Consider the following 55,886-nt stretch of genomic DNA (forward strand, 5'->3'; position numbering starts at 1 on the left):
CGCCGGCCACCGCCCAGATCAACAACAACCCGCCCGCGCAGGCGATCCTTGCCACGCCCGTGGCGGTGTCAAGGGAAAACGCGCCCTCAAAAGCCACCTGATCCGGCCCGGCCATCTGGAGGGCGGCCAGGACGATCACGCCGACCTGTGCGGTGGCGCTCATGACGCCGACCCACCATTGCCGCCGGCGAGGGAGGAAGGAGCCTGCGACCAGTGCCACCAGACCGGCGCCAAACAGCAGCATCTCCGGCGCCAAGAGCAGTGGCCGCATCGCCTCCTCCGGATTCACCGCTCATCTCCCGACAAGCGCGACCACCGCTGCCGCGGCGGGCTCGATCAGGTCCAGCAGCGGCCGTGGAACAAGGCCGATGGCCACGCTGAGCACGAGAAGCGTTGACACCGAGAGGGTTTCAGGGACTCGCAGGTCGGTGAAACCGACCGAATTCCCTCGTGTGGGCCCGGTGAAGACACGTTGCAGCGCGCGCAGGAACAGCGCGGCGGTCAGCAGGATGCCAGGCAGAGCCAGCGCCGTGACCGGCGCGGCGGCGATGCTGCCGGCGAAGATCTGGAATTCGGCGATGAAACCGGAAAAGCCCGGCAATCCCAGTGAGGCAAACGCGCCCACGGCGAACAGCGCGGCCAGCTGGGGCGCTGGGCCCGCCAGGCCGCCGTAGGAGTCCATGTCGTAGCTGCCCGCTCTGTCGTAGAACACCCCGGCGAGCAGAAACAGGGCCCCGGTGATTAGGCCGTGGCTGACCATTTGGGTGACCGCACCGACCACCGCGACCTGCCGGGCGTCGCCGGCCGCGGTCAGCCCGGCAGCGCCGACGGCCACCACGATGTAGCCCATGTGGTTGACCGAGGTGTAGGCGATCATGCGTTTAAGGTCGTTTTGCGCCAGCGCAACCAGCGCCCCGTACAGGACCGATATGACGCCGACGGCGATGATCGGCCACGCCCAATCGCGCCACGCCTGCGGCAGCATCGGCATCGCCACCCGCACGAACCCGTAGGTCCCCATTTTCAGCAGCACCCCGGCCAGCACCGCCGACCCGACGGCGGGCGCGTCGGTGTGCGCCGGCGGCAGCCAGGTATGGAAAGGCACCGTAGGAGTCTTGACCGCCAGTCCGACCAGGATCGCGGCCAGCACCAAGCCGCCCGCCAGCGGGCTGCCGGCCAGCGGGGTTGTCGCAGCCAGCTCCAGCATGTCGAAGGTGTGCGGATCGGCGGCGATGTAGAGGCCGATGAAGCCCACCAGCAGCGCCAGCGATCCCAGGAATGTGTAGAGGAAGAACTTCAGCGCCGAGCGGGCCGCATCGCCGTGGCCCCAGCCGGCGATGACGAAGTACATCGCCACGATCGACAGATCGAAGAACACGAAGAACACGATCAGATCCGCGGCGACGAACAAGCCGAGGCTGACGCATTGCAGGAACAGAAACAACGCGGCCTGCAGCCGCGGCCGGTCCTCGTTGCGCAGCCCGTAGATGGCGCAGGCCAGGAAGATCACCGCGGTCATCACCACCAGCGGCAGCGACAGACCATCGACGCCGACGTGATAACTGCTGTTGACGCCGGGGATCCACGGGATCTTCTCCTCGAACGCCAGCTCGTTGATCCCCGGCGCGTCGTAGCGCGCCCATACCACCACGATGAGCGCGAGGTCGATCACCGTGACCGCCACCCATAGCGCGTTGGCGGTGCGCCCGCCCAACCGGGGCGCGGCCAGCAGCGCCAGCGCAGCGGCCAACGGTAGGAAGACGATCACAGTCAGCACGCCATCACCTCACCGTCACGAGGAGCACGAACCCGGCGACCAGCAGCACGACGGCGGCCAGGTAGTACTGGTGCAGCTGGCCGGTTTGCGGCCGGCGCGCCAGCTCGCCGAACCGTCCCATCCGCGCGGCCACCGCTTCTACCGCGGCGTCCACACCGTTGTCGGTCTGAGCCGCCCGGCGCGCCGCACGCAAAACGGCGATCGCGGTGGCGTCCACCGCCCTGTCGAGCACCCTGTCATCGAATCGGGCTGCCACCCGCGCGGCAGCAATGGTCGGGGCCACCACCAACAGATGCGCCGCGCGCTGCAGCCCCAACCAGGATGCGGCCCACCGCGGTTCGAGCACACCCCAGCGCGCGACCGCGGCCACCACGACGAGGGCAAGCGCCGCGGAAGCGATCAGCGCGGCCACGCCGGGATGAGTGCTCGGCTGGTCGCCGTTGACCGCCCGAGCGAGGATCGAACCCAGCGGGGGCAAGGCGAGGACACCGGAACCCACGGCCCCCGCGGCGAGGACCACCAGCGGCGCTTGCTCGAGACCGGTGAGCCGACGCGGTACCCCTGGGGGCGGCGCGGCTTGCGCCGGGGCGGTCAGGTCGGTCGAGGGCCGGGCCCAGATCACCGCCACCATTTTGGCCGCATAGGCCGCCGACAGGCCTGAGGCGAGTAGCCCCAGACCGTACAACGCGGGGGAATGCTGCGCGGCGGCCGTCAACACAGCGTCCTTGGTGGCCCACAACGACAGCGGCGCAATCCCGGCCAGCGTGAGCGCCGCCACGGTGGCCGACCAACCCACCACCCGCCAGCGCCGCGCCACACCGTGCAGGTCATCCAGACGCTGGGTGCCCAGCAGCGACAACCACACGCCCGCGGTGAGGAACAGTCCGGCCTTGGTGGCGGCGTGCGCAACCAGATGCGCGGCGCCCCCGCCGACGGCAGCCACACCCGCGGCCAGCACCACGAATCCCAACTGGGCTGCTGTTGAGGCGGCGAGCAGCTGTTTGATGTCGCCCTGGGCGACGGCGACGGCGCCGAGCACCACCGCGGTGAGCACTCCCGCCCACGCCGCCGCGGTCGCGGCCCAGCCGGTGGCAGCCAGCAGGGGTTGGGTCCGCAACAGCAGGAATCCGCCCATCGCCACCATCGCCGCCGAATGCAGCAGGGCGCTGACCGGACTGGGACCCGACATCGCCCGCGACAACCAAAACGAGAACGGCAGCTGCGCGGCTTTGCCGAGCGCGGCCACGAGCACCCCGAACGCGAGGACATCGCGCCACCCGCCGCGGGCGTCGGAAAAACTGCTCAGCGCCATCCCGGCGCCGCCGGCCAGCGCGGCGCCGGCGGCCAGATACAACCCCAGATCGGCGGTGCGCGTGGTGATGAACGCCGTGAGCCCATCGGACACCCGGTACTGCTCGCGCCACCAAAACCCAATCAGCGCATAGGAAGCCGCCCCCATCACCTCCCATCCCAACAGCAGCGCCGGCAGCGTCGCGGCGGTCACCGTCAGGATGGCGGCAGCGGCGAACACCAGCATCAACCCGTGAAAGCGGCCCCGCGCCTCGCGGATGTTGCCGGCAGAGAAGATCAGCACCAGCAATGTCACGATGGTGACCACCAGCAGCACTGTCCCGGCCAGCGCGTCGACCCGCAAACCAAACGGGGCACCGGCCATGAACGCAACCTGCACCGACGGGCGCGCCACGGCCACCACCACCGACACCCCGGCACACCCAAGCGCGGTGGCCAGCGAGATCACGTTGACACTGCGATCGTCTCGGCGGGATATCAACAAGACGACCCCGACCGCGGCCGGCGTAGCGACCAGCAGCCACAGCAGCAGCGCTGACATCACAGGCTGCTCATCCGGAAAGGTCTGCTGCCATGTCGGTCATGTCGGCGCGACGGTCCCGGTGCAGCGCCGTGGCCACGGCGAACCCCATCGCCATCTCCACCGTCATGGCGGCGATGACCACCAGCAGCAACACCTGACCGCTCGGTGCCGGCATGACAAACCACCAAAACCCTACGGCGGCGAGGATGATCGCGTTGACCATCAATTCCAGACCCATCATCACCATCACCACAACTTGCTGAGACAACGCACCGTAAAGCCCGACGCTGAACACCGCCGCCGCCACCAGCAACACCGTCTGCAGCGTCACCGTCCCAGCCCCCCGGGTTGCGGGTCACGTCCGGGGCGGTGGGTGAGGTCGTCACCGAAACGGTCGTAACGGGTACGGGCGGCCGCCAACACGATCCCGGCGACGATCGTGGCGACCATGACCGGGCTGATCACCGCCATGGTCAGCATGTGCGGGCCCATCAGCTCCTGCCCGAGCGCCATGGTGACGTCCGGCGGAGGTTGGCCCTGCCGGGTGGGCCAGTCGATCAGCACAATCCCAGCGCCCAACAAGACGAAGGTGGCCGCGGCGGCGACGAGTGCGCGCCGGTTGTCGTGAACCATGCTCATCGGCATCAGCGCCGGGTTCATGCCCATGAACATGACCATGTAGACAGCCATCACCGCCATCTCCATCACCATCATCAAGATGGTGACCACGCCGATGTAGTTTTGCTGCAACAGCACAACTGCGACACCGACCGCGATGAATGAGGCCGCCAGCGCATAGGTCGCCCGCGCCATCGAATCGACCCAGAACACCGCCGCGCCGGCGGCGACGGCGATGACCGCGAGTAGCCAGAACACGATATGGACGATCATTGTGTGTCAACTCCTCCAGATGGCGATGACCGCCACCACTAGGTCTTGCAACAAAACAGCTGGTAGCAACACGACCCAGCCGATCTCCATGAACTTGTCTGGCCGCAGCGCAGGTATCGACCGCCGTAACCACACTAAAACGCACAGCAGTGCAATGGTTTTCACGACGGACCACATCCAGTCGGCCAGCAACGGGCCGGCGCCGCCGCCCAGGAACATCGGTACCGCGAACGCCGCGCCGGCAACAAGCACTGCGTAGCGGCCCGCGACAAACACCAGGCGGTCAACCCCGGACAGCTCGGCGGTCACGCCACCGGCGATGTCATCTCCCAGCGCCGGACTGAACGGTCCCCACACCGAAAACGCCACGACGCCAAGGCAATACGCCACGAACGCGACCGGCATCCACACCATGAACCACAGGCCGTGCTGGGCGGTGACCACATCCCCGACGCGCAGGCTGCCCGCCGCGATGGCAGGCGCGACCAGGGCGAACATCAACGGCAGTTCATAACCCAGCGCGTGGGCAAGGAACCGGTAGCCCCCGACCAGTGACAGCGCCGAGTTGGGGCCCCAGCCGGCCAGCCACACCACCGCCCACATCATCACGTCGACGGCATTGACCCACATGACGCCGACATCGATGTCCAGCAGCGTCCAGTGTCCCAGCGGCACAACGACGATCATCAACAGTGCGACCAGGATCGGGCCGACGCATCCGATGCGCCACAGCAGCGTGTCGGCGGCCACAAGGGTGCGACGGCGCTGACGCATCAGTCGGGCCGTCTCGAACAGCGGGGCGGCCACCGCGCCGCCCGCGCGGCTCGCGCCGTTGGCTCGTGCGGACAGGGTGCTGTCGAGGCTGGCCGCGCACAGGGCGAGCGCGGCCAGCAGGGCGGCGGCTGCCAGTGCCCACGCGCCGCTGACTGTTGTCACCTCAGGCATGCTGACCCAGCGCCGCGGGGGACAGGTCGACACCTAATCCGGCGATCACGAGACGCGCCGTGGCGAGATCGAGACCTTCGACGACGGTAGGCAGCATGTGCTCGATGGCGCTGGACTGCATGTGCAACTGCGGCGTCTGAGCTTCGTGGTGAATCAGTCTTTGCACGACGTCGAGCCGGGTGAGCAGCCGATCATAGGTATCCCCGGCCAATGCCGCCGGCAGCTGGTAGCTGTCGATGTGGTCGACGGCGACCGGGGCCAGATCGCGCAGCGCCCAGCGCAGCACCCGCGCGCGGCGTATCAGAGTGGCTAAGGAAGCAATCTGTGTGCGGGCCGTCTCGTCATCGATGGGGTTGTCCAACAGGGTTTTTCGTAACCGTCGCGCTTGGGCGGCGGCGCGCGGCCAACCGGCCAGCATCAATAGGTCCACGAGGTGATCGGTGTGGCGGGCGGCCTGCATCCACCCGTCCGGTGGCGGTTGCCGTTGCTCCTGGTGGGCGGCGCCCATCGTCTGAGCCTCCGCGGCGGTGATGACGTCGCCTTGCAGGGTGCAGCGCAGCACCAGTCCGGCCGGCCAGTACGCCAGGAACGGGCCGAGCCGCACGTGTAACTCATCCATCTCCAAGCCGTCGCGGTCCTCACCACCTTGGGCCAGCGCGATTCCGGCCGGGGCCATCTCCATATCGCCGTGGTCCATGTGGTGAGCGCTGTGCCCCATGTCGTGACCGGCGTCTGCCGTGTGCTCCCCGTGTTGTGCATGGCTGCCGTGGTCGTGGTGTTGGTTCGCGCCATCCTCAGCTGGCACGTCGAGTTCGTGATCGGCATGCGCAGGAACCGGTACGTCGTGCGGTGCCCCGCCGCCGTGATCCATGTGGTGATGGCCAGCGTGGCCTGCCTCGGAGGGACCCCCGGCGCTGGGGGCGTTGTGCCCGGGGGCGTTGGCGGGCATCTGGTGATCCTCGGAGCCGTCGCCGCGATGTCCTACCAGCGCGGCTGACCGTTCACGGCCAACGGCATCAGCGCGCTGCCGCCCGACGTCGATCAAAACTCCGGCTGCACGGTCCAGTTCGTCACTTGCCGAGGAGACATCGTGGATATCGATGCGAGCCCGGGGGCCGGGCACTTGGTCCCAGATGCGGTCGATGAGGTCGACGAGTTCGTCGTCGGCTACTCCGCAGACCGCCAAGACGTCGGCGTCGGCGGGTGAGCTGGCTTGCCGCCATCCGCGTGCGGCGATCAGGTCCTGCGTGCGGGCGCGAAGAGCCCAACTTCCTGATATCTCGGCGATAAATACATGCGCCCGCCGGGCCGCTAATCTTGCCAGCCATCGGTTCAGGTCCATCGCAGCGCACCCTCTCGCCACGCCCAGAGAACCGCGACGAGCAATGCGGCCAGAAAAAGGAACATCTCAATGACTGCTGTGGCGCCCATCTTGACGACAACGACCGCCCACGGATACATGAACAACATTTCGACGTCGAAAGCCAGGAATACCAGCGTCGCCAGGTACCACCGGACGTGATAGCGCGACAGCGCGTGTTCCTCGGGCACCCAACCAGATTGGAAGGGCAGCGAGATCAACGTGGTAGCTGACACCGCCGTAAGTCGGTGCGCACCATAGGCACTCGCGATGCCGACGACGGCGACCAGCAAGGTCCACATCAACCCGGCGTACATACCCCGCCTCCCATCGTCCCATGCCCGCGCCCGGCGCGGAGAATGCACACGGGCCCTTTAGGCGTACCCCGTGGGGGTATTTTCCGCAAGAGGGATGCTGATCGGGTTCGGTCAGCCCGCAGCTCGTCGGTGAAAGTTCTCATATCGGCAGTACTGTCGTGGTCACCAATTGATCGCGGATCACGCCTACGAAATCGCCCCACGAGCCGGTGACCAGGGCGATACCCACTGCGATCAGCATAATGCCGCCGGCAATCTGTATCCGGCGGGTGTTGCGTCGCAGCCATCCCAACCAGCGCGCCATCGCGCTGGTTCCCAGCGCCAGCAGGATAAATGGCACGCCCAGCCCGAGACAGTAGGCGACGATCAGCAGCACACCGCGTGCCGCGGTGACGCCTTGCGTGCCGGCGGCAACGGAGAGCACGCCGGCCAGCGTGGGTCCCAAACATGGGGTCCACCCGAGTCCGAACGTCGCGCCGAGCAATGGTGCTCCGACGATGCCCGTGATGCGACGGGGGTGAAACCGTATGTCGCGCTGCAGCATCGGGATGAGTCCGATGAACACCAGGCCCATCACGATGGTAAGCACGCCGCCGATCTGCTGGAGTAGATCGCGGTTGAGCGCCAGCGCGCCGATCAACCCGAACACCGACGCCGTCGCCGCGACAAATACCACGGTGAATCCGGCGACAAACAGCAGGGCGGCGCCGACCAGCCGCCACGAATCCCGAGTCTGTGGCGGTTCATCTGATGACGCATTGGCGCCCGCGGCGCCGGCGAGGTAGGACAGATATCCCGGTACCAACGGAATGCAGCATGGTGAGGCGAACGAGACCGCACCGGCGAGGGCTGCGGCGCCCAGCCCGAGCACCAGCGGCCCGGACGCTGCGGCCGCGCCGAATGCGTCACCGAGCCCCTGTGCGTGGCCGCTCACGGCTCGGCCGCAATCCGTCGCACGACGGGCCGCAGGTCCTCGGCCAGCAGCGCCCGCAAGAAAACGGCCGCCACCCGGTGTTTGCGATCGAGCACCAACGTGGTGGGCACGACGCTGGTGGGATAGCCCTTGCCCAAGGCGATCAAGCTCCGCATGGCGGGGTCGAAGATCGACGGGTAGCGGACCTTGCGGTCGGTGACGAAATCCTTGGCCGCCGAGTGATCGTCGCGCACGTCGATACCAAGGAATGCCACACCGAGGGGCTCGGTTTCATCGAACACCTTCTCCAGCTCCGGAGTTTCGGTGCGACACGGTCCGCACCAGGACCCCCAAATATTGACCACGACGACCTTGCCGGCGAAGCCGGTCAGATGGATCGTTCGATCCTCCATCAGGGTGGGACCGGTGAGGTCGCCGATGCTGCCCCGCGCCTCGGGCGGATCGTAGAACAGATCGGTCTTGCCCCCGGGTGACACGAATTCGAATGTGCCGCCCTGGGCGACGGCATCGCGCCCAGTACTACATCCGGTCACGACCAGAGCGGCGAACACTGTGGCGCACCATGCACGAGCCCGGCGGTTCGACATCGCAATCTCCGCTGCCAGTAGACCGGCCACACCGGTCTACTACCTGTGTACGTAGATGATAAGGCAAGGCGTTTGGCGGGGCCCTGTGTGGCTCCGCGAGCTCACAAGGCGCGGGCGCAGCATGGACAGTGGCCTTGCTTCAGTGTGATGCGGACGCACGGACCCACGCCGCGCGACTCTACTAAGCTATGCAGTAGGTGCCGTAGATAACGGTGTCTTCGATATCGAATGGAGCCTGATTCATGGCGGTGAGGAATCGGCCACTGACGGGCAAGGCTTCAAGGGATGGTCGCAAGGTCATCGCACAGGCACAGTCGAGCCGGCGCAGCGGCTGGCTGTGGCTGGCTGCCGGGGTTGTCGTCGCCGCGCCGATTGTGGCGATCGTCGTTATCAGCATTGTCAAATCGCCCGCGACGCGGGCACCGGAGACGGAATCAGCGAGCCTGCAGAAGCCGCCGGCGACCGTCGCCGTGGGCGCGGACACCATGCCGCCATGGCCGGCGCCCGCCGACGCGAAAGCAGCAGTTGCGGCGGCCGGTTTGCCGATGTTAGGCAGCGAAGGCGCTGTGGAGCATATCCACGCACATCTCGACGTGCTCCTTGACGGTAAGCCCGTGCCGGTGCCTCGAGATGTGGGTATCGATACCGATACCAGGCGCGGCACCATTAGCCCGCTGCACACTCATGACGAAACCGGGGTGATTCACGTCGAGTCACCGGTGAAAAGACAGTTCAGCCTGGGAGAGTTCTTCAGCGAATGGCAAGTGAGCCTGTCCGCAGACAACATCGGGGCGCTGCGAGCAGGCGGTGGCAAACTCGTGCGCGTCGTCGTCAACGGAACGCCACAGACGGGCAACCCTGCCGCCATCACGCTGGGCCCGCATGACGAGGTCGCTGTGGTCTATGGCACGCCGCAGCCCGGTGAGACCCTTCCCTCGAAATACGATTTCGGTGAAGGTGAGTGAGGAACCACGCACCAATGGCGTGAAGTCGACGTAATCGCGGTGACGATGGGGACCGGAGCCGGGACAGCAGAAGAGAAATGTCGACCAGAGCTGCGGATCGCGTCAGCTCTCGGGCCACCGCACAGGAGCCGAAGTGAAATGACTGAACTATCTCAATTCCAGCACCCTCGATTCGCGCGGATGTACGAGCGGATCAGCGCCGAGTCGGAGCAGCGCGGGACCGCTCACCAACGCGATCGGGTCCTCGCTGGTCTATCTGGGCGCGTGATTGAGGTGGGCGCCGGCAACGGCATGAACTTCGGCCACTACCCCGAGACGGTCGCCGAAGTCGTCGCGCTGGAACCGGAGGATCACTTGCGCGGGCTGGCCGAGAAGTCCGCAGAACAAGCCGCCGTTCCGGTACGGGTGGTGGCGGGTCATGCCACCGCGCTGCCGGTTCCAGATGGCGCCTTCGACGCCGCCGTCGCGTCACTGGTGTTGTGCTCGGTTTCCGACGTGCCCGCGGCGTTGGCCGAACTGCGTCGCGTGCTCAAGCCCAACGGGCAGCTCCGATTCTTCGAGCATGTGCGCTCGACGAAGCCATGGTTTGCGTGGTTGGAGGACGCGGTCACCCCATTGTGGTCGCGTGTAGGGGGCGGATGCCACCTCAACCGCGACACAGCCGCGGCCATCCGCGCCGCAGGGTTCGATATCGAGGCGCTTGATCGGTTCCACTATGCGCCGTTGCGGTTCTTCCCCTCACAAGCTCACATCCTCGGCATCGCTCGCCCGACCAGGTGACTAAGCCAGCGCCGGCATAGCCTCTGCGACGCGTCACGAGTTCTACGTTGTCGGACAGGATTTCAAGGCTGAGGTTGCTGGCCGTGATCGACGGTGCGCTCAACGCTGATCCACATGGGGGATAGCCCAGCGCCAGAGACACCAAGGTTGCGGCGGACGAGTTCTCGTGCGACAGACCACGAGATCGAGGACGACGATGTCAGCCGCCGCGCGGATACTTTGGCGCGCCCGGTGCGGTGATGGGGTCAATGGATTGGACACCGGCGTCGACTCCCGAACCTGGTGAGTCGGTATTACGCTCTGCGTACGGAGACAGTACGGACTCCTCTGAAAGGGCGCATCATGCGCGACGCAGGTTCGACACGGACAGCCGGGAGGCCGCAGGTGCGCGTGCGTGGTTTTGGGGAACTCGAAGCGGTCATCATGGACCGGATGTGGAACCGCGGTTCCGACACGTCCACCACCGTCCGAGACATCTACGAGCAACTCGTGTAGGAGCGAGACATCGCCTACACCACCGTGATGTCGACGATGGATAACCTGCACACCAAAGGATGGCTGGCGCGCGAACGCGACGGCAAGGCTTACCGGTACTGGCCTACCTTGACCCGCGAGCAACACAGCGCGGGCCTGATGCGCGAGGCCCTCAGATCCGGTGGGCGCTCCGATCTGGTGCTCAGCTACTTCGTTGAGCAACTCGGTGCCGAGAACTCGGCCAGCCTGCGAGCGGCGCTGCGTCGACCGGCAAAGCGAGCAGGCAAGCGCTGACCGCGCGGCGTTCACGATCGTGGTTCGTGTGATGCCGATGTGGCCGACTGGCCCGCGCCGATGAGCCCACGGCGCAACCCTGGTAGGAGCAAGCTGGTAGCGGGCGCTGGCCGCAGCGCATATCACCATCGACAGGGAAGGATTGATTATGGCACTGGCCATTTCGACAACGTTGCAGAGCACGTTCGCCGACGCTGTTGAATGGACTCGGAAGGCTTTGGCGGATCAGGGTTTCGGCGCGCTGACCGAGATTGACGTCAAGGCCACGCTGAAGGCCAAGCTGGGCGAGGACGTCGAGGATTATCTGATCCTGGGTGCCTGCAATCCGCTGCTGGCCCGTCGCGCGATCGATGTCGATCGTCAGATCGGGCTGTTGCTTCCGTGCAATGTTGTCGTGCGGGCCGATCCCGCCGCGACGGACACGGTCATTGTTGACGCGATGGATCCGCAGGTGATGGTGCAAGTCGCTGACCAGCCGGGACTGCGGGCCGTGGCCGACGAAGCGGCGGCCATGTTGCGCACGGCGATCGAATCGCTGTCACACACCGGCTCGCCCACCTGAGCGCGGCCGGGGACTCTCGGGATCACTTGGCGTTCATCGCTGCTCGATTGCGCGGTGCGAGGCATCGGGGCTCGGCGCATCTTCGCGAAACGAGCGCATGTGGCGCCGACGGGGAATGGGCCCGGGTCAGGCGAGCCGGTTGCGCGCCGGGGAAAACCGCTCGAGCTGAACCGGTGGCCCTCCTGGCGGTGGGGGAGGCAAGACACGCGGCTGTCCGTCGGTCACGACGGTGACCGCTGCGTTTTGTCGGTCCATGTTCAACGTGCCGTGCTGGAAGTTCTGCACAATCCATTGCGGCTCTTGAATCTGGCCGCTGGTCGGCAGGCCCAGCGCGCTGCGCTCGTAGCCCAACGTTGCCCACGCGTCATATATCGCCCCGGTCAGCGGCTGGGCGCCCGTCGCCCGTGACCAGTAGATCGCTCCATGGGCGAAGATGACGTATCGCGCCTGGCCCTCGCCGGGTGCTTCCGGCGACCTCGCCGGACCCAGCACACCAGTGGCGCCGCCGAGCGCTTGCCATCGCGCATAAATCGCTGTGCCCCGCAGCGACTCCTCAAGGTCCTGCTCGGTGGGCGGTTGGTTCAACCTGGCGGCGATATCGCGGATCCGATCCAGGAAAGCGTAGGCAGCATTGCCCGGGCATTCGGTATCGCCGACATCACGGTGAGAAAAGATGCTCGGCAGTGTGCGGGTAATGCCCTGGGCGAACCGGGTATACGGACCTCCGGCAGATGTCAGCGCCGCAGTGCCCTTGGGATCGATGCCTGCGAGCGCCAGCCGCCATCCCAACAACTTTCCGACCGATCGCAGCTGCACCGCTGTCGGTACGTCCTTGCCGAAGTCACCGATCAGGCAAACCGCCCAGGTGTCCTTGTTGAAACCACCAGTGTGGGAGCCTTCGACCGGTTTATCGAGCCCGCCGAACCTGCCTTCGAACACCTGACCGTGCCGGTCGACGAGTGCGTTGTAGGCGATGTCGCCCCAACCCATCGTGCGGGTGTGGTAGGCGTAAATCGAGCGCACAATCGCCGCGGACTCGTTGGGCGCGTAGTTATTGCCCGTTGCGGAGTGGTGAATAATCCCAGCGCGAATCATGCTGTCATACACCGGCGCAGCCCGCCGCATCGACTCGTCGGCACCCCATTGACTGCGGCTGATGATCGGAACCGGCGGCATCGTTGAGCCAGGATCGGTCCGATAGCGGCGGCTCGGCCGGCGCGTGCGGTGTCCCAACCAGCACCGGCGTGGCGGCCAGCCCCAGAACTGCCGGCGCGGCTGCTGCCAATCGCAGGACGTCGCGCCGCGAAACGGGCCGCTTATGTCCGCTGGTGCAACGATCACACACGGCCAGAGGTTAGCTCGTAACGGCAGGTCAGAAGTCGCGACGCGCCGCAGTTGAGCGCGTTTTCCGGTGCGCTTACGCTGCAAATACGTAGTAGATGCCGACTGACCCGGGCTCGCATGGACACCATCGCCGCTGCCACACCTACACCCCGTGCAGTACTATTCTCCTTAGTAGATGAAGCCCGAGACGTATCGGCAGGCGGTGCGCACGCCGAAATTGGGCATCTGTCGCTCGAGGCGGCCACGCATGAGTTGAGTAACTGCGGTAGAGGGGTGTGTCCTGACAGAGAACACAACCGACGGTGCGCGGACGCGGAGGCGGCCGTGACCACCCTGATGGATTCCTTCCCAAGCCCCCCGCAGGGCGTATGGCATGTGGGCTCGCTGCCGATCCGCGCCTACGCGATGTTCATCATCGCCGGCATCGTCGTAGCCCTGGTCATCGGGAACCGACGCTGGATCGCCCGCGGCGGCGAACCGGGCGTCGTCTATGACATCGCGATATGGGCCGTACCGTTCGGGGTAATAGGCGGCCGGCTGTACCACGTCGTCACCGACTGGCGAACCTACTTGGGTGATGGCGGCCTCGGTCTGGCCGCCGCATTCAGAATTTGGGACGGCGGCCTGGGGATATGGGGCGCGGTGGCGCTCGGCGGTGTCGGAGCATGGATCGGTTGCCGACGACGCGCCATTCCGCTACCAGCCTTCGGTGACGCGGTCGCACCAGGCATCGTGCTCGCACAGGCAATTGGCCGTATCGGCAATTACTTCAACCAGGAGCTGTACGGCAGCGCCACGAATCTGCCGTGGGGACTGGAGATTTACTACCGCCGCGACCCGTCGGGCATTGTCGACGTGCATTCCCTCGACGGTGTATCAACGGGACAAGTCGCCGCGATCGTCCATCCAACGTTTCTGTACGAATTGCTCTGGAACGTCGGGGTTTTCATCGCACTGATCTACATCGATCGGCGATTCAGAATCGGCCACGGGCGACTGTTTGCGCTCTACGTCGGCGGCTACTGCCTGGGTCGATTCTTTGTTGAGTTGATGCGCACCGACGCGGCGACCCACATTGCCGGCATACGCATCAACTCATTCACCTCAACATTGGTATTGATCGGCGCCCTGGTCTACTTCTTTCGTGCCCCGAAGGGTCGAGAGGACCTCGCTGTCAACGGATCAGGCGGCGACGGGCAAGCCCCGGACATTGCGATGGGTGACGACGGCACTGCTGAGCGGGTCGATTCCGGCATGGATCCGGCTGCCGCACCGGCCGCTGACCAGATCGGGCAACGCAGCGGCGATGACCTCGCCGGTGCCGAAAACAGCGCCAACGACAGCCGCCGCGGCAGCGAGTGACCGCACGGGCTCACGGCGTGGCGCGATAGCACGAAAGGCGTTCTGAGGCGCCGTGGTGGGAGAGGCTTCCAGATCGCTGTCGTCCCGACGCTTTGTCGTCACGCTGCGACGGAACGGTAGAAGCGATGCATTAACGGTCGTTGAGGCTTCGACGAGCGGTGGAGCGTCCCGACACAGAACAGGCCGCCAAACTCACGCTTCACTTTGGCGGCGCCGGACAAGCCGGCGTGTTTGCATGATAGCCAGACCGAGCAGAGCGAGACCGACCGCGTAAATGGCGGTGCCAAAGGCGATTTGCGCTGTGGTCGGGGCTTGCGCGCCGGCGGGCACGTAGAGCTCACGCTCGGCAGAGACGGTGCCTTGCCAACCAGTTTCAACGGGCAGCCACGCTTCGATGGGCTCGCCGGCGCGGGTGAATTCGACGTAGACGAACCAGCGTCCCTCCTCGGGGAGGGGGATAGTTCCGGTGAACCGGCCGGCGCCGAGTTCAGTCAGCGGGGCGGTGAGCGTCTGACCGCCGCGGCGCGCGACGACACGGTGCGCCATGAGCCGCGAACTGGCATCAGCTGTGACGGCGTCCATCCGCACTTCGCCGCGGCCATCACTGATCACGGTTAGCTGAACTGCGGTGACCGGCTTGCCTTGTCCAGGGTCATGGGCAAGGGCTCGGGGCGCCGGCCCCAGAGTCAGAATCGCGGCGCCGACTAGTAGCGCGGCGGCGGTCGCTCCAGCCGGGCGGTTGCGCCACGAGGTGGCCAGTGCGAGGGCCATGCCGACGACGATGACCGGTGCGGCGACCACGCCGATCTCTGCTGCGGGCTGGCTGGCCACGCCGAACGCGGCGGCGATCCAGGCCAGTGCGGCGACGGCGGCAGCGGTTGCTCCATACCGTGCCGCGGGTCCGCGCCACGGGAGGTCAGCCACGGCTAGCCCGAGGACGGCTACCGGAAGGTCTGGGGTACTGCGGCCCAGCATGACCAGGGCAGCGACCACAAGGACCCGCATCGCGACGTAGAACACAAGGGTACGAGTGACGGCGTACGCCCGGGGAACGAGCGCACGGACGATGGCCACACTGAACAGCCCTGCGACCAAAACTACTGGGAGATAAAACGTCTGGCTGAATTGCGGAACATCGGTGTCATACTCGAGGACCGTCATCATCACGCTGCCCAGAACCAGCGCCGACAGGGCTGCCTCGACAATGCCGCGCTTCGTCGGCCGCAGACCGGCCAGCAGTCCGATCGCCATCGTCGCGGAAGCGAATACCACGAGCATGTGCGGCGGACTCCACAAGACCGCGTCGCGGCCGAACCTGTCGTGCCAGAAGGCGTCGAGCGGGGCCGCCGCGAGGGTGACAGCGCCGCCCAGGCCCGCCAACAAGAGGCCCGGCTGTCGAAGTGCGGCTCGGATCGAGCGGGTACGAACCAGGGCAACCAGCGCCCAGCCGACTACCACGAGCCCGGTAACGGCGACGCCGCCGTACAAGGCCAAGTGCGGAGGTATCAGTGCGGCGTCCCGGCCAATGTCGGTGTGCCAGGCGTCGTCCCAGTAGGTAGCGAACAGCGAGACGGCACCGGCCGCTGCCGCGAGAGCACCATAAATCGGCGAAAGCGTGACACTCGACGAGCTCACTGGTGAGACTGACATGTCTCAACTATGATGTGGTTATGGTTCAGAGTCAAGACCTCCCGGTGAACCGCGTCGACATCGATCCGCGGCTCATCGACGCGACTGCCGCAGCCATCGCGCGCTGGGGTCTGACAGAGACGACGCGAGAGCGCATCGCCGCCGAGGCCGGGTTATCGCGGGCGACGATCTACCGGCGCGAGGTGACCCGGGATCAACTCGTCGCCGCGTTGACGGCACGCGCCGCGCAGACGTTTCGCAACGCGATATTTCCAGCGATCACGGGACGCGGCACGGCCGCAGAACGGCTGCAGGCCGCACTCGAGGCGATGTGCGCGGCCGCCGACGAATACCTTCCCCTGCTGGCGGGAATGTTCCTCGCGCACGGGGAAGTCTTCCACCGGCCGGGCCCCGACGCACTCACCGTCGATGTCTTCGCCGAGCCCTTAGAACGCCTCCTCATCGACGGTGCTGCAGACGGAACCCTGCGCCACGTGCCCGAGGCAGTGACCGCGACGGTCCTATTCAACATGGTCGGCTGGGGCTACATCCACCTGCGCGCCAGTCATCACTGGGACCCAGAAGTGGCCCGCCGTAGCGTTATTGGACTAGCGCTGCACGGGTTGGTCGCGGGAAAAGCTGATTAGGCGTCTATATATATCCTCGCTGCACCACACCGAACCCGCCGCGCCCTACGCATATTGGTTGGGGGAGCGGATCAATTCCTGGCCGACAGATGTGGAGGAAGTCGCGGATTGAGGGAGCGAACGCCTGCCCCAAAATTGACACGCCCCGGCGACCCGCCGAACATTTGTCAAAGTAGTCCGGCGAGTCCGGTCAAACTCCGCTGCAACAAACATCATTGAGTATCGGGATCTGCTTATCCAGCAATCCCATGGTGGCGTCGCGTACATTACAGCGCGCACGATCCTTATGAGGGACACCCCATTCCACCAGATGTTGTTGCGTCCCAGCCGCCTTCGGCCGCGGTGCCTGATGAGCGTGGGTTGGCGGTGATTGGTGGGCAGACCGACGGTCATCATCATGACCACGGCCAAGGCTCAAGTCTTGAAGGGTGGGTCTGAACTAGTAGCTCTGCTCGCTGACGTCCCGCTTGTCGGCTCGTAGTGACCTCCCCGGACCTGAGTGCGCCAAGCGGTTGGACGCTGCGCCTCACCCGGCTCAGCTCAACGTGGACTTGCGGAGGTGCTCAATGGCTGTGGTCGAAGAGCACCATAGTATGAGCCAGCTTCCCGTCGACGAAGTAGGCGCGGCAGTCGAAGTGGTCCTCGAGCGTGGAACCGACTTCGGTGGGGGCGTTGACCACACCAGAGACGTTGAGCACGGTGATGCGTGAGATGTCGATGCCCTTGAGGGGCTCTTCGAGGGTCAGCGGAAAGAGATCTTTGCCGTCGGTCTCGAGGCTGCTGGCCTCGGCGCGGATACCGGAGAAATGTGTAGTCGCGGGCGCGACTAACCGCTTCAGGACGTCGGATTGGCAGCTTTCCTGAGCCGCCTGCTCGGCCGAAGGTGTGGAGTGCCCGGTTCTCCCAAGCCGCAGGCCACCGGTCGCTACGGCGATCCCGACGATGGCTGCACCAGCCACGATCAGCACAGCCACCAAGAACAGTCGGCCCCGACCGCCTCTACGATCACTGTCCTGGCTGCCCATAGATCCCTGCCTATTTCGAGGTGCGCAGTTCCTGACGCGGACGATACGCTCGGGGGATCCGCAGCGCTGAACGGGTTCGACGTCGGGAAGAACGCCAGCAGCCTCAGCCGACAAGTCGCCGTCGCGGACGCCGCGGCGTCGGTCGGCGTTCAGGTACGGGCATTGGGCTGCATAACGCTGCACAATCTGACCATCCCGGTCGAACTGTTCAAGCTTCACTCGACTGCGCCGCCAAGTTTGCGGCGCAGCCTGACCGGTTCACGTCGGTGCGGTGAACGCAACGCCATAGCGGACACCAGAACCTGCTCGGCTGCGTCGGCCGAGGGTTGCCGTCAGTACTTCCATGCGGCGGGTGACATCGGCGACATACGCTTCGTGTCAAACGTCGATACATTGACCGAGGAGCCCGGCCGCGGAATTACACATTTGTAGTTTGTGACAGGTGGTACCGATGGGTCAAAAGTGAATGTACTGTCGGTCTCGTAAATACGGTCTTACTGCGTACTCACGTATATACGTAACGGTAGATACGTAACGCCGCCAGGGCCTACCGATCGCATCCGGAAACGCGTAAGGGTGCGGACCGAGTTATTGGGAGACGGCCGAGTGGGAACAACTGATCTGCGCTCCACCTGGTGTCGACCTGCCCTCATAGTGGCGATCAGTGTCGCGATGACGCTCAATGTTCCAGAACTGGCTCAGGCCGACCCGGGACCCGGGCCGATTAGCTTGGCCGCGTTGATCGCCGAGGTAGCTGAAGTTAGCCAGCAGCTTCACGAGGTGGGCGCACAGATTCAGGCCGAGCAGGAGAGCGTCAACAAGGCGATCGTCGAGGTGCAGTCCGCCCGCGATGCGGCGGCCGCCGCCCAGGATCAGGTGGACGCCGGCGCGGCGGGGGTCAAGGACGCCAACGCCGCAATTGCCGGCGCCCAGAGGCGATTCGACGAATTCGCGGTGGCGGCCTATATGAACGGACCGTCGGCGTCGCTGTTGATGGCGTCGACTCCCGAGGACATCATCTCCACCGCGTCGGCCAACCAAGCACTGGCGCTCAGCGCCGAGCAGGTGATGACCGACCTGCAGCGGGCCCGCACGGAACAGGTGAACAAGGAGTCCGCGGCTCGGCTGGCCAAGCAGAAGGCCGACCAGGCCGTCGTCGCCGCCGAAGCCAGCCAGACGGCGGCGGTCGCGGCGCTGACCGAGGCGCAGACGACCTTCCGCGATCAGCAGTCCCAGATCGACCGGCTCGCCGCCGAGCGCAAGACCGCGCAGGCCAAGCTCGACGCCGCGCGGCAGTGGTCGGCTCCCGCGGGCGCACCCTCGGCGGTGCCGCAGTCCGCCGCCCCGGGCACCGGCTCGTCGGGGGACCGCTGGGATTCGGCCACGCCGGGTTCCAGTGCCGCCCCCGGTGACGCCAAGGTGCCCTACGGCAGGGCCTCGGAGTGGGATCTGACCCTGCCCACGGTGCCGAGTGCCTTCGCCTCGGGCGATCCGATCCAGATCATCAACGCGGTGCTGCAGATCGCCTCGACCTCGATGCAGACCACCCAGAAGCTGGGCAAGAGCTTTCTGCAGAAGCTCGGCATCCTGAAGCCGACCGACACCGGGATCACCAACGGCCAGATCCCGTTCGTCTACGGCTCGACGGCCGTCGAGTACGTGATCAAGCGGGCTATGTCCCAGACGGGCGTGCCCTACTCGTGGGGCGGGGGCAACGCCGACGGCCCCAGCAGGGGCATCGACAGCGGGGCGAACACCATCGGGTTCGACTGCTCGGGCCTGATCCTGTACGCGTTCGCCGGGGTCGGCGTCAAGCTGCCGCACTATTCGGGGTCGCAGTACACCGCTGGAACTCAGATTCCGTCAGCGCAGATGCGTCGGGGTGACGCCATCTTCTACGGCCCCGGCGGCAGCCAGCACGTCGCCCTCTACCTGGGTAACGGGCAGATGCTCGAAGCTCCCTACACCGGCTCAGATGTCCATGTCTCCCCGGTCCGCACCAGCGGGATGACACCCTACGTCGCCAGATACATCCAGTAACGAACCAGCGCCCCTGCCGAGCGTCTCGCTTTTAGGTACCGGTAGAGCGCAAGGCGTTGGAGTACGTGATCCGACGCGCGGCAGCCGCAGATCAGCATTCCCTACCCCAGGTGCGCTTAACGCCGTGCATCCGCATGTCGCGGCTACCGTGTGCGGGAGACCGCCAAATACTATCTCCGTACATAGACAGTATTAAATTACAGGGGCGTGTATTCAGCGGGGCGGCATGGAGGGCGTCTGGGAGAATCCTGGAGTGGCTGCAAAGACGTCGTCGTCGCCCACATCGGTCACCTGCGCCGCAAACTCGGTGAGGACCCCCCGCCGGCCGCACCGTGATAACCGCCCGCGGCATCGGATACCGGTTAGGGCCCTCACCGTGACTGGACTGTGCATTCTCGTTCAGCAACCGTCGTTGAGGCAGTGCACCCTCGTCACACGTCGGCTCCAAGCTCCTTATGGGTGGCACCATTCGGCCGAAGTCGCTGTGGCGTTCCAGTCACATGCGGGCGTGGTTCTTGCTGAGCTTCGATGAGGACACTCAGGGTGGCAAGCGGCTTAGGGTCGCAGCGGAGGAGTAGAACCATCATCACGACTGAGGCGCCTTGTTTGACGCGTCGTGCGGCCCGGCATCACGCCGATGGCGTGCGCCTTCTACGTGCACGCCATTGACGAGATCAGGTGGCCGAACTAATCATCGTTCGGATACTGTGCGGCACTGCCTAATTGGATGGCCACGCCCACGGTTCGGAAATCGGCCGGCCAGTTGCTGGTGCGGCGGCGGTGGCCCCTGTATCTCAAAGTGGTCCGCGGCCGTGCGTAGTTCCGGCAGCGCAGCGCTTCTGTCTGACCTCGCGTCGTTGGTCGACGCGGGACCGGTCCAGGCGCACACTTTCAGCCGCCCTGTGCTGGACTCCGTGGGCAACTGAGGTGCGGCCGTATGCGATTGTTCGACGAGTGACGCGAAGCACTGGTAGAGCCGATTCAACCCAGTGCTAAAAGGCTCGACGGGCGAAGCGGCATGCCAATTCCTAGCACGACTAGCGACGGATTCGGCGCTGGTTAGGTTGGGCGCCTACCCGGCAACACAGGTTGTAGACCGGCACGAATACAACGGCGACATACGCGCTGTAGGCCAAGCTCCAACCAAGACCGGTCACAAAGCCGATCACACTCCAGCTGAACCCAGGAAAGGCGGCCGCGAAAAAGCCGTCGGTGAATGGAGAGCGGGCCAGGCCATGCCACACGTAGCACACCGTGTAGGTGATGGCAGCGAACACCATCAATGCTGAGGCAACGCGGATGAGATCCAATCTGTATTTTCCCACAACCTGTCTCCGATCCTCTCTAGCACCAATTCGTGACGCTCAGTAGAGCGTGGTTGTTACGCCGATCCGGTGAGTCGCTCACTTCGCGGCGTGGCCGGGCACGATGAATCACCCATGACCCCATCTGAATCGTATTGTGGCAGTGTCGTTCATATTGGTTCCTGCCTGTTTGTATAGCGATCAGGCCGCGGCGGTTCTCGTTGGCCGGGCTCGAATCAGCACCATCGCCGCGAGGGCGAGCAGACCGAACAGCCAGATTAATCCCATTAGTAAGGAACCAATTTCGTCGAAGTGTGGGGTCAGACCAGTGTCAAACAGCACGCGTGTCACGCCGTAGCCAGGCAGCAAGCTGGCCCACTGCGGGGGCATCGGGCGCAGCATCGGACTTTGGACGATACCCAAGTCCAGGAAGGGGATGAAGAACGCTACGAACACCCCGGCGACCTTGCCCAACAGAGGTCCAAGGATGACGCCGATCAATGCATAGATGGCTGCTACCAACAGGTTAGCCGCGGCATAGCCAGCCCATTGTTCGGCGTGATAAACCGTGGCGATCACCAGCAACGTGGCTGCGCAGATGACGACGCCCGCAACAGCGACCACACTAAGACGTGCAGTCACCATGACGCTGGTGCGGTAGCCGGCCAACCGAAGGCGGTCATCCCCGCCGGCGGCGTTGACCACCACAAACATTCCCACGAGCGCCGCCAACGCCCCAATCGCGATCGGTGCCATTGCGCCGGCATGGACGTCGGGGAACCAGAACAGCTGGTCTGAGATGACACCCTGCTCCTTGACCGACACCACCAGTAGACGTTGTGGAGTGGTCGCCTTGGCCAGCAAGACGAACGCCGCGGGGACGATGACCAGCAATACCAAGAGCACAGGATTGCGGACCAAATCGACGACACCGAACTGGATCGCTGTGCCCAGCTGGCCGGGCGAGTCTCTGCCGGGTCGGGCGATGCGCGACCCTGCGCCGACGACCGCGCCTGCAACCACGACCGCGACCGCCATCCACACCAGGGCGACGCCGAGATCGCCCAGTTCACCCGCATGGTGCGACGGTGTATCCACCATCCACAGCGTGACGAAATGCGTTGGGAACCAGCGTGTGTACACATAATCTCCGCCACCACCGGCGGGTCCGACGAACACGTCGATTATCCAGATCAGCAGGATTACGACCGCTCCGTTGACCGGATTGGTCACCGCAACTCCGACAAGCGCACCGATCGCCAGATAGATCAGAGCGAACAGCAGGGTGCCGATGATGACTCGACGGGGGTGGTCGATGCCGGTACGAACGGCGAGCGCGGCCAGCGCAACCCCTGACACGAGAATCGCCATGAGCAGTCCGGTGCTCGCGCGGGCCGCCAGCAGCCTCGCCGAGGGCAGCCCAGCCAACAAGAGTCGTTTGTCAGCGCGGCGCGCAGAGCGGATCTGGAAATACATCCCTAGACCTGACAGGAACCCCGCTGCCCATCCGGCGGTCGCGGTCTGGGTGGTAAGGCCCCGCTGTCCCCGCAGCAGCTCCATGGCGTCAGCAATCGAGCCCGCCGCGACGAGCACGAATATCGAAGGTACGACCACCAGCATGATCACGTTCACGGGGTTGCGCTGGTAATCGGTGATGAAGCAGCGCGTCAACAGCAAGGTGGGGCGCCATTGCTCGTGCACCGCCGTGGTCATCGAGGCAGCTTGTGTGCGTCGCACTGTCCCTCACACAGCCGCCCATCGCACAGTTTGACAATGCGGTCAAAGCGCCGCTCGTCGGCAACGAAGTGGCTGATGATCAGTACGGAGCGGCCGCCATCGCGGTGCGCTGCCACCAGGTCCCAGAATTTCAGGTAGGTGTCCCAGTCAAAGCCGGCGTAGGGCTCATCCAGCAGCAATATCTGGGGGTTCGCCAGCATGGCTAGGCTCAGGTTGAGTTTTGCCAGCGTGCCCCCGGAGAGTCGATCGGCTCGCGTGCGGGCGTAGCGTTGAAACCCCAACGCTTCGTAGAGGTCTCGCCGTGCCCGCCTCTCGGCCTGATGGGTCATACGGTAGGCGCGGGCGAACAGTTCCATGTGTTCATCGCATGTCAGCCGCTCATAGACAACCGGCTGCTGCGGGCAGTAACCCAGGACCCCCGAGTGGGTAACCATGCCCGCATCAGCGCTCAGTTCTCCGACGAGGATCTTCATGATCGTCGATTTGCCGGAGCCGTTCTCGCCGACCAGTCCAACGACCTCACCCGCTCGCAATACCAGATCGACGCCGCCCAATACCTGGCGGCGATGTCCTGGCCACAGGCCGCGGCGAAAGGATTTCTCGATTCCTTCAGCGGTCAACACCGGTGCCGAATCGGCGTCAGTGCCAGGCGATGTCGTAACAGCCGCGGTGTTGTTCACATGAACCATGCCGGCGCTCCTCGGTTACCCGTTGGGGGTGCGGTGAATGTCATCGGATGTAGGGCGCAGTCGCCCTGGTCCGGCGCCGGACGCGAGCCTGATGTGGGGAATGAACACTGGTGTCCGCGCGGCATATTCGGCCCAATCACTACCGAACCGGCGTGCCACTTCGCGTTCTTCACGGCGGGCCAGGCGCGCGTAGATGAACACAAGCACTGGGAACATCAGAAGGGTCGGAATAGTGGGCCACTGAAGCAGGAATCCAACCATCACCAATAAGAAACCATCGTATTGCGGATGGCGCACCCAGGCATAGGGCCCAGTGGTGGCGAGCCGATCGTGTTGCACTGCGTCATGCAGATGCCTCCATGCGACGGCAATGAGCCAGAACCCGCCCCCGATCGCTGCATAACTGGCCAGATGGAATGGACTCAGATGCGGATCGCCTGTCCAACCGATGAGGTCATTCCACAGATGCCCACCGGCATGGGTGTCGCGCAGCAGCGGAAAGCGCGATCCCAACCAACTCCCGAGCAGGTAGATGGTTAACGGGATGCCGTACATCTCCGTGAACAAGGCCACCAAGAACGCGGTGTATGCCCCCATCGCGCGCCAGTCGCGGTTGGTCCGGGGATGAAAGAAGCTCAGTCCGAATGCCGCGAACAGCAGCGTATTGACAATGACCAGCGGCCACAAGCCGTAGGCGGAATCGGCCATCGTGTCGACCTCTCGAATGTGAGGTGATGCTGGGCTAGGACGGTCCGGTGGACTCCGTGTGCTGCATCTCGTCGGTGGATCCGTGGTCAGAGCCGCCCCCATGACCGCCCATCATGAAGAACATCATCAAGGGGCACACCAGAACAACCAGTGCCAGCAAGATTGTTGACGTCGACACGCCGAATAGGAACGCGCCGACAGCGATTGCGGCTCCTGCCAGGGCGTACCACACAAGGTACTGACGCTTCATCATCATCAATCTCCCGCCTTCAGTAGTACGTAGTTACTACGCGTATGACTCTTGTCTGCCGGGGTGGGCACGCCAACTGCACTAGGTCCACCTTTGCAGCGCCATTGGGCCCCACCTCAAGGGACCAATTGCCCCAGCGGCCTGGGGACGCAGCTCAGTGGCGGTCAGGGCACGCCCCCTGCGCGGCGATGGCGATTCCGCGCGTACCACTGACCGGCATGCCTGCCTTCCACGTCGTTGTGGCGCATCGGTCGGTGAAGGGCCTGCGGCGCCTAGTCACTTTTCCGACTGCCGAACTTGGCCAGACGCCGGTGTCGCAACGTGAGGGCCGACGGCGGACTTCGGGGACGTGGCGGTGCTGGCGAACCGCCGCAGGCGGAGGCTGTTGCTGACCACGAAGACTGAGCTGAATGCCATGGCGGCGCCGGCGATCAGCGGGTTGAGTAGGCCCAGGGCCGCGAGGGGGAGTGCGGCCACGTTGTAGGCGAATGCCCAGAACAGGTTTCCCTTGATAGTTTTCAGGGTTGATCGGGACAGTCGAATGGCGTCGGCGGCGGTGCGCAGATCACCACGGACCAGCGTCAGGTCGGATGCCTCGATGGCCACGTCGGTGCCGGTGCCCAGCGCCAGCCCCAGATCGGCTTGCACCAGGGCGGCGGCGTCGTTCACTCCGTCGCCGACCATGGCCACCGTTCGTCCTTGTGATTGAAGGGTTTTGACTGCGGCGACTTTGTCGGCGGGCAGAACCTCGGAGATGACGTCGTCGGGGTCGATGCCGACCTGTTCTGCCACTGCGAGCGCAGCACGTCGGTTGTCGCCGGTCAGGAGGATCGGGCGCAGGCCGAGCTCGCGGAATTGTTCGATAGCTTGCGCTGAGGTGTCCTTCACCGTGTCAGCGACGACAATCACGCCGCGCACCGCGCCGTCCCAGGCCACCCAGACCGGCGTGCCGCCCTGGGACTGGGCGTGTTCGGCGACCGTGGTGAGGTCATCTGGGGAAGCCAATGCCCAGTCTTCGGTGAGCCAACTCAATCGCCCAACCATGACTGCGTGGCTGTCGATGACTCCGGTGACGCCCTGGCCATTGTGGCTGGAGAACTCCTGCACCTGAGGTAGGGCGCCCTGAGCCGATGCCGCGGCGGCGATTGCCGCGGCGATCGGGTGTTGGGACGCATTCTCGACTGCCCCGGCGAAGGCGAGGACTTCATCGGAGTCCTGCTCCGCACGGGGGTGCACCGCGATCAGACTCATGCGGCCGGTGGTGACAGTGCCGGTCTTGTCCAAGACGATGGTGTCGACGCGGCGGGTGGATTCGAGGATCTGTGGCCCCTTGATCAGGATTCCGAGTTGGGCGCCGCGCCCGGTGCCGACCATCAGTGCTGTGGGAGTGGCCAACCCGAGTGCGCAGGGGCAGGCGATGATCAGCACGGCGACAGCTGCGGTGAAGGCGACTGTTCCTGAATGACCGGTGAGCAGCCAGGCGGCCAGAGTTGCCGCCGACAGGGCCAACACGATGGGCACGAAGATCCCCGACACCCGGTCGGCCAGGCGTTGCACCGACGCCTTGCCGTTCTGGGCTTCTTCGACCAGCCGAGCCATCTGGGCGAGCTGCGTGTCGGCCCCGATCCGACTGGCGCGCACCACTAATCGGCCGCCGGCGTTGACGGTGGCGCCGGTGACGTCATCTCCTGGGTGCACTTCGACGGGCACTGATTCGCCGGTGAGCATCGACGCGTCAACCGCCGAGGTTCCCTCCACGACGACGCCGTCGGTAGCGATCTTCTCACCCGGGCGCACCAGGAAGATGTCTCCGACATTGAGTTGAGCCGTGGGGATGCGGATTTCGGCTCCCTCGCGCAGTACCGTCACATCTTTCGCGCCCATATGGAGCAAGGCGCGAAGCGCGGCGCCGGATTGTGTCTTGGCGCGCGCCTCGAAGTAGCGGCCGGCCAGAATGAACACGGTCACCGCTGCGGCGACTTCGAGGTAGATGTGCTCGATCCCAGAGTCCGATTGCGGAAGCAAGGTGAACGGCATCCGCATCCCCGGCATGCCGGCGTGCCCGATGAACAACGCCCATAGGGACCACAGGTAAGCAGCGCTGACGCCCAGCGAGATCAGCGTGTCCATCGTAGCGGCACGGTGGCGGGCGTTGGTCCACGCTGCCCGGTGGAACGGCAGCGCGCCCCACACCACGACGGGCGACGCCAAGGTTAGTGCGAGCCACTGCCAGTTTCTGAACTGTAGTGCGGGGATCATCGACATCGCGATCACTGGCACCGTCAGTATCGCGCAGATCAGCAGTCGGCTCCGCAGCGAGTCGGCCTCGCCGGCCTCTGGGCCAGCTTCGCCGGGCTGGTCGTCGGCTTCCTGGAGCGGTGGCGGCGCAGCTGCGGTGTAGCCGGTGGCTTCGATGGTCGCGATCAGCACCGCCGGATCTACTGCCTCTGAGTAGGTCACCTGCGCCTTTTCGGTCGCGTAGTTGACGCTGGCTTGGACGCCGTCGAGCTTGTTCAACTTCTTCTCGATGCGGGCTGCGCACGACGCGCACGTCATCCCACCGATTGACAACTCGATGCGGCGGGGTTGTTCGACGGCGGCGGGATTCGTGGGGCTCATGGTGTGTCCTTGGGTGGCCGGCTTGCAAGGGGTGAAGGCGCTAGCGAGATTGTGGGTCTGCGACCAGGTGGTAGTCGCCGGCCTCATCGAGGGCAGCGGCGATCTGCTGAGGCGTCGGCGGTGTGTCGGCGGCTAGCGTGACGGTGGAGACGCTCCCGGCGACCAGCTCGACGGTGACCGCCTCTACACCGGGTAGCGCCGAGAGCTCCGCACTGACCGCGCCGACGCAGTGGCCGCAGGTCAAACCGGTCACCGCGTAGGAGTGCGTTGCCGGGGTGGTGTTCATGGTCGTCTCCTTGACGTGTGCCGATGGGGATGGGGTTGATGGTTTCGGTCCGCAGCAACCGCATCCGGAGGGGGCGGACGCGATCAGCAGCAGGGGGAGACCAGGCTTCTGGGTCATGTCGTGGCTACTTTCTGCGGGGTTGGGGAGATCAGGGGCGTCAGGAGTGCACCAGGCGGGCGATGGCCGCGGAGGCTTCTCTGATCTTCAGCTCAGCCACGTCACCGCCTTGCTTCACGGCATCATGGACGCAGTGGGACAGATGGTCGTCGAGGAGCGACAATGCCACTGACTCAAGCGCTTTGGTGGCTGCCGAGACTTGCGTGAGAACGTCGATGCAGTAGGCATCCTGCTCGACCATGCGCGCCAAACCGCGCACCTGCCCTTCGATGCGGCGAAGCCGTTTCAGGCGGGCGTCCTTCGAATCCGCGTAACCGGGTGCTGGCGCATCCAAAGCCGTCCTCCTTTCAAGCTCGACTGGAATATACCCCCATGGGGTATATCCTTGTCAAGGATGGCGTCGGTCTTCGGCCATCAAGCACATCCCGAACGCGCCGGGTCCTGCACTCGCGATACCGTCCCCGGCGCTCGGTTATGGAGCCCGACGCGCCCTCGGAGTGGGCGGTGGGGCCACGGCCGGGTGAATCATCGACCGGCGGCGCACCGCGGAACTTCGCGCGTGTACTAACCGGCTTAGTACTACATTAGCCAGTAGATCCAAGGTCGATTGACGCGAAGGAGTACGGGATGCCCAAAAGACGAATGGGGCGGGACCGGCCCATTACCAAGTCGCTGTACACGATCGAGTATCAGCGCGAGCGGCGCCGGCGTATTGCAGGCTGGGTATTCGTGGCTGTCGGGGCGGCGATGGCGGTCATCCACATGATCACCCACCTCGGCCGGTTACGGATCATCGGGCTGCAGGATCTGCTCATCGGGTATCCGATGGCCGGCGTGCTTATCTTGGGCGGTTTCTTGCTTGTAGGGTTCGCCGCCAAGACCTAGCTGTCAACACGCGCAGTGCCCCACCGCCACTGCAACCCACACGCCTGTTATGACAGTGCGCTGCCGGCGAGCCATCGGTCCCACGGCACGCTCCAATCGCCGTTCTGCCAGACCTCCAAGGGTTCGCCGCCGGTATTGCGCACCTCCACGATGTCGCCCGGTTGCGAGAACTCATAGAACCATTTGGCGTTTTCCGCGTTGAGGTTCAGGCAGCCGTGCGACACGTTGGTGTTTCCCTGCGCCCAGACTGTGCTGTCGAGCTGATGCAGGTAAATGCCGTCCGTACTGATCCGGGTGGCGTACTTGATGGTCTCGCGATATCCCAGTCGAGAGTTGATCGGCAACCCATAGGTTGACGAGTCCATGATCACCGGATTAGCCTTGTCCAGTACTGAGTAGACACCGGGCTGGGTCCAAAACGAAATAGTCTGTCCCCCAATTGTTTCAGTGCCGCCCATTCCCATCGACGTAGGCATGGTACGGACCAAGACGCCGTTCTCATAGACGCTGACTTGCTTCGTCGTATCGTCGGCGACCGAAACGTGTGCATCACCGATGGTGAAGGTGACTGTGCTGTCCTCCTGGCCGTACAAACCTCCCCCCAGCGGAGCCCCGTAGATGTTCGCCGACGCGGTCACTTCGGTGCCTGCCGCGAAGTACCGCTGCGGTCGCCAGTGCGCGTTCTGGTCATCCAGCCAGTACCACGAACCCTGAACCGGCGGCCAGGTTTTCACCTTCAGTCGCCGCTCGGCGGCCGCCCGGTCGACAATCGGTTCATCGAAATGCGCTACGACAACCATGCCGATGCCGTAGCTGCCACCCTCGCGTATCGGTGTTCCGGCTGTGGTGGTCAGGTAAGCCTTCGTTTGATTCCGAGGAGTGAGCGTAGAGAACGACGAGTTGTGTGTGGCTGGTCGACCATCGGTGCCCTCGGCGGTTACCGTGAGCGTGTAGAACCGACCATAACCCAGCGGGACAGTGGGCTTCCAGACCGTGTCGTCGGGCGTCATGACCCCGGGTACTGAAACGCCGGCCTCGTTGACCATCGTGACCGCGGTCAACCGACCCGCCGTCGCGGTCACCGTCACCGGTCCCAACGGATCTACCTCTCGGGCGCCGTCTCGCGGTGATATATCGGTCGCGGCCGGAGCTGGTGTGGGCGGGATGGCGCTGGCGATCTTGGTCTGCGCCGCCGGACAGTCTGCGGTGCAAACGTCTCGCGACATCACGGTTACCGCACCGAGTAGTCCAATGACGACGAGCATCACGCCGAGCACCGTTGCCCATGTTCGGCGATGTATGTGCAATGTGGCTCCCTTGAGCTCCGAATGGAGAAAGCCGCGCCGCAGCGGTGGCTGCGAGTGCGTTCAACGTCTTCCTACGAAACAACATAGTAGAAGTGGCGTTCCAAGCGGATCGCGACCGAAGGTCGGACGGCGTGCCCTCCAGCGATGCCGCAGCGGTGACAAAGTCGCTACTTCCTTGCAACGTACTGTCCTTGTCAGTAGGTTTTGGGAGATGAGGAGGTGCAGGCTGGCAAATCGAGGCTCTTCATGACGGGCAGCGCTTGTCGGCGTTGCGCTCCAGGAAGGGCCTGAAGCTGAACGGCGAAGTGCCCGCACCGTATGTATGGAACCTGGAGGTGTGATCCAATGCGGTGTTCTCGTCGTGTGACATTGACCGCTGTCATCGTCGCTATGGGCTTGCTCGTGGGCAGCCCGTTGGCGTTCGCGGACCCGGACCTCGTGCAGAACGACTCAGCAATCGTAACGGGACCGGATGGACTTGAAGCTCACGAGCCATCGGCGATCGTGGGACCGTCGAATGAGAATCCGTTCACCGGGGTGGAGACTCCGGCGGGGCAGAACTCCGCTCCCTTTGTAGGTCCACCACCTTTCCTGCCCCCGTCGTTCAACCCGGCCAACGGCTCGCTGGTCGGTGTGGCCAAGCCGATCACCATCAACTTCCAACGGCCTATCGCCGACCGGGTCATGGCAGAGCAAGCAGTCCACATCTCGTCGAACCCCCCGGTGCCGGGCAAGTTCTATTGGATGAGCGATAGGCAGCTGCGTTGGCGCCCTCTCGACCTCTGGCCCGCGAACACGACGGTGTCGATCGACGCCGCCGGCACGAAATCCTCCTTCCGCGCGGGTGACTCCCTGATCGCGACAATCGACGACAAGACCCACCAGATGACGATCACGCGCAACGGTGCAGTAGAGAAGACATTTCCCGTATCTATGGGCAAGAAGGGCTACGAGACACCCAACGGCACGTACTACGTGCTAGAGAAGTTCGCTGACATCGTCATGGACTCGTCCACCTATGGCGTACCGGTCGACTCTGCCGAGGGATACAAGTTGAAGGTTCAAGACGCCGTTCGGATAAGTAACACCGGCATCTTCGTGCACAGCGCGCCGTGGTCGGTTGCCGACCAAGGCAAGCGCAACGTCAGCCACGGATGCCCTAACCTCAGTCCGGCCAACGCCCAGTGGTTCTTCGATCATTTCGGCAGTGGCGACGCCGTCGTCGTGAAGAACTCCGTGGGCACCTACAACCAGAACGACGGTGCACAAGACTGGCAGATCTGATCAGTTCTGGAAGGCTCATGCTGATCATCTTCGGACGGTGCGCCACGCCTATTATCGCCGCACTCGCGCCCGGGAGCCGAATCGTGCCGGCGAAGGCCGCACTTGTGCCGGCGGCCTGAGATGGTATGCCCCGCAGGAGGAGGAGCAGTTGGCACTCGAAGGGGGTTCGTGACATGGGGGCACGTATCGAAGCGGCCGCTTCGGGCTGGGACGTCTCACCGGTTCATCTGCTGCGCCCGATTCCCGGCATATTTTCGCTGGCCGATCTCGACACTTCCGCTACTCCGGGGTTCGTCGGAAGCAAGTCCGACGCGGTGCGACTCATGCAGGACAGGGGCAAGCGTCTACACACCCTGCAGGAGAAGCTCTACGCCGATGCGGTGGCAGGTAATGGTCGCGCGGTACTTCTGGTACTGCAGGGCATGGACGCTGCTGGAAAGGGTGGAATCATTCGCCATGTTCTTGGCACGGTCAACCCCGAAGGCGTCGATCATGCGCCCTTCGGGGTGCCGTCCAGCGAGGAACGCCAGCATCACTTCTTATGGCGTGTCCACAAAGCCTTGCCGCGCCTTGGACACATCGGGGTATTCGACCGCTCACACTATGAGGACGTCCTCGTGGCTCGAGTTCGGAGGCTCGTCCCTGAGGAGGTGTGGCAGGGCCGGTACTGCGAGATCAACGAATTCGAAGACCAGGTGGCGGACCAAGGCACCGTCATCGTCAAAGTGGCAATGTTCATTTCCCTAGATGAACAAAGGCAGAGGCTGCTCGACCGCCTTCAAGACCCGCACAAGTACTGGAAATTCAGCCCCCGAGACGTCGACGATCGCTTGCTGTGGCCCGCCTACCGGGACGCTTACCAGGCACTGCTAGACAAAACATCAACCGAGGTCGCCCCTTGGTATGTCGTCCCCAGCGATCACAAGTGGTATAGCCGCATCACCGTGATGGAATTGCTGATCGCGGCACTCGAGTCAATGAATCTGTCCTGGCCTTCGGCGAGTTATGACATCGACGAAGAGATTGCGCGTTTGGAGCGCAGTTGAGATCAGACCTGGGGCTTGCCTCAAGCCGTCCGTCCGCGGCCGTCAACATCGAGGTGACGTCGTCTACTATTGCGTCTAGTAGAGGTCGGTGGAGTTAGGACGGGATGAGATATGACGATACGCGGGTGGACCTGGCTGCAGTGGGCCGTCGCGGTGCTCGCGGCATTGGGCGCAGCGGTCGTGGTAGCCGTCCCGAGCGCGCTGATCTCCAATCCGTTTTTTCTGCGTATGACGCCGGTGCCGTGGTGGAGCTATGCGGTCTGGGCGCTCACCGCAGCGCTCACCGGGTTGCTCGTGGCGAGTTACGTGCGGCGCCCGGATCACGAGAACCTCTCACCAGCCCGGGCGGGCGTGTTCGCCAATGTTGCATCGTTGTTGGCGGTGGGCTGTCCGGTTTGCAACAAGCTCGTTGTCGCCGCACTAGGGGTCAGCGGTGCGCTGTCAGTGTGGGCACCGCTCCAGCCGCTGATTGCTGTGGCCTCGCTGGCGTTGTTGGGCTGGGCAGTCTGGCGACGGCTGTCCACGCCGACCCAATGCCCGATCCCGAGCGCGCGGGTGGCCGCGACGCCGGGCGAGCAGGCGCAATCCGCGCTGGAAGGCATCCGGCCGCAGTGACGGTGATACCAACGTCCACGCCCCCGGGTCCGAGCGCTGGCCGGCCCGGATTCCTGCGGTGACTCCTCGCAGGGAGACTCCGCGCGGTATCCGCCGGACCCCAGCGGCGCGGCAACGCCCGCTGCCGGGCCTCGGCGAGCTGGAAGCCCTGACCATGGACGTGGTGTGGCGTTCTGCTGTACCGGTGCGGGTCCGCGACGTTCTGGACGAGCTCGAGCCGAACCGCAAGCCCGCTTATACCACTGTGATGACCGTCATGGACAACCTGTATCAGAAGGGATGGTTGAGCCGCCAGCTTGACGGGCGTGCCTACACGTACCTGGCAACACGCAGCCGCATCCAGGCCGCCACCGACGCGGTGCGTGACCTGCTGGCTGACAGCGGGGATCCGACGGCGGCGCTTCTGCATTTCGCCCGTGGCGCGACTGAAGCCGAGTTGGAGGCGTTGTCACGTGGTCTCAAAGAACGGCGCCGAAGGCTATGAGCGCGATGTTTGTGTTGGCGGTAGTCGGCCTCGCAATTGGCATCGTGGGGCCAAGCCTGCTTCGCGCCATGGTGACTCGGGGTGTGGAGGCGTCATTGGTCGTCGCAGTGTGGGCACTTACGATGTGCGCGACGGTCATCTCGATCGCGTTGCCTGTGCTGGGCGAACTGGTGCGCCGCTGTTGGCTGGCGTCACGCGAAGTTTCACCCGGAGGCGTCGACTTGGTGGCTGCGGTCGTCAGTGCTCTCTTGCTTGGGTTCGCAGTGGCGCGGGGTGGCTGGGTGCTGTGGCGGTCCGGTCGGGAACGCCACCGACTGCACGGGCGGCATGTCGAACTGGCGCGGCTGTTGACGGGCGCCAGGCCCGATGCCGGTGGGGTCTTGTGGCTGCCGGCCTCGGAACCGCTGGCTTACAGCGTGGCTGGCACACCGCCACTGGTGGTGCTGACCAGCGGCTTGACCCAGCGTCTGGACCGCGCGGCAGTCGATGCGGTCCTAGCACACGAGCGTTCCCATCTGCGCCGTGGTCACCACCTGTTGGTCGATGCGGCGCATGCCGCGGCTGCGGGCATGGGCTGGCTACCGTTGATGCGCCAGTCACCGTCGTTGATTCGCACGCTGGTTGAACTCGACGCCGACGTGCAGGCCGCGCGCCAGCACGGGTGTGGTGGTCTGCGGCGCGCGCTCGAGGAGCTGGCTGGGGCTCCCGCGCCAAGAGCGGCGTTGGGAATGACTGGTGAGTGCACCCGACTGCGGCTGGCCCGCTTGGAGAGCGGACGTTCAACAGGCCGGGGGCCGCTCGCGGGCTTGGCCACGGCCGCGTGCGGTGCGGCGTTGCTGGGTTCGATGCTGGCGTTCGTCGCGTTCACTATGACTGCGCTGGTGTCGTGCGCCGCGTTCTGACACGGCGCACGAGCAGCAGGACGTCTCTCCGCAGTATTCCGTCCTGGCGCCGGGCGGGCGGGGGTGCGCGTCGACGACCTCAGCTACTATGCGTGACCGTAGATCGGTAGCCGCAGCTTGGCGGCTCATCTGTGAGATCCGCCCGTGTGCGACGTAGGACCTGGAGGTGCGACATGTTGTCCCGGAAAGGTTTACGGCTGTGGTGGCAGGTGAGTGCGCTTGCCGCGGTGCTGGTAGTAGTGGCGGCGGTGATGGTGCTCGCAGGGCGTGAACGGCAGGCCGCTGATCCTGACAATGTCGATTGCACGCGGGTCAAATGTGTGGCGTTGACCTTCGATGACGGACCGACACCGTTCACCGACCGCTTGCTGCAGGTCTTGACCGCTGACAACGCCAAGGCAACGTTCTTTCTGATCGGCAACAAGGTCGCCGCTGATCCGGGCGCAGCCCGGCGTATCGCCGATGCAGGGATGGAGATCGGCAACCACACCTGGGAACACCCGAACATGAGCACGATCCCCGTGCAGGACATTCCGACCCAGCTCAGTAAAGCGTCGGAGGTCATCGCAGCGGCGACCGGCCGGGCGCCGCAGTTGTATCGCCCGGCGGGTGGCCTTTCCAGTGATGCGGTCCGCGCCGAGGCAGGCAAGCAGGGGTTGGCGGAGATCTTGTGGGACGTCATCCCGTTCGACTGGATCAATGATTCCAACACCGCCGCCACCGTGTACATGCTGAAAACGCAGATCAAGCCAGGCTCAGTGGTGCTGCTGCACGATACGTACTCCAGCACCGTCGATTTGGTCTACCAGTTCTTGCCGGTACTGATCGCCAACGGATATCACATGGTGACCGTCAGCCACCTGGTAGGTTCGCGCGCGCCCGGCAGCAGCTACGGCAGCCGGGTTAACGGGCCAGCCGCCAACGACATCGCCGACATCCCCGCTGGCCGCATCCCGCCGCTGCCCGCGACCCCCTCACTCAAACCGGCGCCGAATCTCCCGATTACCGATATCCCCAACCAGAGTCCCGGTGGCCCACCGCAGTAGCCGCTGCGCCGTCGGCTGCCCGCGATCACCGCATCTCGTCCTCCCGCGGACCAATCGAACGGTTTCACCGGCACGCGAACGAAGCGTTCTTCCTCACCGGAGTCGGTTCCCGACATTAGATCTCCTCGGGCTCCATAGTGATTGCACCGCAGGGGCATTCGGTGGCGCAGATGCCGCAGCCCTTGCAGTAGTCGTAATCGATGCGGTAGCGGTTGCCGGGACCGAGCTTGATGACGGCGTTGTCGGGGCACACGCCGTAGCAGTTATCGCATTCGAAGCAGTTGCCGCACGATAGGCAGCGACGGGCCTCGAACAGGGCGGTGGACTCATCGAGACCGCCGACGACTTCGTCGAAGGTGGAGGTTCGCCGCGCCGCGTCGAGGGTGGGGCGCACGGTGGCCGGCGCGACGGAGTAGTACCAGGTGTTGAGCCGGTCGTACGTCGCCGGGGGTGGTTCGGTGGGCGCGAGATAGTTGCCGTGGCGCAGCCAAGCGTCGACGTGGCGGGCGGCGCGTTTGCCGTGTCCGATCGCGGCGGTGACGGTCCGCTCAGCGGGATTCCATGAATGCGAACACCTGATGTTTGTCCGCGCTGCGGTGGCAATTGGTGAGTGTCCACCCTGCATGCCTACTCCAGGCGCGACGCGCATCTATAGGGCCTGAAGTCCTGATTGTGCTCCCACGATTTCGTTTCCCGCCTCGTTGAGTGCTCGCCGGTTGTTCCAGGGTGCTGCTGGCACACTGGTGACCGGGCATGGCTAAAATGCGGTCTGAGACGTGATTTGAGCGCCGCAGAAGCCCAGTGTGAAAAAGCCCCTTCGCGCCCACGCTGAATACGCCTCAGGACGCGACCGCAACCAGCGTCGCCGCAACCCACACCGCAGCTAGAGCTGGCAACGCAAAGCGAAACGCCGAGTGCAACAAAAGGTTTACCACGGCCATGACACCGATCGATGGCGCGCCCGCAATCGCCAGGACTGCCACCGTGACCAGATTCCCCTCCCGCACACTCGTGACGGCCAGGTAAAGAGTGAGGATCCCGGTCGCCGCCGCGTACCCGCCGAGAACGGTGAACACACACCGCAGCCATCGGCCGAGGCGCGGCAAAGCCGTGGCTACCTCGACGGCGCTGCGGTCCAGGTAGCGCAGGTCCTCTGGCAGCAAGGCAGGACGGGCCAACATGAAGAATGCTCCGATGCCGACCAGGAAGGCACCGCCGACACCGAACAGCCACGCAGCCGCCGTCACCGCTGACCTCTGCCCGTACTACGTGCGGTGGCAACGGATTCGACCACCACGTCGGCGACGCGGTGGAAGTGCGGTGTAGTGCACAAGCCGATCCGTCGAGACCAGGTGACCCCGGCTCGATGCGAGGCGAGCAAGTTGGTCGGTACGGTCGAATACCGAATAGCCGCATGAGGCTGGCCGCGCAGGCCCCCTGACCCACTCGACTCGCCCCACCGCGAAATTGCGTCACCGGGCGGACGTGCGGCGGGCTGTGAGGTCGGCGCGCGCGTCAACCCTCGGCGACTGCGGGCGCAACGGACGGGGGCAAGGCTCGCGAGTTCCGTTGCAGCCGGGCTGCGTTGCCACTCGTTCAGGACGCGTATTCCTTCGCGATAGTCAATGGCATGGGATGGAACGGGCTCAGCCGAGTACCACGCAGAGCGGGATGTCGACGTCGACAATGTGATCACCATAAACAGAATCGGTCACCGAGAGGGCTTCTCAGACGGTTAGGAACGCGGCGTGCTGGGGTTGCTCGACGAGGTCGGGGGGTGGTGCGGGTCGGTGCTGGCTCCACCGGGACTCATCCCGCCGGGTGTCATCCCACCGGGGGCGGACCCGCCAGGAGTCATCCCTCCGGGACCCATCCCGCCGCCGGGCCCCATCATCCCGCCGGGCCCCATCATCCCGCCGGGACCCATTGGCATTTGCCCACCAGTGCCCATCATCGGGCACGTGCCGGATGGGCCCGTCCTCTCGCCGTCGTAGCCGCGATGCCACCCTGTTTGCCTGCCGAGGAAGAACCCGGAGAAGAACAGGACCGCGACGATGAACACAACGCCTGCGGCGATGCCTACCCACAGTAGGACAGCGGTCAGGCGACTGCGCTGGTCGGACGCTCGCGAGGACGTAGCCACCGGCCGCTCCTCGGAAGTGGTAACTGTCGGGGAGGGAGATTCAGCGGATTCGGGCATGCAGTGATGATGCGCCGGCTGGGTCCGCCAGGTGTGGTTTCCCCTCGATTCCCAGCGTGCGTACAGGATGTCCTATAGAGAGTAGTACTGAACAACTACGTTGATGACGCGCGCGCCGCAGGTGGTAATTCGTTCAGGTGTCTGCCACGCAGTCGCGGCGCCGACGACGCGCCCTGTGCCCGCCCGCGGGGTTTCTTGAGCGAATCTTTACAGAACCCTCATCAGTTCATCGTGATCGGTGCGCACTGTTGGAGTGAGTACGAGGTAGACGACCACGATGTGCCACGCGGCTCGGCTATGGGTCGCTTGTGCGACGCTTGTGTTGTACCTCGCGCATGAGAAGTTCGCTGTAGTGCGGCTTCACCTTTAGGAAAGTAGCGGACGACGATGATGTGGTATGGCGGTGACGGCTGGGGATGGGGCGGTTGGATTCTGATGACGGTCGGGATGGTGGCGTTCTGGGCGTTGGTGATCACTGCGATCGTGATTGCCATTCGCTACGTTGGCGATTCACGCCACACGACCCGTCCGCCGGTTTCCGGGCCGACGCGGGCCGAGGATCTGCTCCACGACCGCTTCGCTCGTGGCGAGATCGACGGCGAGGAGTACCGGCAGCGCATGGCGCTGCTGCGTGATCACCGGTGATCGCGGTGGGCTCCCACCGTGTGCGGCCGGCGCTGATCGTCGCGATCGCCGCCGTCGCGCTCGGAATCGCGAGCACAGCCTCGTTGGCCGCCTTTGGGCCGTTTGCCGGTTCACGATCCTGCGCGGCGCCGGCGTTGTCCGGCACAGTGGTTGACGTCACCCTCACCGACATGGGAGGCATGATGGGGCCGGGCATGATGGGCAACGGCTCCTACGGCCCGGGCGCGAACAACAACGGATACCCGTGGCCTCCCAAGGGAACGACGCGGGTCTTCGTCAACCCGTCAACAGTCCCGGCGGGACAGGTGTCGCTGCGGGTACGCAACAAGGGCGCGCTGACCCACGAGGTGGTCGTGCTACCACTGCCGCAGGGCCAGCTGCCTGGGCAGCGTGTCAGCGGTCCCGACGGCAAGGTTGACGAGACCGGCAGCCTGGGTGAAGCCTCCCGCACCTGCGGTGCCGGTGAAGGTATGGACATCGCCCCTTACGGCATCGCTGCCGGGGCGAGCGGCTGGACCACCATCACCCTGCCCCCCGGGCGCTACGAGCTGATCTGCAACATCGCCGGCCACTACTGGGCGGGCATGTACACCGAACTCGACGTCAGTGGTCCGAGCCGATGAATCTGGCGCAGTCGACAACCGCGTATAGGCGGGCGGGCAACCCAAGAGTCCCATCCGCGTCCAAAGCGGCCGGATGCGTCCACACTCCGCGGATGAACTGGGCGCCGCCAACCATCCCGATGCGTACGCATGCCCTCGAGCCTGCCACCCGCCCGATCTGGGCGTCACGAGGACAGTGTTAGCTTCGCATCCGTGACTGCAAACGAGGCTGCCCCGCTGCGGATCGGCGTCTTGGGCGCGGCGCGCATCGCACCGATGGCGCTCATCAGGCCCGCCAAGAGAAACGCCGAGGTCGTGGTTACCGCGGTCGCAGCGCGCGAAAACTCGCGTGCGGCGGCGTTCGCTTCCAAACACGACATCGCCCGGGTGCACGACAGTTACGAGGCGCTGATCGCCGACCCGAGCCTCGACGCTATCTACAATCCGCTGCCGAACAGTTTGCACGGCAGGTGGACTCGAGAGGCACTGGCCGCCGGCAAGCACGTGTTGTGTGAAAAGCCGTTCGCCGCCAACGCTGCCGAAGCCCGGGAGGTCGCCGACGTCGCCGCAACGTCGGACCGAGTGGTGATGGAGGCGTTCCACTACCGCTACCATCCACTTGCTTTGCGAATCGAACAGATCATTGCAGGGGGCGAACTCGGGAAGCTCGAGCGGGTGGAGGCAACCTTGTGCTACCCCCTGCCGAGGTTCTCCGACATCCGGTATCGCTACTCACTTGCCGGCGGCGCGACAATGGATGCTGGGTGCTATGCGGTGAACATGGCGCGCGCGTTCGGCGGTGCAAGACCGGAAGTAGTTTCGGCACGGGCGAAACTGCACGATCCGGAGATCGACCGGGCCATGACGGCCGAGTTGCGATTTCCCGGCGGCCACACCGGCCGGATCTCCTGCTCGATGTGGTCCTCGAATCTGCTGCAAATGAGCGCTCGGGTGGTAGGTGACCGTGGCGAGCTTCACGTGCTGAATCCGGTAATGCCACAGCTCTTCCACCGGCTCATGGTCCGATCAGCCAACTGCAATCGCGTGGAACGATTCTCGCGCCGCTCGTCCTATGCTTATCAGCTCGACGCTTTCGCTGCGGCGGTGCTGCGCGGCGAACCCGTGAAGACGACGGCGCAAGACGCGGTCGAAAACATGGCCGTCATCGATGCGGTCTATCACACTGCGGGCCTTCCACCGCGCGAGCGCAGCTGAACGGTGGACCACGAATAGCTCCAGTGTTGTTGGCGTATCACGGAAAGCTGGGACGTTCGTCATCTGAACATGCCATCACCAAGGTGCGGAGCACGCACCTACGTCTCGATGATGCGAGTGACGTACGGTGTCATGCCAGCGGTGCGGACCGGCGAAATCTTCACAGGCACACCGGTTTGCTGTGCTTCGAGCATCTGGCCTCCGCCGAGGTAGAGGGCTTCGTGCTGACCCCCTCCGGAGCCCCAGAACAACAGGTCGCCGCGCTTAGCCTCCGATGGCGGCACCTTGCGGCCCGCGTCGTATTGGGCCCCGGAGAACCGGGGAAGCAGAATGCCGACACCGGCGAATGCGTACCGAGTCAAACCTGAGCAGTCGAATCCGACCGTGTTAGCGCCGGAGTCGATTCCAAGACTTGGCCCTGTGAGGCTCCCGCCGCCCCAGGAGTAGGGCACCCCCATCTGTGATCCGGCTCGGCGGATTACATACTCGATCGCCTGCTTACCGTTTACGCGGTTGCCGCTGAAAACAGACGGCGGATCGGCCGTCGGGCTTCCGATCCCGAGGCTGCCGAGGAACTTACGCCCTAGGTCTATCGTAGTTTGCGCAGCCTTGGCGGTTGCCTGCAGCGATGCATTTGCGATCGCCAAGGGGTCACCCGGAGCTCCCGCGCTGAGCACCTTGGGCAGCAACGGGTCCCACGGGCCATTCGTCGGCTCGGCTCGGGCGGGCGAAAGCGGGGCTGCCACCAGCGTGGCAACGACGGCGAATCCCAGAACGGCTGAACGCCTGCTCCAGAGCCGACGACTCGCACGGCGGGGCCGCCTCGGACGCGGTGGCGGGCATTCGTCGCGATTGTTGGTGCGCGATGGGACCGGCATCAGCTCTAGCTCTCCTTCGGACGCGGCGGTGGATTGCCATGCCACGCTGGTCGGTTCTGATACCAACCTGGCCCAGGACATCTACGTACTTAGTAAGTACGTAGAAACCCCGTGTCGGAGTTAACGTACATCACTTTGGCACCATTGGAAACAGACGTCACAAAGTACAGCCTTGTAATTCCCTGCGCCGTTGCTGTTTTGGAGCTGGGGCTCGGACTCGTGGGATCGGGGAGGGGGTCTCGGTTAGCCTACGGGTGTGTCACGACCTCGCGGCGGGCCACTCAGGCCTTTCGTGCCGCGCCGATGAACACCATGCCCCCGAGGTGATGTTCGAACTCGCCGGTGCCGTGCAAACCGTGCCGTGCCAATTCTGTTGCGAATTCCGCTGCCTCGAAACGATTTTCACGAGGATGCAAAGTGAAGGTCCGGAACGCCCAAGTGTCGAGCATTTGGCGGGGTACCTCCTCGAACAGCAGCAGCCCCCCAGGTCGGAGCACGCGGGCGATCTCCGCCACCGCCTGCTGCCAGTTCGGGACGTGGTGGATGATCCCGAAGTCCACCACCGTGTCGGTGCTCGCCGTGGGCTGCGCGATGTCGCATACATCGCCGACTGACAGCTCCACCCGCCTCCCGTGGAGCCGTCTGCGTGCCAATTCGACCATCGATTCGTCGAGGTCGAACACTGTGACGCTCGCGGCACCGAGCCGGTCCAGGATCACTTCGGCCCCGACTCCGCGTCCGCACCCGACCTCTAAAACCTGCTGGCCGGACAGGTCGCCGCCGGCCAACCGGCGGAACCAGCTCGCCTCACGGTGGTGCTGATGGGCCGCGCGGACAGGGTTGTTCATCGCGGCGCGCTCGAACGCGTTGAGCTTCATCGGCCTCCTTCTGCTGGGCATGAGACCCCGACCCCACATACCCTACGGGGGTATAGTTAGCAGCGCAATGGCCAATTGAACGTGAGTGGACGTGAGTCGAGGATTGCTCCGATGAAGCATGGCTGTGCCCCTCGACGGAAGGGTGCCGCTTACCCGAACTAACCTGTCAGACAGTGACTCTCGCTGGTGGACGGCCATCGAGGGGAATTGATTCGCCGGCCACCAGGACGGATCAGGCATGTACCCGTCGGCCATGGTGCCCCGTCAAGAGCTAGTCGAATCGCGGCCGTCAGGCCTTGGCAACTGTGAGCAGTATCGCTGAGTCTGTGACGGCGTCGAGGCGATGCCGCACCGGTGGTAGCGCAAGCAGGTCGCCGGCGATGGCGTCCCACTGCGTGTCGTGGGTAGCTACCCGCACTCGACCGTGCAGGACGTACACGGTGGCTTCTCCAGGGTTCTCGTGATCGTCCAACGACTGCCCTTGGAGCAACGCGATAACGGTCTGCCGCAGCACGTGTTCGTGACCGCCATAAACGGTCTCGGCGCTGCGACCGCTCGGCTGCGCGGCGGCGTGGGCTAGGAGATGCCGCACCGTTGCGTCGAGCGAACGTTTCTTCAAGGTGGGTTTGTACCGCTTTCTCAAAGTCGTTGCGAGCATTCCGCAATCTAGGATCGCAGATTACGTCAGTGGGCGGTAGGCCGCGGCACGGGTGTGATTGTCGCCGCCCTTGCGCCTACAGCCGGATACCAGCGGATGCGCTGGCTCAACGCCATTGTCGCGGCGGTATTACGACTCGGCATCAACTTCGTGGGTCGATGCCCGGCCTGCATCGCGCTGCTAAAGTCGCGGTCACTATGCACGCTTCGAGCCGGTCGCCGCGCCTAGGACTGTGGGTGATAGTTGGCCTAGTCGCTCTGCTATGCCTCGCAGCGCCGGCGTCCAGCACGGCATCGTCGCAGCACCTCCCGGAGTTGCACAGCCACGAAACAGTCTCGGCCCTCTACGGGCACCTCATCTCCGATGCCGACCATGCGCACATCGATTCGGGCATTCAGGAATGCCTACCTGATTCAGTCTCCGACTTTTTGGTCCCAAGGCTGCGCGGGACGTTGTTGGCGCTGGGCCTGCTGGTCGGCTTGGCGGTGCTATGGCGACTGTCGGGCCAGGACGAGCCGGCCGTTGGCCGCGCCCCGCCCCGCTCGGTTGTCGCGGCCCTGTCCGTGCCGGACATCTTGACGTTGTTCTGCGTCGCGCGACGCTGATCGGATAGCGACAGACCGGCTCCACTGTTCCTTGGTGGTGATGGCTGGTCGGTGCCCGCTGTCCATGACCAGCGGCCGCGCGCCTGTTGTCGCGGCCATCACGCGGAAGCGACATTCTCCATGACATCTGTTCTGCCAATTCACCCGTTCCCCGTCCACGCCACCACTCAGCGCGGCCCACGCCGCGATGACCGGCCCTCCTCCATGGTCGGCAACACACCGGTCTTGCGCATCACCGCGCCCTTCGCCACCGATGAACGCGGCTTTTGGGCCAAGCTGGAGGGCTTCAACCCCGGCGGCATGAAAGACCGCCCGGCTCTGCACATGGTGGAGCGCGCCCGAGCCCGCGGAGCGCTGCGCCCGGGGGCTCGCATCATCGAGTCCAGCAGTGGCACATTGGGTTTGGGCTTGGCGCTAGCCGGTATGGCCTATCGGCACCCGGTGACGGTGGTCACCGACCCCGGGCTCGAGCCCATCCTCGTGCGGATGCTCACCGCCTACGGGGCCCGAGTCGACCAGGTCACCGAGCCGCACCCCGACGGCGGCTGGCAGCAGGCCCGCCGGGACCGGGTCGATCAGCTGCTCGCCGAGGACCCCACCGCCTGGCATCCCGATCAGTACAGCAATCCTGACTGTGTGGCCGCCTACCGAGGGCTCGCCTTGGAGTTGCGGGCACAAGTCGGCGATGTGGACGTGCTGGTGTGTTCAGTGGGCACCGGCGGGCATTCGGCCGGAGTGGCCCGAGTGCTACGCGAGTTCAACCCGGCCATGAAACTGATCGGTGTGGATGCCATCGGGTCACGGATATTCGGACAACCCGTCCAACCGCGGCTGATGCGGGGGCTCGGCTCGAGCATTTACCCTGCCAACGTGGACTACACGGCCTTCGATGAGGTCCATTGGGTCGCTCCAGCCGAAGCGGTCTGGGCGTGCCGGGCTCTAGCGGCCACCCACTACGCCACCGGCGGGTGGAGTGTGGGGGCGGTCGCTCTCGTCGCAGGTTGGGCAGCTCAGGCCCATGTGCGGGAAGCGACCGTCGCGGCGATCTTCCCCGACGGCCCGCAACGCTACTTCGACACGATCTACAACGACGACTACTGCCACGAACACGGTCTGCTCGCTGCTGAGCAACCGATCGAACCGGTCACAATTGACGATCCCGGCCGTGTCACAGTCCAATCATGGACCCGGTGCGACGCGGTCGCAGCCCCGGGCAGGCGAGTGTGATGAGCGACATCATGGGTGAGTTCCGCAGCTTCGGCTGGCCGAGCCGGCTGCTGATGATCAACCAATTCGGCATCAACCTCGGCTTCTACATGCTGATGCCTTACCTGGCCGGCTATCTGGCCGGGCCGCTGGGGCTGGCGGCGTGGGCGGTCGGGCTTGTTTTAGGGGTACGCAACTTCTCCCAGCAGGGCATGTTCATTGTGGGCGGCACCCTGGCCGACCGGCTCGGCTACAAGCCGCTGATCGTGGCCGGCTGTCTATTGCGTACCGGTGGCTTTGCGCTGCTTGTCATCGCGCAATCGTTGCCCATGGTTCTGGTCGCCTCGGCCGCAACGGGATTCGCCGGGGCGCTCTTCAACCCGGCGGTGCGCGCGTACCTGGCCGCCGAGGCCGGAGAGCGCCGCGTCGAGGTGTTCGCCGTATTCAATGTCTTCTATCAGGCGGGCATCCTGGCCGGTCCTCTGGTGGGGCTGGCGTTCATGGCAGTCGATTTCCGCCTCACCGCGGCTGGAGCCGCAGCGGTGTTCGCGCTGTTGACGATCGCGCAATTGTTCGCTCTACCACGCCGCGCCCCTGCGGCTGCCGAGACCGCCAGCTCGGTATTTCAGGACTGGCGCATTGTGACCTCCAACCGCTCGTTCCTGTTGTTCGCCCTGGCAATGGTCGGGTGCTACGTGCTGTCATTTCAGGTGTACCTGGCGCTGCCGCTGCACGCCGCCGTCCTGTCACCGGGCCACGCGTCGGTAATGGTGGCCGCGATCTTCGTGGTTTCTGGTGTTGTCGCAGTCGCCGCACAGATGAGGATCACCCGATGGCTCGCCGCTCGCTGGGGATCTGGCCGCGCACTGGCGATCGGCATGATGGTGATCGCACTGTCTTTCATGCCATTGCTTGTCGTGCCCGACGCCTGGTTCGGCGGGCTGGTCGCACTGGCGGCCTTGCTGGTGACCACCGCCGTGCTGGCGGTCGGCTCAGCGGCGGTTTTCCCATTCGAGATGGACACCGTGGTGGCATTAGCCGAGGGCCGACTGGTGGGCACCCATTACGGCTTCTATAACACCATCGTCGGCATGGGCATTTTGGCCGGAAACCTCGCCACCGGCTACGTGCTGCAGATTGCCCGGGATCACGGGGCCACCAAACTGACATGGGCCGCGCTGGTCGCAATCGGATTGCTGTCAGCCGCGGCGCTGCACGCCCTGGCCCGCAATGGTCACCTGCAGCCGGTCGCGGATCGTCAGGTTGTCAGTACGGGGCAGTGATGTCACGAGGCGGGGGCCTGGTAGGTCTCCAGCTGGCGGCGCCGCCAGTGCATGATCACGTCAGCGATAGCGTCAGGGTCGTCAAGCACCGTCAGTAGCGTGACATCCTCGGGCGACACCATCCCGCCGCTGAGAAGCTGGGCGCGGATCCACCCGACCAAGCCGCTCCAGTGCTGCGATCCGGCCAGCACGACCGGAAAGTGCCGGATCTTCCCGGTCTGGATCAACGTCAACGCCTCGAACAGTTCATCGAGAGTTCCGAACCCACCGGGGAAGACCACGAATGCCGACGCGTAGCGGATAAACATCAGCTTGCGGACGAAGAAGTACCGGAACCGAAGCGACCGATCAACGAAAGGATTGACGATCTGCTCATGGGGCAACTCGATATTGAGACCGATCGAGCGCACCGCAGCGTCGCGGGCGCCCCGGTTGGCCGCCTCCATGATCCCGGGTCCGCCACCGGTGATGATGTCAAACCCGTACGCCCCCAAACGGGTTGCCACTGCGCGCGCCAGGATGTAGTGCGGATGATCCGGCGGGGTGCGCGCCGATCCGAATATCGACACGGCCTGGGCGACGTCGGCCATCGCGGTGAAGCCGTAGGCGACCTCGTCGCCGATGCGGGCCACCCGCTCGGGATCGTGTGCGGCGAAATCGGGATAGCCCGGGGCAAGGCAGCACAGCAATTCCTCATCGAGGGTGGCTGGAATGTGCGGCGCGGGGGGCTGCAGAGAGACCATGGCGTCAGGGTATTGGTCCGGACCGGTTCGCAGTTTGGCGCAGACTCGGCAGTGAAGGTCTTCGTCGAATCTTTACCGAATCCATACCTGCGCCATAACTGGGTTGGCAACGATGACGATTGACCCCAGGCTGGAGGGAATCACGTGGGTGCGAATGATCAGATCAGCCCAACCCATCGACGCGGCGTGGTAGCGGGAGGGATTCGATGACCACCGCCACGGTCGTGCTTGACGTGCACGGGCTGCAGTGGGCCACCTCGGCAGCTGTGGTGGAGTCCACGCTGATGCGACGGCCGGGGGTGAGTTCGGTGCAGGCCAACGCGGTCAATCAGACCGCCACCGTGGTCTTCGATCCGGCCGTAACGTCGGTTGCCGAATTGTCAAAGTGGCTTCGGGACTGCGGTTTCCACTGTGCGGGCCGCTCGGTGCCCGATCACATCTGTGATCCGATGTCGGAACCCACGACCGGACCCGCGGAGTCCATCTCCGCCGGTGAACACCACGACCATCCCGCAGTGGTGCAACGCTCTCCGCACGAGATGATGGGCCACGGTGGGCACGCGGGCGTGTCGATGGACGACATGGTCCGCGACATGCGCAACAGGTTCATCGTCGCGTTGGTGCTGTCGATCCCGATCATGCTGTGGTCGCCGATGGGCCGCGACATGCTCGGCTTTACCGTGCCCGCGCCGTTCGGGCTGCGCGACGATGTGTTCACCTTCCTGCTGAGCCTGCCGGTGGTGTTCTACTCGGCGTGGATCTTCTTCGACGGGGCGTGGCGGGCGCTGCGGGCCCGCACCTTGGACATGATGGTCCTGGTCGCGGTGGCCGTCGGCGCGGGCTGGCTCTACAGCGTGGGGGTGACCTTCACCGGCGGCGGAGAGGTGTTCTACGAAGCGGCCGCGGTACTGACAACCTTTGTGCTGCTGGGACATTGGTTCGAGATGCGGGCACGCGGCGGGGCCAACGATGCGATCCGCACCCTGCTGGAATTGGCCCCGCCGATGGCGGTGGTGATCCGGGATGGGCAGCAGGTGGAGATTCCCACCGCCGAGGTGGTCACCGGAGACCTGCTGTTGATCCGGCCGGGCGCCAAGGTCCCGGTGGACGGAACGGTCGAGGAGGGCAACTCCGAAGTCGACGAGTCGATGGTGACCGGGGAGAGCCTTCCGGTGTCCAAGGCACCAGGTGACAGTGTGATCGGGGCGTCGATCAACACCACCGGAACCCTGCGGGTGCGGACTACCAAGGTGGGCTCGGACACCGTTCTGGCCCAGATCGTTTCGATGGTGCAGGAGGCCCAGAACTCCAAGGCCCCCGGCCAGCGGCTAGCCGACCGGGCCGCGTTCTGGCTCGTCCTGGTCGCGCTGATCGGCGGCACCGTCACCTTCCTGGTGTGGTGGGCCGTGGGCGCCGGTGTGCAGTCGGCGTTGCTGTTCGCGATCACGGTGGTGGTGATCACCTGCCCCGACGCGCTGGGCCTGGCGACTCCGACGGCGATCATGGTGGGCACCGGATTGGGCGCCAAGCGCGGGGTGCTGTTCAAGAACGCCACCGCGCTGGAGACATCGGCGCGCATCGACACCGTCGTGATGGACAAGACCGGCACGCTGACCAAAGGTGAGCCTGAAGTGACAGATTTCGTCGTCGACGGAATCAGCGAAGAGGAACTGCTGGCTCTGGTCGCCGCGGTGGAGACAGAGTCGGAGCACCCGTTGGCGGCGGCGATCGTGCGTTATGCCGCCGACCGGGGCATCACCGCGGCACCGCTGAGCGGGTTCCGCAACGTGCCAGGGCACGGAGCCACTGCGACGGCGAGTGGCCGGCGGGTGGCCGTGGGCAACCGCAAGCTGATGGTCGAGCAGGAGGTGGACGTCCCGGCCGCGTTGATGGCACAGCGCGACGAGTTGGCCGCCACCGGGCGCACCGCGGTCCTGATCGCCGTGGACGGGCGCGGTGTCGGGGTGATCGCCCTGGCCGACGCCGCACGCGAAACCTCCGCTCAGGCGGTGACTGCGCTGCACGACTTGGGGGTGCAGGTCGTCATGCTCAGCGGGGACAACCAGGCCACCGCACAGCGCATCGCCGGCCAGTTGGGTATCGACACCGTCATCGCCGAGGTGCTGCCCGGCGACAAGGCCGCCAAGATCGCCGACCTGCAGACTCAGGGCCGCAAAGCCGCCATGGTCGGCGACGGGGTCAACGACGCACCCGCCCTGGCCCAAGCCGACCTCGGGGTGGCCATCGGGGCCGGCACCGACGTTGCGATCGAGACCGCCGACCTTGTCCTGATGCGCTCCGATCCCCTCGATGTCCCGATCGCGTTGAGGATCGGGCGGGGAACTCTGCGCAAGATGCGCCAGAACCTCGGCTGGGCGGTGGGCTACAACGTCATCGCACTGCCCATCGCCGCCGGCGTCTTCCAGCCCGCCTTCGGACTGGTGTTGCGCCCGGAGATCGCAGCACTGTCGATGTCGGGCTCGAGCTTGATCGTCGCGGTCAACGCCCTGATGCTCAAACGGCTCAAGCTGCCTTCTCCGCCAGCGCCAACGGCTGACAAGGTGTCCTCCGACGTCTAGGACGGTGCGCCGGACGTGGCCCCTACCGCCTCGATGGCCGCACGCAGCTTGCCCGCGACCTCGTCCGCAACCTCCTGCAGCCTGGCTTCACCGGTCGCCTGCACCAGTACTTGGGGGTCCATCGCCTCGACCAGCACCCGAGTGCCGTCGGCCGGGTCGGCGCGCACGACCACGTTGCAGGGAAGCAGCAGCCCGATCTGGCGGTCGATGCTCACCGCCCGGTGGGCCAGGGGGGGATTGCAGGCCCCGAGGATCAGGTAGTCCTCCATGTCGGTGTCGAGCTTCTTCTTCAAGGTGGCTTTCATGTCGATCTCGGTGAGCACTCCGAAACCGTGGTCGGCCAGGGCTTCGCGGGTGCGGGCCACCGCGTCGGTGAAGGTGGTCTGCAGTGATGTCGAGATGGCAATGGACATGGGCACCAGACTTCCCGAATCTCCTGCGGATCTCACCGACTGTGGAGCGAAAGGATCGTTCTTTATCGAATCTTCACAGAACGACTAGGCCACCCCTATTCAACGCCGCGAGGCTGAGGGATGAAGATCGACAGGCTGATCTATGAAAGGAGCTGTTGTGAACAAGTCAAGGACTGTGGTGACCGGGGTGGTTGCGCTGGCTGCGGTGGCCGCGCTCGGGGCGTGTAGCAAGTCGTCGACCAATGAGGCGACGTCGTCCACGGCTTCGTCGTCGGTTCAGACGTCGTCGACGGCGCCGGCGGTCGCGCATAACCAGGCCGATATGCAGTTCGCGCACATGATGATCCCGCATCATCAGCAGGCGGTGCAGATGAGCGACATGATCTTGGCGAAGCAGGGCATCGACCCGCGGGTGGTGGACTTGGCCAAGCAGATCAAGGCGGCCCAGGGCCCGGAGATCGAGAAGATGCAGGGCTGGCTGAATCAGTGGGGTATGGGCGGTATGCCGGGCATGACTGGGATGCCCGGGATGGGCGAGACGCCATCCGACACCGCTACCGCATCGCCTACGACCACGACCATGCCCATGCCCATGCCGAGTGGGTCGATGATGCCCAGTGGTTCGATGATGCCCGGCATGCCCGGAATGGATGACATGCCTGGTATGGACGGGATGATGTCGCCAGCCGATATGGATGCACTGACCAACGCCCAGGGGGTCGAGGCCAGCAAGTTGTTCTTGACCCAGATGATCAAGCACCACCAGGGCGCAATCACAATGGCGCAGAACGAGGTCAAGAACGGCCAGTTCCCCGATGCTGTTGCGCTGGCTAAGTCGATCGCCAGCAGCCAGCAGAAGGAGATCGATACAATGAACCAGATCCTGAGCTCATTGTAGAGACGGTCTATATGTTGCAGACGCTGACGTTTCTCGTGCGGGGCATGACGTGTGATCATTGCGTACACTCGGTCACTTCTGAACTGGAAGCCCTCGACACGGTGACAGAGGTTGCGATTAGTCTGGTGCCACAGGGTGATTCATCAATCACTGTGACCAGTTCCGCTGGCCTGACGGCTAGCGCGGTTCGGGATGCGGTGCAGCGGGCCGGTTATGATGTGGTAGAGCCAGCTTCGCGCTGATTACCGCGAGAGATTCCCCCTGCCAGTTGCATGGGCAATGAAACCTTGAAGGTAGTACCGGATCCCCGCCCGCGGCTCACCACGCTGACGTGGCCGCCGTGGGCTTCGGTCAGCGCCTTGACGATTGCCAGTCCAATGCCGGATCCTCCCCGCCCACGGTCACGCGCCGAGTCGGCGCGATAGAAGCGCTCGAAGATGTGGGGCAGATGCTCGGCGGCGATGCCGTCGCCGTCGTCAGCAACGGTGAACACCACCTCGCCGCCGACCGGGGCGACAGTCAGGGAGACGTGCCCGCCACCGGGGGTGTGGCGCAGTGCATTGTCGAGCAGATTCCCCAGCACCTGCGCCAGCCGTTGCCGGTCCGCCCAGAGGCGAACGGCGCCGCCGGTGTGAGTGTGCAAGGCGACGTTCTTGGCGGCGTAGCGGTCGGCGATCGCGGCGCCGACTGTTCGTGCGATCTCCGCGGCGTCGACCCACCCCGGCGCGATGACGGCGTGGGCATCTTCGGCCTGGGCCAGTGCGGCGGCGTCGGCGGAGAACCGGACCAATCGACCGGTCTGCTCGCGCAACATCGCGATGGTCGGCTGGTCGAGGGCCTTCACGCCGTCCTCCACGGCTTCCAGGTAGGCCTCCAACACCGAAACGGGAGTGCGGATCTCGTGGGCGAGGTCACCGAACAACTGCCGGCGCGTGGATTCCACCGCTTGGAGTCGCTCGGCCATCTGGTTGAACGCCGTTGCCAGCTCGTCGAACTCGTCGCCGAGTCGGGGAGAGGCGACCCGGATGTCGTAGTGCCCTTCGGCGATTGCCGATGCGGCGGCCGATAGGTCGGCGATCGAGCGCTGCACGCGCCTGCTCAGAATCGCGGTGACGATGAACGCGGTCAGGGCGGCCACCGTGATGGCCACCCCGATGGACAGCGCGGTGGCGTTCTGGTAGGCCTGCTCGGCGTGGTACTGCTCGTTGGAGTCGTGGGCGATACCTGCTCGGTGCAGGTGTTCCCGGAACAACGGTGGTCCGACCACCGACGCCACCACCCACGTGGTGACCCCGCCTGCGATGAGCACCAGGGTCTGGGCGAGCAGAAGCCGGCGTCCCATTCCAAAACCGTTCGATGCGCTCACTGCCCGGTCCCCATCCGGTAGCCCACACCACGCACGGTGTAGATGAACCTCGGGTCGGCTGGGTCGTCACCGAGCTTGCGCCGAACGTGGCCGACGTGGACGTCGACGAGATGGTCGTTGCCCACCCACGGCTCGCCCCACACCGTGTCAATGAGCTGGCCGCGGCTCCACACCACGCCCGGTCGCGACGACAAGGCGGCCAGGATGTCGAACTCGGTGCGCGTCAACGCAATTAACTCTTCGTCGACAAACACCTGCCGGCTCGCGAGGTCGATCCGCAGCGGACCGAATACCCGTGGGGCCAGTACGTCAGCGGACCCGCCGCCGGCATGCGGGGTCGGCGCGCCAACGGCGCGCGGCCGGCGCAGCATCGCCCGGATCCGGGCGACCAGCTCGCGTGGACTGAAGGGTTTGGTGATGTAGTCGTCGGCGCCGACCGATAAGCCGACGATGGTGTCCACCTCGGTATCGCGGGCGGTCAGCATTACCACGTAGGCGTCGGAGAACGTCCGCAGTTGGCGGCATACCTCCACGCCGTCCAGACCCGGTAGGCCTAGATCGAGAACGACGACATCCGGGTCTACTTCTCGCGCCAGGGTCACCGCGTCGGTTCCGCGGTGACACTGCGTCACCTCGAAGCGCTCCCGCCTCAAGTAGCTGGCAACGACCTCTGCCAGGGCCGCCTCGTCGTCGACCACCAGGGCGCGGTACGTGGGATTGGCACCGCCTGCTGATGCGTGCGGAATGGGGTCCATCCCGTAATCGTGCCGTCTCGCCGCACCTGTCCGGGTTCTTGAGCGAATCTTCACAAAACCAACACCAAACCACCCGGAGGTGCAGCGCACCGTGGAAGAAGAAATTGGGAGATGACAGGATCGGTGATGAGTCGACAGACCCCTGCAGCAGTAGCGATGACGCGACGTGGGTTTCTGGCCGCCAGCGTCCTCGGCGGTGCGGCATTGGTGGCATGCAGCCGTCCAATCCCCGCCGGCGCGCCGAGCGGCACCATCGGACCGGATGCGATCGCCGCGGCGGAGTCCGCCCGCCCGCACTCGGGCAAGACGGTCACTGCGCGGCTGGCGCCCGGGGTGGCCGACCTCGACCTCGGCGGCACCAAGGCACACACCTTGGCCTACAACAACCAGCTTCCCGGTCCGCTGATCCGGGCTAATGTCGGTGACGAGATCGCCGTCACTGTCGACAACGGACTTGATCACGCCTCGTCCGTGCACTGGCACGGCCTTGCCTTGCGCAACGACATGGACGGCGCGGCGCCGGCGGTCCGCAACATCGAATCGGGTTCGAGTTTCACCTATCGGTTCAGCTCGCCCTATCCGGGGACCTACTGGGCCCACCCGCACACCGGGCTGGACACCGACTACGGCCTGTATGTGCCGGTCATCATCGACGATCCGGCAGAGCCGGGTCGCTACGACGCCGAGTGGATCGTGATGCTCGACGATTGGACCTCCGGAGTCGGAACCAGCCCTGAGGAGATCTTCAGAGGATTGCGGTCGATGGGCAAGGGTGGCGGCTCCATGCCCGGCATGCCGGGGATGGGCGGCATGGGGTCGATGCCCGGCGTGCCCGGTGTCGGTGGTGCCGGTGCCAGTGATCTGCTCGGGGGAGACGGCGGCGACGTCAGCTACCCGTACTACATCATCAACGGCCGAATCCCCGCCGCGGCGACTACTTTCACCGCAAAACCGGGGCGGCGCATCAGGATTCGCATCATCAACGCCGCCGCCGACACCGCCTTCCGGGTTGCACTGGCTGGACACCGCATGACCGTCACACACACCGACGGTTTCCCGGTCGTGCCCACCGATGTCGATGCCCTTCTGCTGGGCATGGGGGAGCGCTATGACGTGGTGGTGACGGCAGGCGACGGGGTGTTTCCGTTGGTTGCCTCGGCCGAGGGCAAGAACGCCGTCGCCCGCGCGCTGCTGTCCACCGGCGCGGGCAGTGCGCCGGACGCCGGTTTCCGGCCACCGCAACTGACCGGCCGGGTGGGCACCGTCGACACCTTCACGGCCACACCGGAAGTCCAGCTGTCCACCGACAGTGATCTCGCACTGCAGGCACGCCTGTCGGGCACGATGATGCAGTACGACTGGAAGATCAACGGCAGGGCTTATGACCAGACCGTCCCGTTGACCGTCCATCAGGGTCAGCACGCCACCCTCGCGTTCACCAACGAGACCATGATGTGGCATCCGATGCACCTGCACGGTCACACCTTCCAAGTGATCAGAGCCGATGGCAGCGCCGGGCCGCGTAAGGACACCGTCGTCGTCAAACCGATGCAGACCGTGACGGTCAGACTGCTCGCCGACAACCCTGGGATATGGATGCTGCACTGCCACAACGGCTACCACATGGACGCCGGGATGATGACCACACTCAACTACACCGGCTGACACCACGCCAGCCGCAGCTCACTCGTCGAAAGAGTTAGGAAGGAGAGGTTCCCATGATGTTTTGGTCCGATCACATGAGCGGGTGGGGATACGCAGGCATGGTCATTGGAATGGTCTTGTTCTGGGCCCTCATCATCATCGGGATCGTCGCGCTGATCCGGTCGAGCACCGGTGCCACTCAGGCGGGATCGATTCCGCAGTTCCCGCCGTACACCGAATCACCGGAGCAAGTGCTGGCCGCCCGATACGCCCGCGGCGAGATCGACGACACCGAATACCGGCAGCGACTGGCCGTCCTACGCGGCGCTACGCCGCGTTGACCCGCTGATCCAACAGCGGAAGCCTTGCTGTCCATGACGTCGCCGACCTACGCGGAGGTTCTGCGGGACATCCGCCGACAACACTTCGCGGTACTGTCCACCAGCGACACAACCGGTACTACCGCGTCGGCAGGAGTGACATACAACCTCGGCCGATCGGGCGCGACGATCTACGTGATGACACGTCGGCACTTGCAGAAGGCCCGCAACATCGCTGTCAATCCCGAGGTTTCGATGGTCATCCCGATACCCCGCAAGTTGCTGTGGGGGCTGCCGCCTGCCACCATCCAGCTGCGCGGCCACGCCAAGGTGGTGGACTCGGCCGACATCGAAGCCCGCGGCGTCTTCTCGGGATTCTGGCTCGGGCGACAAATTCTCACCAGCTATGAGCAACTCCGGAACCAGGGTGAGACCCGCATTTGCTTCCTGCGGATCGACCTTGATCCGCTGATCCGCACCTATATGGTTGGCACGCCCATGTGGCAGACCCGATCTCGCATGGAGGCCGGGAGCGCAACGGTCGTCAGGCCGGGAGACCAGGGCCCTGCCGTGATGTGAAGCGGTGATCAGCGCACTCGCCGAGCCCCGAGCAGAATCGCGTGATACCAGGAACCCGGGGAGGTGCAGCTATTCGCACTTATGCAGACTTGAGTGGTGGATCGGTTGGGGCGGCCCGGAGATCGGCCACACGAATGGTCCCGCTAGTTGAAGTCAGATTCGTACCGCAACGTCATTTAGGCTAATAAGTGAAGTTAGACTGCAGTGGTGACTTCACTTAGCTCCGTCACCCGCAAGGAGTTCGATGGGAGCCGCAGAGCAGGAGGCATGCGGGGCGAGCGCTGCCCAAGTACGGCACCTGTCACCCCGTCGTACCCGCCAGTATCGCCGACCTAGACCTTGACTTACCGCCGTTGGTGCTGGCCGACGCTGAGTCAGCCAGCCGCGAGGTCGCGCGGTTCGACGCTGAACTCGGCAGCGACATCGCACCGTTCGCGTCGGTGTTGCTGAGGTCGGAATCCGCCGCGGGTTCGCAGATCGAAAACTTGACTGCCTCAGCGCGCGCTATCGCGACGGTAACGCCGCGCCGATTGTCGAGAACTTCTCGCAAGCAACCATTCTGGCGATCGCCAACGGGCGATAACTGGTCGCTGAACTTCGCGACATCCGGGAAGGCTGGAACGGTGTGATCACCGCGCGATCGGACTCCACGGTGTGGAAGGTCGCCGACTTGTTGACCCGCCGCCCGGTTGTCAACGCAGTCCTCCTGGCGCACGAACTGAGCGTCGAGTCCACCAATGCTCACCGGTACCTCAACCCGCTCAGGAAAGCGGGAGTCCTCATCGAGACAACGAATGGACCGCGCAACAGAGTGTGGCGGTCTCCGGAGGTACTCGCAGCGCTCGATGCTTTCGCCGAACGCGCCGGCCGACGCGGCTAGTCGATCGCGTAACTCGCTCCTCACTCCCGCCCATGACACGAGGCGAGATGGCGAAGTGCCTGGGGCTCGACAGGATTCTTGCGATACCGGAGCGCAAAACACCTCTTCCCGTCAGCCTTCACTACCACCGATCTCATCAGCCCACTGCCCGTTCTCACCCACTCCCAATACCTTCTCGTCTACTCTCAATCCATACCAATTACCCTGTCCCCGTTCATGTCTCACCGATGCCACAGCCAGAAACGCTTGGCACATTTGCACAAGGAGTGCGAGACTGGTTGTGGCGCAGTGAGCGTCGATGCTTCCAGTTCTTGAGTGAGATTCCTGATGCTGACAATTTCGAAGCTGAAGCGGTCGTCGGTGAGCTACTACATCGACACCGCGAAGGCTGCTGGGCGTGCCAGTTCTGACCTGCAAAAGTCCAACGGTGGCCTGGGGGAGTACTACTCCGAACATGAGACGCGTACCCCAGTGTGGTTGTGTGCGGGTGACA

At 64.8% G+C, this 55,886-nt stretch carries 60 protein-coding genes and 1 pseudogene (2 of these 61 running past the window's edge); 28 read left to right on the top strand and 33 right to left on the bottom strand.

Annotated elements, in window-relative coordinates; all coding sequences use genetic code 11:
- The 7 genes in view from BST42_RS15240 to BST42_RS30115 are tightly spaced (at most 21 nt apart) and all read right to left on the bottom strand, a layout consistent with a single transcriptional unit that may run on beyond the window.
- Positions 1-271 carry the beginning of an NADH-quinone oxidoreductase subunit N gene (locus tag BST42_RS15240; RefSeq protein WP_083120285.1) on the bottom strand. 1,121 nt of this gene lie to the left of the window's left edge, so 271 of the gene's 1,392 nt are visible here — the first part of the coding sequence; it begins with the start codon at positions 269-271; its stop codon lies beyond the left edge, outside the window.
- 21 nt (positions 272-292) lie between these two features.
- Positions 293-1,777, bottom strand: a complete 1,485-nt coding sequence (locus BST42_RS15245) for a complex I subunit 4 family protein (RefSeq protein ID WP_083120123.1) — start codon at positions 1,775-1,777, stop codon at positions 293-295.
- A 4-nt stretch (positions 1,778-1,781) separates the two neighbouring features.
- Positions 1,782-3,629, bottom strand: coding sequence for a proton-conducting transporter transmembrane domain-containing protein (locus BST42_RS15250; RefSeq protein ID WP_083120126.1), 1,848 nt, complete (start codon positions 3,627-3,629; stop codon positions 1,782-1,784).
- A gap of 10 nt (positions 3,630-3,639) precedes the next feature.
- Positions 3,640-3,942, bottom strand: a complete 303-nt coding sequence (locus BST42_RS15255) for an NADH-quinone oxidoreductase subunit NuoK (RefSeq protein ID WP_083120128.1) — start codon at positions 3,940-3,942, stop codon at positions 3,640-3,642.
- A complete protein-coding gene (locus BST42_RS15260) occupies positions 3,939-4,502 on the bottom strand; it encodes an NADH-quinone oxidoreductase subunit J (protein ID WP_083120131.1) in 564 nt (187 codons plus the stop codon). The genes BST42_RS15255 and BST42_RS15260 overlap by 4 nt, the downstream gene beginning before the upstream one ends.
- Before the next feature lie 6 nt (positions 4,503-4,508).
- Positions 4,509-5,447 carry a complex I subunit 1 family protein gene (locus BST42_RS15265; RefSeq protein ID WP_083120134.1) on the bottom strand — a complete coding sequence of 313 codons (939 nt, stop codon included), beginning with the start codon at positions 5,445-5,447 and terminating at the stop codon, positions 4,509-4,511.
- Complete coding sequence (locus BST42_RS30115) at positions 5,440-6,165, bottom strand: hypothetical protein (protein ID WP_237159442.1); 726 nt, start codon at positions 6,163-6,165, stop codon at positions 5,440-5,442. Before BST42_RS30115 ends, BST42_RS15265 begins: the two co-directional genes overlap by 8 nt.
- 39 nt (positions 6,166-6,204) lie before the next feature.
- Between BST42_RS30115 and BST42_RS30120 the strand changes: the two genes are divergently transcribed.
- Entirely contained in the window at positions 6,205-6,444 is a 240-nt protein-coding gene (locus BST42_RS30120) for a hypothetical protein (RefSeq protein WP_237159444.1), read from the top strand.
- 335 nt (positions 6,445-6,779) lie between these two features.
- Here BST42_RS30120 and BST42_RS15275 read toward each other — a convergent pair whose 3' ends face one another.
- The 3 genes from BST42_RS15275 to BST42_RS15285 all read right to left on the bottom strand — a co-directional run bounded on the left by BST42_RS15275 (position 6,780) and on the right by BST42_RS15285 (position 8,645).
- A complete protein-coding gene (locus tag BST42_RS15275; protein WP_083120139.1) occupies positions 6,780-7,124 on the bottom strand; it encodes an NADH-quinone oxidoreductase subunit A in 345 nt (114 codons plus the stop codon).
- A gap of 139 nt (positions 7,125-7,263) precedes the next feature.
- Positions 7,264-8,058: a cytochrome c biogenesis CcdA family protein gene (locus BST42_RS15280; protein ID WP_083120141.1), complete on the bottom strand. Its 795-nt coding sequence runs from the start codon at positions 8,056-8,058 to the stop codon at positions 7,264-7,266.
- A complete protein-coding gene (locus BST42_RS15285; RefSeq protein ID WP_083120286.1) occupies positions 8,055-8,645 on the bottom strand; it encodes a TlpA family protein disulfide reductase in 591 nt (196 codons plus the stop codon). The genes BST42_RS15280 and BST42_RS15285 overlap by 4 nt, the downstream gene beginning before the upstream one ends.
- Positions 8,646-8,887: 242 nt before the next feature.
- Between BST42_RS15285 and BST42_RS15290 the strand changes: the two genes are divergently transcribed.
- The 4 genes and pseudogenes from BST42_RS15290 (at position 8,888) to BST42_RS15305 (ending at position 11,720) form a co-directional block, all read left to right on the top strand.
- Entirely contained in the window at positions 8,888-9,610 is a 723-nt protein-coding gene (locus BST42_RS15290; RefSeq protein WP_083120143.1) for a hypothetical protein, read from the top strand.
- Positions 9,611-9,874: 264 nt separating this feature from the next.
- Complete coding sequence (locus BST42_RS15295; RefSeq protein ID WP_237159446.1) at positions 9,875-10,390, top strand: class I SAM-dependent methyltransferase; 516 nt, start codon at positions 9,875-9,877, stop codon at positions 10,388-10,390.
- A 342-nt stretch (positions 10,391-10,732) separates the two neighbouring features.
- Positions 10,733-11,158, top strand: a pseudogene (locus tag BST42_RS15300) (BlaI/MecI/CopY family transcriptional regulator).
- 148 nt (positions 11,159-11,306) lie between these two features.
- Entirely contained in the window at positions 11,307-11,720 is a 414-nt protein-coding gene (locus tag BST42_RS15305) for a DUF302 domain-containing protein (protein WP_083120147.1), read from the top strand.
- 126 nt (positions 11,721-11,846) lie between these two features.
- Here the strand turns inward: BST42_RS15305 and BST42_RS15310 are convergent, their stop codons facing one another.
- Together BST42_RS15310 and BST42_RS30450 are read right to left on the bottom strand one after the other, a co-directional pair.
- Positions 11,847-12,896 carry an N-acetylmuramoyl-L-alanine amidase gene (locus tag BST42_RS15310; RefSeq protein WP_110918621.1) on the bottom strand — a complete coding sequence of 350 codons (1,050 nt, stop codon included), beginning with the start codon at positions 12,894-12,896 and terminating at the stop codon, positions 11,847-11,849.
- A complete protein-coding gene (locus BST42_RS30450; protein ID WP_165760861.1) occupies positions 12,820-13,065 on the bottom strand; it encodes a twin-arginine translocation signal domain-containing protein in 246 nt (81 codons plus the stop codon). Before BST42_RS30450 ends, BST42_RS15310 begins: the two co-directional genes overlap by 77 nt.
- A 335-nt stretch (positions 13,066-13,400) precedes the next feature.
- Between BST42_RS30450 and lgt the strand changes: the two genes are divergently transcribed.
- Positions 13,401-14,426 carry a prolipoprotein diacylglyceryl transferase gene (gene lgt / locus BST42_RS15315; protein ID WP_276010136.1) on the top strand — a complete coding sequence of 342 codons (1,026 nt, stop codon included), beginning with the start codon at positions 13,401-13,403 and terminating at the stop codon, positions 14,424-14,426.
- A gap of 192 nt (positions 14,427-14,618) precedes the next feature.
- On the opposite strand, the gene BST42_RS15320 is transcribed toward lgt, so the two are convergent.
- Positions 14,619-16,076 (bottom strand): hypothetical protein, encoded by a 1,458-nt coding sequence (locus BST42_RS15320; RefSeq protein WP_083120151.1) that lies wholly within the window; start codon positions 16,074-16,076, stop codon positions 14,619-14,621.
- 20 nt (positions 16,077-16,096) lie between these two features.
- Here BST42_RS15320 and BST42_RS15325 point away from each other — a divergent pair, with 20 nt between their 5' ends.
- Positions 16,097-16,702 (top strand): TetR/AcrR family transcriptional regulator, encoded by a 606-nt coding sequence (locus BST42_RS15325; RefSeq protein WP_083120153.1) that lies wholly within the window; start codon positions 16,097-16,099, stop codon positions 16,700-16,702.
- Positions 16,703-17,265: 563 nt separating this feature from the next.
- Here BST42_RS15325 and BST42_RS15330 read toward each other — a convergent pair.
- Complete coding sequence (locus BST42_RS15330) at positions 17,266-17,676, bottom strand: hypothetical protein (RefSeq protein WP_083120156.1); 411 nt, start codon at positions 17,674-17,676, stop codon at positions 17,266-17,268.
- Between the two features lie 642 nt (positions 17,677-18,318).
- Between BST42_RS15330 and ripA the strand changes: the two genes are divergently transcribed.
- Entirely contained in the window at positions 18,319-19,767 is a 1,449-nt protein-coding gene (gene ripA / locus BST42_RS15335) for an NlpC/P60 family peptidoglycan endopeptidase RipA (RefSeq protein ID WP_435406040.1), read from the top strand.
- Between the two features lie 1,037 nt (positions 19,768-20,804).
- On the opposite strand, the gene BST42_RS15340 is transcribed toward ripA, so the two are convergent.
- The 8 genes from BST42_RS15340 to BST42_RS15375 all read right to left on the bottom strand — a co-directional run bounded on the left by BST42_RS15340 (position 20,805) and on the right by BST42_RS15375 (position 27,811).
- Positions 20,805-21,047 carry a hypothetical protein gene (locus BST42_RS15340; protein ID WP_237159448.1) on the bottom strand — a complete coding sequence of 81 codons (243 nt, stop codon included), beginning with the start codon at positions 21,045-21,047 and terminating at the stop codon, positions 20,805-20,807.
- Between the two features lie 225 nt (positions 21,048-21,272).
- A complete protein-coding gene (locus tag BST42_RS15345) occupies positions 21,273-22,784 on the bottom strand; it encodes an ABC transporter permease (RefSeq protein WP_083120162.1) in 1,512 nt (503 codons plus the stop codon).
- Positions 22,781-23,497 (bottom strand): ATP-binding cassette domain-containing protein, encoded by a 717-nt coding sequence (locus BST42_RS15350; RefSeq protein ID WP_083120165.1) that lies wholly within the window; start codon positions 23,495-23,497, stop codon positions 22,781-22,783. Before BST42_RS15350 ends, BST42_RS15345 begins: the two co-directional genes overlap by 4 nt.
- A 15-nt stretch (positions 23,498-23,512) precedes the next feature.
- Positions 23,513-24,205 carry a methyltransferase family protein gene (locus tag BST42_RS15355; RefSeq protein ID WP_083120168.1) on the bottom strand — a complete coding sequence of 231 codons (693 nt, stop codon included), beginning with the start codon at positions 24,203-24,205 and terminating at the stop codon, positions 23,513-23,515.
- Positions 24,206-24,239: 34 nt separating this feature from the next.
- Positions 24,240-24,461, bottom strand: coding sequence for a DUF2933 domain-containing protein (locus BST42_RS15360; protein ID WP_237159450.1), 222 nt, complete (start codon positions 24,459-24,461; stop codon positions 24,240-24,242).
- Between the two features lie 270 nt (positions 24,462-24,731).
- Positions 24,732-27,074, bottom strand: a complete 2,343-nt coding sequence (locus BST42_RS15365) for a heavy metal translocating P-type ATPase (RefSeq protein WP_083120170.1) — start codon at positions 27,072-27,074, stop codon at positions 24,732-24,734.
- Positions 27,075-27,114: 40 nt separating this feature from the next.
- Positions 27,115-27,360, bottom strand: a complete 246-nt coding sequence (locus BST42_RS15370) for a heavy-metal-associated domain-containing protein (RefSeq protein WP_083120171.1) — start codon at positions 27,358-27,360, stop codon at positions 27,115-27,117.
- A 157-nt stretch (positions 27,361-27,517) separates the two neighbouring features.
- Positions 27,518-27,811 (bottom strand): metal-sensitive transcriptional regulator, encoded by a 294-nt coding sequence (locus BST42_RS15375; protein ID WP_083120172.1) that lies wholly within the window; start codon positions 27,809-27,811, stop codon positions 27,518-27,520.
- A gap of 293 nt (positions 27,812-28,104) precedes the next feature.
- Here BST42_RS15375 and BST42_RS15380 point away from each other — a divergent pair, with 293 nt between their 5' ends.
- A complete protein-coding gene (locus BST42_RS15380) occupies positions 28,105-28,362 on the top strand; it encodes a hypothetical protein (protein WP_036419765.1) in 258 nt (85 codons plus the stop codon).
- A gap of 47 nt (positions 28,363-28,409) precedes the next feature.
- Here the strand turns inward: BST42_RS15380 and BST42_RS15385 are convergent, their stop codons facing one another.
- A complete protein-coding gene (locus BST42_RS15385; RefSeq protein ID WP_083120289.1) occupies positions 28,410-29,627 on the bottom strand; it encodes a L,D-transpeptidase in 1,218 nt (405 codons plus the stop codon).
- 387 nt (positions 29,628-30,014) lie between these two features.
- On the opposite strand from BST42_RS15385, the gene BST42_RS15390 reads away from it, so the two are divergent.
- From BST42_RS15390 to BST42_RS15415, 6 genes are all read left to right on the top strand, one after another.
- Positions 30,015-30,953, top strand: a complete 939-nt coding sequence (locus BST42_RS15390; RefSeq protein WP_083120173.1) for a L,D-transpeptidase — start codon at positions 30,015-30,017, stop codon at positions 30,951-30,953.
- A 173-nt stretch (positions 30,954-31,126) separates the two neighbouring features.
- Positions 31,127-31,999, top strand: coding sequence for a PPK2 family polyphosphate kinase (locus BST42_RS15395; RefSeq protein ID WP_083120174.1), 873 nt, complete (start codon positions 31,127-31,129; stop codon positions 31,997-31,999).
- A 111-nt stretch (positions 32,000-32,110) separates the two neighbouring features.
- Positions 32,111-32,614 (top strand): hypothetical protein, encoded by a 504-nt coding sequence (locus tag BST42_RS15400; RefSeq protein ID WP_083120175.1) that lies wholly within the window; start codon positions 32,111-32,113, stop codon positions 32,612-32,614.
- 58 nt (positions 32,615-32,672) lie between these two features.
- Positions 32,673-33,098 (top strand): BlaI/MecI/CopY family transcriptional regulator, encoded by a 426-nt coding sequence (locus BST42_RS15405; protein WP_083120176.1) that lies wholly within the window; start codon positions 32,673-32,675, stop codon positions 33,096-33,098.
- Entirely contained in the window at positions 33,095-34,000 is a 906-nt protein-coding gene (locus BST42_RS15410; RefSeq protein WP_083120177.1) for a M56 family metallopeptidase, read from the top strand. The genes BST42_RS15405 and BST42_RS15410 overlap by 4 nt, the downstream gene beginning before the upstream one ends.
- Before the next feature lie 173 nt (positions 34,001-34,173).
- Entirely contained in the window at positions 34,174-35,046 is an 873-nt protein-coding gene (locus tag BST42_RS15415; protein ID WP_083120178.1) for a polysaccharide deacetylase family protein, read from the top strand.
- Positions 35,047-35,161: 115 nt separating this feature from the next.
- Here the strand turns inward: BST42_RS15415 and BST42_RS15420 are convergent, their stop codons facing one another.
- The 3 genes from BST42_RS15420 to BST42_RS15430 all read right to left on the bottom strand — a co-directional run bounded on the left by BST42_RS15420 (position 35,162) and on the right by BST42_RS15430 (position 37,189).
- A complete protein-coding gene (locus BST42_RS15420; RefSeq protein ID WP_207569509.1) occupies positions 35,162-35,671 on the bottom strand; it encodes a 4Fe-4S binding protein in 510 nt (169 codons plus the stop codon).
- A 214-nt stretch (positions 35,672-35,885) separates the two neighbouring features.
- The gene (locus BST42_RS15425) at positions 35,886-36,293 is read right to left on the bottom strand and encodes a hypothetical protein (RefSeq protein ID WP_083120180.1); all 408 of its coding nucleotides are present in this window, start codon (positions 36,291-36,293) and stop codon (positions 35,886-35,888) included.
- A 488-nt stretch (positions 36,294-36,781) separates the two neighbouring features.
- Entirely contained in the window at positions 36,782-37,189 is a 408-nt protein-coding gene (locus tag BST42_RS15430) for a hypothetical protein (protein WP_308207491.1), read from the bottom strand.
- A 444-nt stretch (positions 37,190-37,633) separates the two neighbouring features.
- Between BST42_RS15430 and BST42_RS15435 the strand changes: the two genes are divergently transcribed.
- From BST42_RS15435 to BST42_RS15445, 3 genes are all read left to right on the top strand, one after another.
- Positions 37,634-37,891, top strand: coding sequence for an SHOCT domain-containing protein (locus BST42_RS15435; RefSeq protein ID WP_083120182.1), 258 nt, complete (start codon positions 37,634-37,636; stop codon positions 37,889-37,891).
- A complete protein-coding gene (locus BST42_RS15440) occupies positions 37,888-38,514 on the top strand; it encodes a sulfocyanin-like copper-binding protein (RefSeq protein WP_207569510.1) in 627 nt (208 codons plus the stop codon). The genes BST42_RS15435 and BST42_RS15440 overlap by 4 nt, the downstream gene beginning before the upstream one ends.
- 192 nt (positions 38,515-38,706) lie before the next feature.
- Positions 38,707-39,708: a Gfo/Idh/MocA family protein gene (locus BST42_RS15445; RefSeq protein WP_264047758.1), complete on the top strand. Its 1,002-nt coding sequence runs from the start codon at positions 38,707-38,709 to the stop codon at positions 39,706-39,708.
- Positions 39,709-39,806: 98 nt separating this feature from the next.
- Here the strand turns inward: BST42_RS15445 and ripB are convergent, their stop codons facing one another.
- From ripB to BST42_RS15460, 3 genes are all read right to left on the bottom strand, one after another.
- The gene (gene ripB, locus BST42_RS15450) at positions 39,807-40,586 is read right to left on the bottom strand and encodes an NlpC/P60 family peptidoglycan endopeptidase RipB (RefSeq protein WP_133057470.1); all 780 of its coding nucleotides are present in this window, start codon (positions 40,584-40,586) and stop codon (positions 39,807-39,809) included.
- 281 nt (positions 40,587-40,867) lie between these two features.
- On the bottom strand, positions 40,868-41,464 hold the full coding sequence (locus tag BST42_RS15455; RefSeq protein ID WP_083120184.1) for a class I SAM-dependent methyltransferase: 597 nt from the start codon (positions 41,462-41,464) through the stop codon (positions 40,868-40,870).
- Between the two features lie 289 nt (positions 41,465-41,753).
- Positions 41,754-42,083 carry a cupin domain-containing protein gene (locus BST42_RS15460; RefSeq protein WP_083120292.1) on the bottom strand — a complete coding sequence of 110 codons (330 nt, stop codon included), beginning with the start codon at positions 42,081-42,083 and terminating at the stop codon, positions 41,754-41,756.
- Positions 42,084-42,358: 275 nt separating this feature from the next.
- On the opposite strand from BST42_RS15460, the gene lpqS reads away from it, so the two are divergent.
- From lpqS to BST42_RS15475, 3 genes are all read left to right on the top strand, one after another.
- A complete protein-coding gene (lpqS, locus tag BST42_RS15465; RefSeq protein WP_083120185.1) occupies positions 42,359-42,727 on the top strand; it encodes a putative copper homeostasis (lipo)protein LpqS in 369 nt (122 codons plus the stop codon).
- A 120-nt stretch (positions 42,728-42,847) separates the two neighbouring features.
- Positions 42,848-43,954: a PLP-dependent cysteine synthase family protein gene (locus tag BST42_RS15470; protein ID WP_083120186.1), complete on the top strand. Its 1,107-nt coding sequence runs from the start codon at positions 42,848-42,850 to the stop codon at positions 43,952-43,954.
- Positions 43,954-45,216: an MFS transporter gene (locus tag BST42_RS15475; protein WP_083120293.1), complete on the top strand. Its 1,263-nt coding sequence runs from the start codon at positions 43,954-43,956 to the stop codon at positions 45,214-45,216. The genes BST42_RS15470 and BST42_RS15475 overlap by 1 nt, the downstream gene beginning before the upstream one ends.
- Before the next feature lie 2 nt (positions 45,217-45,218).
- Here BST42_RS15475 and BST42_RS15480 read toward each other — a convergent pair whose 3' ends face one another.
- Positions 45,219-45,959, bottom strand: coding sequence for an LOG family protein (locus tag BST42_RS15480; protein ID WP_083120187.1), 741 nt, complete (start codon positions 45,957-45,959; stop codon positions 45,219-45,221).
- Between the two features lie 206 nt (positions 45,960-46,165).
- Here BST42_RS15480 and BST42_RS15485 point away from each other — a divergent pair, with 206 nt between their 5' ends.
- Entirely contained in the window at positions 46,166-48,538 is a 2,373-nt protein-coding gene (locus BST42_RS15485; RefSeq protein ID WP_083120188.1) for a heavy metal translocating P-type ATPase, read from the top strand.
- Here BST42_RS15485 and BST42_RS15490 read toward each other — a convergent pair.
- Entirely contained in the window at positions 48,535-48,951 is a 417-nt protein-coding gene (locus BST42_RS15490; protein WP_083120189.1) for a DUF302 domain-containing protein, read from the bottom strand. The two genes, BST42_RS15485 and BST42_RS15490, sit on opposite strands and share 4 nt — an antisense overlap.
- A 142-nt stretch (positions 48,952-49,093) precedes the next feature.
- Here BST42_RS15490 and BST42_RS15495 point away from each other — a divergent pair, with 142 nt between their 5' ends.
- Together BST42_RS15495 and BST42_RS15500 are read left to right on the top strand one after the other, a co-directional pair.
- Positions 49,094-49,849 (top strand): DUF305 domain-containing protein, encoded by a 756-nt coding sequence (locus tag BST42_RS15495; protein ID WP_207569511.1) that lies wholly within the window; start codon positions 49,094-49,096, stop codon positions 49,847-49,849.
- Between the two features lie 44 nt (positions 49,850-49,893).
- Positions 49,894-50,091, top strand: a complete 198-nt coding sequence (locus BST42_RS15500) for a heavy-metal-associated domain-containing protein (RefSeq protein WP_237159465.1) — start codon at positions 49,894-49,896, stop codon at positions 50,089-50,091.
- Here the strand turns inward: BST42_RS15500 and BST42_RS15505 are convergent.
- Complete coding sequence (locus BST42_RS15505; protein WP_083120192.1) at positions 50,061-51,191, bottom strand: sensor histidine kinase; 1,131 nt, start codon at positions 51,189-51,191, stop codon at positions 50,061-50,063. The two genes, BST42_RS15500 and BST42_RS15505, sit on opposite strands and share 31 nt — an antisense overlap.
- Before the next feature lie 20 nt (positions 51,192-51,211).
- Complete coding sequence (locus BST42_RS15510; protein WP_083120193.1) at positions 51,212-51,970, bottom strand: response regulator; 759 nt, start codon at positions 51,968-51,970, stop codon at positions 51,212-51,214.
- A 156-nt stretch (positions 51,971-52,126) separates the two neighbouring features.
- Between BST42_RS15510 and BST42_RS15515 the strand changes: the two genes are divergently transcribed.
- From BST42_RS15515 to mobF, 4 genes are all read left to right on the top strand, one after another.
- A complete protein-coding gene (locus BST42_RS15515) occupies positions 52,127-53,635 on the top strand; it encodes a multicopper oxidase family protein (RefSeq protein WP_272818744.1) in 1,509 nt (502 codons plus the stop codon).
- A 53-nt stretch (positions 53,636-53,688) separates the two neighbouring features.
- A complete protein-coding gene (locus tag BST42_RS15520) occupies positions 53,689-53,955 on the top strand; it encodes an SHOCT domain-containing protein (RefSeq protein ID WP_083120195.1) in 267 nt (88 codons plus the stop codon).
- Positions 53,956-53,988: 33 nt separating this feature from the next.
- Entirely contained in the window at positions 53,989-54,513 is a 525-nt protein-coding gene (locus BST42_RS15525; RefSeq protein ID WP_083120196.1) for a pyridoxamine 5'-phosphate oxidase family protein, read from the top strand.
- A gap of 1,207 nt (positions 54,514-55,720) precedes the next feature.
- Positions 55,721-55,886 carry the start of a MobF family relaxase gene (mobF, locus tag BST42_RS15540; RefSeq protein WP_083120199.1) on the top strand. The gene runs 2,639 nt beyond the window's last position, so only the first 166 of its 2,805 coding nucleotides appear in the window; the start codon lies at positions 55,721-55,723; the stop codon falls past the right edge of the window.

The organism is Mycolicibacterium rhodesiae (genome assembly GCF_002086695.1).
Lineage (GTDB): Bacteria > Actinomycetota > Actinomycetes > Mycobacteriales > Mycobacteriaceae > Mycobacterium > Mycobacterium rhodesiae.

What these genes read in the sequence shown, in the direction of transcription:
- BST42_RS15250 (WP_083120126.1), bottom strand. Translation starts at nt 3,629, where the DNA reads ATGTCAGCGCTGCTGCTGTGGCTGCTGGTCGCTACGCCGGCCGCGGTC.
- BST42_RS15260 (WP_083120131.1), bottom strand. Translation starts at nt 4,502, where the DNA reads ATGATCGTCCATATCGTGTTCTGGCTACTCGCGGTCATCGCCGTCGCC.
- BST42_RS15265 (WP_083120134.1), bottom strand. Translation starts at nt 5,447, where the DNA reads ATGCCTGAGGTGACAACAGTCAGCGGCGCGTGGGCACTGGCAGCCGCC.
- BST42_RS30115 (WP_237159442.1), bottom strand. Translation starts at nt 6,165, where the DNA reads ATGGGGCACAGCGCTCACCACATGGACCACGGCGATATGGAGATGGCC.
- BST42_RS30120 (WP_237159444.1), top strand. Translation starts at nt 6,205, where the DNA reads ATGGCTGCCGTGGTCGTGGTGTTGGTTCGCGCCATCCTCAGCTGGCAC.
- BST42_RS15275 (WP_083120139.1), bottom strand. Translation starts at nt 7,124, where the DNA reads ATGTACGCCGGGTTGATGTGGACCTTGCTGGTCGCCGTCGTCGGCATC.
- BST42_RS15285 (WP_083120286.1), bottom strand. Translation starts at nt 8,645, where the DNA reads ATGTCGAACCGCCGGGCTCGTGCATGGTGCGCCACAGTGTTCGCCGCT.
- BST42_RS15290 (WP_083120143.1), top strand. Translation starts at nt 8,888, where the DNA reads ATGGCGGTGAGGAATCGGCCACTGACGGGCAAGGCTTCAAGGGATGGT.
- BST42_RS15305 (WP_083120147.1), top strand. Translation starts at nt 11,307, where the DNA reads ATGGCACTGGCCATTTCGACAACGTTGCAGAGCACGTTCGCCGACGCT.
- BST42_RS15310 (WP_110918621.1), bottom strand. Translation starts at nt 12,896, where the DNA reads ATGCCGCCGGTTCCGATCATCAGCCGCAGTCAATGGGGTGCCGACGAG.
- lgt (WP_276010136.1), top strand. Translation starts at nt 13,401, where the DNA reads ATGGATTCCTTCCCAAGCCCCCCGCAGGGCGTATGGCATGTGGGCTCG.
- BST42_RS15320 (WP_083120151.1), bottom strand. Translation starts at nt 16,076, where the DNA reads ATGTCAGTCTCACCAGTGAGCTCGTCGAGTGTCACGCTTTCGCCGATT.
- BST42_RS15325 (WP_083120153.1), top strand. Translation starts at nt 16,097, where the DNA reads ATGGTTCAGAGTCAAGACCTCCCGGTGAACCGCGTCGACATCGATCCG.
- BST42_RS15340 (WP_237159448.1), bottom strand. Translation starts at nt 21,047, where the DNA reads ATGGTGTTCGCTGCCATCACCTACACGGTGTGCTACGTGTGGCATGGC.
- BST42_RS15345 (WP_083120162.1), bottom strand. Translation starts at nt 22,784, where the DNA reads ATGACCACGGCGGTGCACGAGCAATGGCGCCCCACCTTGCTGTTGACG.
- BST42_RS15350 (WP_083120165.1), bottom strand. Translation starts at nt 23,497, where the DNA reads ATGGTTCATGTGAACAACACCGCGGCTGTTACGACATCGCCTGGCACT.
- BST42_RS15355 (WP_083120168.1), bottom strand. Translation starts at nt 24,205, where the DNA reads ATGGCCGATTCCGCCTACGGCTTGTGGCCGCTGGTCATTGTCAATACG.
- BST42_RS15360 (WP_237159450.1), bottom strand. Translation starts at nt 24,461, where the DNA reads ATGATGATGAAGCGTCAGTACCTTGTGTGGTACGCCCTGGCAGGAGCC.
- BST42_RS15365 (WP_083120170.1), bottom strand. Translation starts at nt 27,074, where the DNA reads ATGAGCCCCACGAATCCCGCCGCCGTCGAACAACCCCGCCGCATCGAG.
- BST42_RS15370 (WP_083120171.1), bottom strand. Translation starts at nt 27,360, where the DNA reads ATGAACACCACCCCGGCAACGCACTCCTACGCGGTGACCGGTTTGACC.
- BST42_RS15380 (WP_036419765.1), top strand. Translation starts at nt 28,105, where the DNA reads ATGCCCAAAAGACGAATGGGGCGGGACCGGCCCATTACCAAGTCGCTG.
- BST42_RS15385 (WP_083120289.1), bottom strand. Translation starts at nt 29,627, where the DNA reads ATGCTCGTCGTCATTGGACTACTCGGTGCGGTAACCGTGATGTCGCGA.
- BST42_RS15390 (WP_083120173.1), top strand. Translation starts at nt 30,015, where the DNA reads ATGCGGTGTTCTCGTCGTGTGACATTGACCGCTGTCATCGTCGCTATG.
- BST42_RS15395 (WP_083120174.1), top strand. Translation starts at nt 31,127, where the DNA reads ATGGGGGCACGTATCGAAGCGGCCGCTTCGGGCTGGGACGTCTCACCG.
- BST42_RS15400 (WP_083120175.1), top strand. Translation starts at nt 32,111, where the DNA reads ATGACGATACGCGGGTGGACCTGGCTGCAGTGGGCCGTCGCGGTGCTC.
- BST42_RS15410 (WP_083120177.1), top strand. Translation starts at nt 33,095, where the DNA reads ATGAGCGCGATGTTTGTGTTGGCGGTAGTCGGCCTCGCAATTGGCATC.
- BST42_RS15415 (WP_083120178.1), top strand. Translation starts at nt 34,174, where the DNA reads ATGTTGTCCCGGAAAGGTTTACGGCTGTGGTGGCAGGTGAGTGCGCTT.
- BST42_RS15420 (WP_207569509.1), bottom strand. Translation starts at nt 35,671, where the DNA reads ATGCAGGGTGGACACTCACCAATTGCCACCGCAGCGCGGACAAACATC.
- BST42_RS15435 (WP_083120182.1), top strand. Translation starts at nt 37,634, where the DNA reads ATGATGTGGTATGGCGGTGACGGCTGGGGATGGGGCGGTTGGATTCTG.
- ripB (WP_133057470.1), bottom strand. Translation starts at nt 40,586, where the DNA reads ATGCCGGTCCCATCGCGCACCAACAATCGCGACGAATGCCCGCCACCG.
- BST42_RS15455 (WP_083120184.1), bottom strand. Translation starts at nt 41,464, where the DNA reads ATGAAGCTCAACGCGTTCGAGCGCGCCGCGATGAACAACCCTGTCCGC.
- BST42_RS15470 (WP_083120186.1), top strand. Translation starts at nt 42,848, where the DNA reads ATGACATCTGTTCTGCCAATTCACCCGTTCCCCGTCCACGCCACCACT.
- BST42_RS15475 (WP_083120293.1), top strand. Translation starts at nt 43,954, where the DNA reads ATGAGCGACATCATGGGTGAGTTCCGCAGCTTCGGCTGGCCGAGCCGG.
- BST42_RS15480 (WP_083120187.1), bottom strand. Translation starts at nt 45,959, where the DNA reads ATGGTCTCTCTGCAGCCCCCCGCGCCGCACATTCCAGCCACCCTCGAT.
- BST42_RS15485 (WP_083120188.1), top strand. Translation starts at nt 46,166, where the DNA reads ATGACCACCGCCACGGTCGTGCTTGACGTGCACGGGCTGCAGTGGGCC.
- BST42_RS15490 (WP_083120189.1), bottom strand. Translation starts at nt 48,951, where the DNA reads ATGTCCATTGCCATCTCGACATCACTGCAGACCACCTTCACCGACGCG.
- BST42_RS15495 (WP_207569511.1), top strand. Translation starts at nt 49,094, where the DNA reads ATGAAAGGAGCTGTTGTGAACAAGTCAAGGACTGTGGTGACCGGGGTG.
- BST42_RS15500 (WP_237159465.1), top strand. Translation starts at nt 49,894, where the DNA reads ATGACGTGTGATCATTGCGTACACTCGGTCACTTCTGAACTGGAAGCC.
- BST42_RS15505 (WP_083120192.1), bottom strand. Translation starts at nt 51,191, where the DNA reads ATGGGACGCCGGCTTCTGCTCGCCCAGACCCTGGTGCTCATCGCAGGC.
- BST42_RS15510 (WP_083120193.1), bottom strand. Translation starts at nt 51,970, where the DNA reads ATGGACCCCATTCCGCACGCATCAGCAGGCGGTGCCAATCCCACGTAC.
- BST42_RS15515 (WP_272818744.1), top strand. Translation starts at nt 52,127, where the DNA reads ATGACGCGACGTGGGTTTCTGGCCGCCAGCGTCCTCGGCGGTGCGGCA.
- BST42_RS15520 (WP_083120195.1), top strand. Translation starts at nt 53,689, where the DNA reads ATGATGTTTTGGTCCGATCACATGAGCGGGTGGGGATACGCAGGCATG.
- BST42_RS15525 (WP_083120196.1), top strand. Translation starts at nt 53,989, where the DNA reads ATGACGTCGCCGACCTACGCGGAGGTTCTGCGGGACATCCGCCGACAA.